Source organism: Negativicutes bacterium (assembly GCA_018052945.1).
Lineage (GTDB): Bacteria > Bacillota > Negativicutes > JAGPMH01 > JAGPMH01 > JAGPMH01.
In genome coordinates this window covers 1-57,671 of the sequence record JAGPMH010000001.1, presented here as the reverse complement: position 1 = coordinate 57,671, position 57,671 = coordinate 1, and the positions used below count along the sequence as shown (strand labels likewise).

Annotated in this window: 54 protein-coding genes, 7 tRNA genes and 2 other annotated features (1 of these 63 running past the window's edge); of the genes, 3 read left to right on the top strand and 58 right to left on the bottom strand. The window is 36.3% G+C overall.

The genetic code is table 11. The features are described 5' to 3' along the window. From rplB to KBI38_00075, 47 genes are all read right to left on the bottom strand, one after another. A protein-coding gene (gene rplB, locus KBI38_00305) for a 50S ribosomal protein L2 (protein ID MBP8628509.1) crosses the window boundary here: on the bottom strand, positions 1 to 153 show its beginning. Its footprint begins 675 nt before the window's first position; only the first 153 of its 828 coding nucleotides appear in the window; its start codon is at positions 151 to 153; its stop codon lies beyond the left edge, outside the window. 31 nt (positions 154 to 184) lie between these two features. Then, entirely contained in the window at positions 185 to 472 is a 288-nt protein-coding gene (gene rplW, locus KBI38_00300; protein ID MBP8628508.1) for a 50S ribosomal protein L23, read from the bottom strand. Then, positions 472 to 1,098, bottom strand: a complete 627-nt coding sequence (gene rplD / locus KBI38_00295) for a 50S ribosomal protein L4 (protein ID MBP8628507.1) — start codon at positions 1,096 to 1,098, stop codon at positions 472 to 474. Before rplD ends, rplW begins: the two co-directional genes overlap by 1 nt. Positions 1,099 to 1,130: 32 nt before the next feature. Next, positions 1,131 to 1,772, bottom strand: a complete 642-nt coding sequence (gene rplC / locus KBI38_00290) for a 50S ribosomal protein L3 (GenBank protein MBP8628506.1) — start codon at positions 1,770 to 1,772, stop codon at positions 1,131 to 1,133. A gap of 15 nt (positions 1,773 to 1,787) precedes the next feature. After that, complete coding sequence (gene rpsJ, locus KBI38_00285) at positions 1,788 to 2,099, bottom strand: 30S ribosomal protein S10 (protein ID MBP8628505.1); 312 nt, start codon at positions 2,097 to 2,099, stop codon at positions 1,788 to 1,790. 148 nt (positions 2,100 to 2,247) lie between these two features. Continuing rightward, positions 2,248 to 3,435, bottom strand: coding sequence for an elongation factor Tu (tuf, locus tag KBI38_00280; GenBank protein ID MBP8628504.1), 1,188 nt, complete (start codon positions 3,433 to 3,435; stop codon positions 2,248 to 2,250). Between the two features lie 26 nt (positions 3,436 to 3,461). After that, on the bottom strand, positions 3,462 to 5,540 hold the full coding sequence (gene fusA / locus KBI38_00275; protein MBP8628503.1) for an elongation factor G: 2,079 nt from the start codon (positions 5,538 to 5,540) through the stop codon (positions 3,462 to 3,464). A 31-nt stretch (positions 5,541 to 5,571) separates the two neighbouring features. Further along, on the bottom strand, positions 5,572 to 6,042 hold the full coding sequence (rpsG, locus tag KBI38_00270) for a 30S ribosomal protein S7 (protein MBP8628502.1): 471 nt from the start codon (positions 6,040 to 6,042) through the stop codon (positions 5,572 to 5,574). Between the two features lie 41 nt (positions 6,043 to 6,083). Then, entirely contained in the window at positions 6,084 to 6,461 is a 378-nt protein-coding gene (gene rpsL, locus KBI38_00265; GenBank protein ID MBP8628501.1) for a 30S ribosomal protein S12, read from the bottom strand. Between the two features lie 80 nt (positions 6,462 to 6,541). Beyond that, on the bottom strand, positions 6,542 to 6,787 hold the full coding sequence (locus KBI38_00260) for a ribosomal L7Ae/L30e/S12e/Gadd45 family protein (protein MBP8628500.1): 246 nt from the start codon (positions 6,785 to 6,787) through the stop codon (positions 6,542 to 6,544). Positions 6,788 to 7,132: 345 nt separating this feature from the next. Further along, a complete protein-coding gene (gene rpoC, locus KBI38_00255) occupies positions 7,133 to 11,092 on the bottom strand; it encodes a DNA-directed RNA polymerase subunit beta' (GenBank protein MBP8628499.1) in 3,960 nt (1,319 codons plus the stop codon). A 72-nt stretch (positions 11,093 to 11,164) separates the two neighbouring features. Further along, positions 11,165 to 14,851: a DNA-directed RNA polymerase subunit beta gene (gene rpoB / locus KBI38_00250; GenBank protein ID MBP8628498.1), complete on the bottom strand. Its 3,687-nt coding sequence runs from the start codon at positions 14,849 to 14,851 to the stop codon at positions 11,165 to 11,167. A 363-nt stretch (positions 14,852 to 15,214) separates the two neighbouring features. Continuing rightward, positions 15,215 to 15,583 (bottom strand): 50S ribosomal protein L7/L12, encoded by a 369-nt coding sequence (gene rplL / locus KBI38_00245; GenBank protein ID MBP8628497.1) that lies wholly within the window; start codon positions 15,581 to 15,583, stop codon positions 15,215 to 15,217. Positions 15,584 to 15,635: 52 nt separating this feature from the next. Beyond that, a complete protein-coding gene (locus KBI38_00240; protein MBP8628496.1) occupies positions 15,636 to 16,166 on the bottom strand; it encodes a 50S ribosomal protein L10 in 531 nt (176 codons plus the stop codon). Positions 16,167 to 16,190: 24 nt separating this feature from the next. Next, positions 16,191 to 16,327, bottom strand: a sequence feature (ribosomal protein L10 leader region). A gap of 9 nt (positions 16,328 to 16,336) precedes the next feature. Beyond that, the gene (gene rplA, locus KBI38_00235; protein MBP8628495.1) at positions 16,337 to 17,032 is read right to left on the bottom strand and encodes a 50S ribosomal protein L1; all 696 of its coding nucleotides are present in this window, start codon (positions 17,030 to 17,032) and stop codon (positions 16,337 to 16,339) included. 59 nt (positions 17,033 to 17,091) lie between these two features. Continuing rightward, positions 17,092 to 17,517, bottom strand: coding sequence for a 50S ribosomal protein L11 (rplK, locus tag KBI38_00230; protein ID MBP8628494.1), 426 nt, complete (start codon positions 17,515 to 17,517; stop codon positions 17,092 to 17,094). A gap of 26 nt (positions 17,518 to 17,543) precedes the next feature. Next, positions 17,544 to 18,074, bottom strand: coding sequence for a transcription termination/antitermination protein NusG (nusG, locus tag KBI38_00225; GenBank protein MBP8628493.1), 531 nt, complete (start codon positions 18,072 to 18,074; stop codon positions 17,544 to 17,546). Between the two features lie 44 nt (positions 18,075 to 18,118). Continuing rightward, positions 18,119 to 18,334 (bottom strand): preprotein translocase subunit SecE, encoded by a 216-nt coding sequence (secE, locus tag KBI38_00220; protein MBP8628492.1) that lies wholly within the window; start codon positions 18,332 to 18,334, stop codon positions 18,119 to 18,121. Between the two features lie 42 nt (positions 18,335 to 18,376). Further along, positions 18,377 to 18,452: transfer RNA gene (locus KBI38_00215), tRNA-Trp, on the bottom strand. Between the two features lie 19 nt (positions 18,453 to 18,471). Then, complete coding sequence (gene rpmG, locus KBI38_00210; GenBank protein MBP8628491.1) at positions 18,472 to 18,621, bottom strand: 50S ribosomal protein L33; 150 nt, start codon at positions 18,619 to 18,621, stop codon at positions 18,472 to 18,474. Between the two features lie 184 nt (positions 18,622 to 18,805). Continuing rightward, positions 18,806 to 18,882 (bottom strand) — tRNA-Met (locus KBI38_00205). Between the two features lie 6 nt (positions 18,883 to 18,888). Next, a tRNA-Thr gene (locus KBI38_00200) sits at positions 18,889 to 18,964 on the bottom strand. A gap of 10 nt (positions 18,965 to 18,974) precedes the next feature. After that, positions 18,975 to 19,050: transfer RNA gene (locus tag KBI38_00195), tRNA-Met, on the bottom strand. A 7-nt stretch (positions 19,051 to 19,057) separates the two neighbouring features. Beyond that, a tRNA-Tyr gene (locus KBI38_00190) sits at positions 19,058 to 19,142 on the bottom strand. Positions 19,143 to 19,145: 3 nt separating this feature from the next. Further along, positions 19,146 to 19,221: transfer RNA gene (locus tag KBI38_00185), tRNA-Thr, on the bottom strand. Positions 19,222 to 19,238: 17 nt separating this feature from the next. Next, positions 19,239 to 19,314, bottom strand: a tRNA-Met gene (locus KBI38_00180). Positions 19,315 to 19,393: 79 nt separating this feature from the next. After that, complete coding sequence (uppP, locus tag KBI38_00175; protein ID MBP8628490.1) at positions 19,394 to 20,203, bottom strand: undecaprenyl-diphosphatase UppP; 810 nt, start codon at positions 20,201 to 20,203, stop codon at positions 19,394 to 19,396. A gap of 77 nt (positions 20,204 to 20,280) precedes the next feature. Further along, positions 20,281 to 21,537, bottom strand: coding sequence for a 6-phosphofructokinase (locus KBI38_00170; GenBank protein ID MBP8628489.1), 1,257 nt, complete (start codon positions 21,535 to 21,537; stop codon positions 20,281 to 20,283). 138 nt (positions 21,538 to 21,675) lie between these two features. Next, on the bottom strand, positions 21,676 to 22,404 hold the full coding sequence (sigH, locus tag KBI38_00165) for an RNA polymerase sporulation sigma factor SigH (GenBank protein MBP8628488.1): 729 nt from the start codon (positions 22,402 to 22,404) through the stop codon (positions 21,676 to 21,678). Between the two features lie 176 nt (positions 22,405 to 22,580). Beyond that, complete coding sequence (locus KBI38_00160) at positions 22,581 to 23,108, bottom strand: NYN domain-containing protein (GenBank protein MBP8628487.1); 528 nt, start codon at positions 23,106 to 23,108, stop codon at positions 22,581 to 22,583. 30 nt (positions 23,109 to 23,138) lie between these two features. Continuing rightward, positions 23,139 to 23,846: a 23S rRNA (guanosine(2251)-2'-O)-methyltransferase RlmB gene (rlmB, locus tag KBI38_00155; GenBank protein ID MBP8628486.1), complete on the bottom strand. Its 708-nt coding sequence runs from the start codon at positions 23,844 to 23,846 to the stop codon at positions 23,139 to 23,141. Between the two features lie 209 nt (positions 23,847 to 24,055). Continuing rightward, positions 24,056 to 24,739: an FAD-dependent thymidylate synthase gene (locus KBI38_00150; GenBank protein MBP8628485.1), complete on the bottom strand. Its 684-nt coding sequence runs from the start codon at positions 24,737 to 24,739 to the stop codon at positions 24,056 to 24,058. Between the two features lie 13 nt (positions 24,740 to 24,752). Continuing rightward, positions 24,753 to 25,223, bottom strand: a complete 471-nt coding sequence (locus tag KBI38_00145) for a ribonuclease III (GenBank protein ID MBP8628484.1) — start codon at positions 25,221 to 25,223, stop codon at positions 24,753 to 24,755. Continuing rightward, the gene (gene cysS / locus KBI38_00140) at positions 25,223 to 26,662 is read right to left on the bottom strand and encodes a cysteine--tRNA ligase (GenBank protein MBP8628483.1); all 1,440 of its coding nucleotides are present in this window, start codon (positions 26,660 to 26,662) and stop codon (positions 25,223 to 25,225) included. Before cysS ends, KBI38_00145 begins: the two co-directional genes overlap by 1 nt. After that, positions 26,643 to 27,314, bottom strand: coding sequence for a serine O-acetyltransferase (gene cysE, locus KBI38_00135; GenBank protein MBP8628482.1), 672 nt, complete (start codon positions 27,312 to 27,314; stop codon positions 26,643 to 26,645). The genes cysS and cysE overlap by 20 nt, the downstream gene beginning before the upstream one ends. Before the next feature lie 41 nt (positions 27,315 to 27,355). Beyond that, positions 27,356 to 27,564, bottom strand: a binding site (T-box leader). 78 nt (positions 27,565 to 27,642) lie between these two features. Next, the gene (locus KBI38_00130) at positions 27,643 to 29,106 is read right to left on the bottom strand and encodes a glutamate--tRNA ligase (GenBank protein ID MBP8628481.1); all 1,464 of its coding nucleotides are present in this window, start codon (positions 29,104 to 29,106) and stop codon (positions 27,643 to 27,645) included. A gap of 64 nt (positions 29,107 to 29,170) precedes the next feature. After that, positions 29,171 to 29,650, bottom strand: a complete 480-nt coding sequence (locus tag KBI38_00125) for a 2-C-methyl-D-erythritol 2,4-cyclodiphosphate synthase (protein ID MBP8628480.1) — start codon at positions 29,648 to 29,650, stop codon at positions 29,171 to 29,173. Further along, positions 29,643 to 30,335, bottom strand: a complete 693-nt coding sequence (gene ispD / locus KBI38_00120; protein ID MBP8628479.1) for a 2-C-methyl-D-erythritol 4-phosphate cytidylyltransferase — start codon at positions 30,333 to 30,335, stop codon at positions 29,643 to 29,645. Before ispD ends, KBI38_00125 begins: the two co-directional genes overlap by 8 nt. Positions 30,336 to 30,416: 81 nt before the next feature. Beyond that, entirely contained in the window at positions 30,417 to 31,517 is a 1,101-nt protein-coding gene (locus tag KBI38_00115; protein ID MBP8628478.1) for a PIN/TRAM domain-containing protein, read from the bottom strand. A gap of 122 nt (positions 31,518 to 31,639) precedes the next feature. After that, complete coding sequence (locus tag KBI38_00110) at positions 31,640 to 32,134, bottom strand: CarD family transcriptional regulator (protein ID MBP8628477.1); 495 nt, start codon at positions 32,132 to 32,134, stop codon at positions 31,640 to 31,642. Positions 32,135 to 32,225: 91 nt separating this feature from the next. Next, entirely contained in the window at positions 32,226 to 33,593 is a 1,368-nt protein-coding gene (radA, locus tag KBI38_00105) for a DNA repair protein RadA (protein ID MBP8628476.1), read from the bottom strand. 60 nt (positions 33,594 to 33,653) lie between these two features. Continuing rightward, a complete protein-coding gene (locus KBI38_00100; GenBank protein MBP8628475.1) occupies positions 33,654 to 36,101 on the bottom strand; it encodes an ATP-dependent Clp protease ATP-binding subunit in 2,448 nt (815 codons plus the stop codon). Positions 36,102 to 36,118: 17 nt separating this feature from the next. Then, positions 36,119 to 37,171 (bottom strand): protein arginine kinase, encoded by a 1,053-nt coding sequence (locus KBI38_00095; GenBank protein MBP8628474.1) that lies wholly within the window; start codon positions 37,169 to 37,171, stop codon positions 36,119 to 36,121. 9 nt (positions 37,172 to 37,180) lie between these two features. Then, positions 37,181 to 37,690 (bottom strand): UvrB/UvrC motif-containing protein, encoded by a 510-nt coding sequence (locus KBI38_00090; protein ID MBP8628473.1) that lies wholly within the window; start codon positions 37,688 to 37,690, stop codon positions 37,181 to 37,183. Positions 37,691 to 37,707: 17 nt separating this feature from the next. Further along, positions 37,708 to 38,160 carry a CtsR family transcriptional regulator gene (locus tag KBI38_00085; protein MBP8628472.1) on the bottom strand — a complete coding sequence of 151 codons (453 nt, stop codon included), beginning with the start codon at positions 38,158 to 38,160 and terminating at the stop codon, positions 37,708 to 37,710. 136 nt (positions 38,161 to 38,296) lie between these two features. Then, positions 38,297 to 39,478 carry an MBL fold metallo-hydrolase gene (locus KBI38_00080; GenBank protein ID MBP8628471.1) on the bottom strand — a complete coding sequence of 394 codons (1,182 nt, stop codon included), beginning with the start codon at positions 39,476 to 39,478 and terminating at the stop codon, positions 38,297 to 38,299. 15 nt (positions 39,479 to 39,493) lie between these two features. Next, positions 39,494 to 40,435: a nitronate monooxygenase gene (locus tag KBI38_00075; protein ID MBP8628470.1), complete on the bottom strand. Its 942-nt coding sequence runs from the start codon at positions 40,433 to 40,435 to the stop codon at positions 39,494 to 39,496. Positions 40,436 to 40,636: 201 nt separating this feature from the next. On the opposite strand from KBI38_00075, the gene KBI38_00070 reads away from it, so the two are divergent. Beyond that, positions 40,637 to 41,092, top strand: coding sequence for an S-adenosylmethionine decarboxylase (locus KBI38_00070; protein MBP8628469.1), 456 nt, complete (start codon positions 40,637 to 40,639; stop codon positions 41,090 to 41,092). Positions 41,093 to 41,608: 516 nt separating this feature from the next. Here KBI38_00070 and KBI38_00065 read toward each other — a convergent pair. Further along, positions 41,609 to 42,172, bottom strand: a complete 564-nt coding sequence (locus KBI38_00065; GenBank protein MBP8628468.1) for a carbonic anhydrase — start codon at positions 42,170 to 42,172, stop codon at positions 41,609 to 41,611. 264 nt (positions 42,173 to 42,436) lie between these two features. On the opposite strand from KBI38_00065, the gene KBI38_00060 reads away from it, so the two are divergent. Continuing rightward, positions 42,437 to 44,245, top strand: coding sequence for a GGDEF domain-containing protein (locus KBI38_00060; GenBank protein ID MBP8628467.1), 1,809 nt, complete (start codon positions 42,437 to 42,439; stop codon positions 44,243 to 44,245). A 26-nt stretch (positions 44,246 to 44,271) separates the two neighbouring features. On the opposite strand, the gene hybB is transcribed toward KBI38_00060, so the two are convergent. The 7 genes from hybB to KBI38_00025 all read right to left on the bottom strand — a co-directional run bounded on the left by hybB (position 44,272) and on the right by KBI38_00025 (position 53,336). Beyond that, positions 44,272 to 45,393, bottom strand: coding sequence for a Ni/Fe-hydrogenase cytochrome b subunit (gene hybB, locus KBI38_00055; protein MBP8628466.1), 1,122 nt, complete (start codon positions 45,391 to 45,393; stop codon positions 44,272 to 44,274). A gap of 100 nt (positions 45,394 to 45,493) precedes the next feature. Continuing rightward, the gene (locus KBI38_00050) at positions 45,494 to 46,279 is read right to left on the bottom strand and encodes a 4Fe-4S dicluster domain-containing protein (protein MBP8628465.1); all 786 of its coding nucleotides are present in this window, start codon (positions 46,277 to 46,279) and stop codon (positions 45,494 to 45,496) included. Positions 46,280 to 46,325: 46 nt separating this feature from the next. Then, entirely contained in the window at positions 46,326 to 47,855 is a 1,530-nt protein-coding gene (locus KBI38_00045) for a [FeFe] hydrogenase, group A (GenBank protein MBP8628464.1), read from the bottom strand. Positions 47,856 to 48,203: 348 nt separating this feature from the next. Further along, on the bottom strand, positions 48,204 to 49,526 hold the full coding sequence (locus KBI38_00040; protein MBP8628463.1) for an HlyC/CorC family transporter: 1,323 nt from the start codon (positions 49,524 to 49,526) through the stop codon (positions 48,204 to 48,206). A gap of 60 nt (positions 49,527 to 49,586) precedes the next feature. Next, complete coding sequence (locus KBI38_00035) at positions 49,587 to 50,807, bottom strand: DEAD/DEAH box helicase (protein MBP8628462.1); 1,221 nt, start codon at positions 50,805 to 50,807, stop codon at positions 49,587 to 49,589. Positions 50,808 to 50,819: 12 nt separating this feature from the next. Continuing rightward, the gene (locus KBI38_00030) at positions 50,820 to 52,940 is read right to left on the bottom strand and encodes a DNA topoisomerase 3 (GenBank protein MBP8628461.1); all 2,121 of its coding nucleotides are present in this window, start codon (positions 52,938 to 52,940) and stop codon (positions 50,820 to 50,822) included. A gap of 12 nt (positions 52,941 to 52,952) precedes the next feature. Then, complete coding sequence (locus KBI38_00025) at positions 52,953 to 53,336, bottom strand: DUF1232 domain-containing protein (GenBank protein ID MBP8628460.1); 384 nt, start codon at positions 53,334 to 53,336, stop codon at positions 52,953 to 52,955. Between the two features lie 448 nt (positions 53,337 to 53,784). On the opposite strand from KBI38_00025, the gene lysA reads away from it, so the two are divergent. Further along, positions 53,785 to 55,029, top strand: coding sequence for a diaminopimelate decarboxylase (lysA, locus tag KBI38_00020; GenBank protein MBP8628459.1), 1,245 nt, complete (start codon positions 53,785 to 53,787; stop codon positions 55,027 to 55,029). A 109-nt stretch (positions 55,030 to 55,138) separates the two neighbouring features. Here lysA and KBI38_00015 read toward each other — a convergent pair whose 3' ends face one another. From KBI38_00015 to pfkA, 3 genes are all read right to left on the bottom strand, one after another. After that, on the bottom strand, positions 55,139 to 55,672 hold the full coding sequence (locus KBI38_00015; protein ID MBP8628458.1) for an ECF transporter S component: 534 nt from the start codon (positions 55,670 to 55,672) through the stop codon (positions 55,139 to 55,141). 10 nt (positions 55,673 to 55,682) lie between these two features. Next, entirely contained in the window at positions 55,683 to 56,528 is an 846-nt protein-coding gene (locus KBI38_00010; protein ID MBP8628457.1) for a pyridoxamine kinase, read from the bottom strand. A 149-nt stretch (positions 56,529 to 56,677) separates the two neighbouring features. Next, positions 56,678 to 57,640 carry a 6-phosphofructokinase gene (gene pfkA / locus KBI38_00005; protein ID MBP8628456.1) on the bottom strand — a complete coding sequence of 321 codons (963 nt, stop codon included), beginning with the start codon at positions 57,638 to 57,640 and terminating at the stop codon, positions 56,678 to 56,680. Positions 57,641 to 57,671 lie beyond the last annotated feature (31 nt).

Genomic DNA, 57,671 nt, shown 5'->3' with positions numbered 1-57,671 from the left:
AACAGTTAAGCGACCTTGGTTATTACGACCAGCGTGTTTTTGCAAGCGCTCAACTAATGATTTCTCCGGTTTGTCAGTAGTAATTTCATCGAAACTAGCTACTGTCATAAATCTTCTACTCGGAGCATATGGTTTAAAACTTTTTACTGCCATTGGTTTACCTCCTTTTCAAAAAACTTAGCGATTATACGCCTTCAAAAAACTCGATACGTTCGCCTGGAGCAAGCTTTACAATAGCTTTTTTGTAGTCCGGACGTTTGCCTTCGTGGCGACCCATACGCTTAGTTTTACCCATTACATTTAAAGTATTAACAGCTAATACTTTAACGTTAAATACTGTTTCAACAGCCTTAGCTATTTCAATTTTGTTTGCAGTTTTAGCTACAACGAATGCATATTTACCTTCTTGCATTAACATTGTAGTTTTCTCAGTAATAAGAGGGCGAACTAAAATATCGCGTGCATTTGCCATTACGCAAGCACCTCCTCAATGCGGGTAACTGCATCTTTAGTAATGAAAACTTTATCATGATATAAAATGTCATAAACATTTAAGCCTTGTGAGCCAATTGCTTTAACACCTGGGATATTACGAGAAGATTTTTCAACACTATCGATAATGTCCGCTGTAATAATAAGAGCTTTACTGCTTGCAGCACTAAAGTCATTTAACATTTGTACAACATTTTTTGTTTTAGGTTGTTCAAAATTAACACTATCAACAACAACTATTTCGCCTTCTGTAAGTTTAGCAGATAATGCTGACTTAAGAGCTAAACGACGTTGTTTTCTAGGCATTTTAAACGCATAAGAACGTGGTTGTGGGCCAAATGTAACACCACCACCTACCCAAATAGGTGAACGAGTGCTACCCGCACGTGCACGACCTGTACCTTTTTGTTTCCAAGGTTTACGGCCACCACCGCGAACTAAACCTCTTGTTTTTGTTGAGTGTGTTCCAAGACGTTGACTTGCAAGTTGCATTACAACAGCTTGGTGAAGCAATGCTTCATTAACCTCAACACCAAATACGCTTTCATTTAATTCGATTTCACCGGCTTGTTTACCAGCGATATCATAAACTGCTACTTTTGGCATATAGCACATCCTCCTTTCGAACTCCAAAGAGCTTATTTCTTAGGTTTAATAGTATTTTTAATAACTACGAAGCTACCCTTAGCACCAGGAATAGCACCTTTAATTAACACTAGATTACGTTCTGCATCTACTCTTACAATGCTCAAACGTTGCACGGTAACTTTTTCATGCCCCATACGTCCAGGTAATTTTTTACCTTTTAGTACTTTACCGCCGCCACCACTCATCATCGCACCAGTTGAACCTGGTTCACGATGTGATTTGGAACCATGTCCCATTGGACCACGAGCAAAGTTATGACGTTTAATACCGCCGGCAAAACCTTTACCTTTAGATGTACCAGTAACATCAACTAGTTCACCTGCTTCAAATATGTCAACGCTAATTACATCACCAGCATTATATTCAGAAGGACTAGATAAGCGCATTTCACGAATAAATTTTACTGGTGCAGCACCAGCTTTCGCAAAATGACCTTTCATTGGACTTGTAACCTTTTTATCTTTAATTGCGCCGAAACCTAATTGAACCGCATTATAACCATCATTTTCAATTGTTCTGTTTTGAAGTACAACAGTTTTACCAGATTCAACAACCGTAACTGGAACAACTTTACCTTCTTCAGTAAATATTTGAGTCATACCAAGTTTTTTTCCTAAAATTGCTTTAGCCATTAATGCCACCTCCTCCTACAGTTTGATTTCGATATCCACACCAGCCGGTAAATCCAAACGCATTAAAGCATCTACCGTTTTGGATGTTGGCTCAAGTATATCAATTAGACGTTTATGAGTACGCATTTCAAATTGCTCACGTGAGTCTTTATTAACGTGTGGAGAACGTAATATTGTGAAAATATTTTTTTCCGTAGGAAGTGGGATTGGACCTGATACCATTGCACCAGTTCTTTTAGCAGTATCAACAATTTTAACAGCACTTTGATCAAGAGCTTTATGATCGTATGCTTTTAAACGAATTCTAATTTTTTGTTGTTTAGACATTTTATTTCCTCCTTATCGCCCAGTTTCTAGAACGGACATTTCTCCGTGAAAGTTCCCTTACCCCGTAAGCAATCTTTCACGTCATCGCATTAGGGTCTTACATAACTTTATTGTAGGGACGAAAATCGTCCCTACAATAAACATTGAATTACTCTTCAATTGAAGTTACAACACCAGCGCCTACTGTACGGCCACCTTCGCGGATAGCGAAACGAAGACCAACTTCTACAGCGATTGGAGTGATAAGTTCGATTGACATTTGGATGTTGTCGCCAGGCATAACCATTTCAACACCTTCAGGTAAGTTAACTACGCCAGTAACGTCAGTTGTACGGAAGTAGAACTGTGGACGGTAGTTAGTGAAGAATGGAGTATGACGTCCACCTTCTTCTTTGGATAATACGTAAACTTCACCTTTGAATTTAGTATGAGGTTTAATTGAACCTGGTTTCGCAAGAACTTGACCACGTTCGATATCTTTACGTTCAACACCACGAAGTAATGCACCGATATTGTCACCTGCTACTGCAGAATCAAGTAATTTACGGAACATTTCTACACCAGTGATAGTAGTTTGTTTGGACTCTTCAGCCATACCAACGATTTCTATCACATCACCAACTTTGATTTCGCCACGTTCAACACGGCCAGTAGCAACAGTACCACGACCTGTGATTGTGAAAACGTCCTCAACTGGCATTAAGAAAGTTTTGTCAGTATCACGAGTTGGAGTTGGGATATATTCATCAACTGCATCCATAAGTTCAACGATTTTCGCTTCATATTCAGCATCGCCTTCTAAAGCTTTTAACGCAGAACCGGAAACTACAGGAATGTCATCGCCAGGGAATTCATAGCTGGAAAGAAGTTCACGAACTTCCATTTCAACTAATTCCATAAGTTCAGCATCATCAACCATGTCAGCTTTGTTTAAGAAAACTACCATTGCAGGTACGCCAACTTGACGAGAAAGAAGAATGTGCTCACGAGTTTGTGGCATCGGACCATCAGCTGCACTTACAACTAAAATCGCGCCATCCATTTGAGCAGCACCAGTGATCATGTTTTTAACATAGTCAGCATGTCCTGGGCAGTCAACATGTGCGTAATGACGTTTTGAAGTTTCATATTCAACGTGGGAAGTATTGATTGTAATACCACGTTCTCTTTCTTCTGGAGCTTTATCGATCATGTCGTAGCCTAAGAATTCAGCGCCACCAGTTTTTGATAATACTCTTGTGATAGCTGCTGTTAAAGTAGTTTTACCATGGTCAACGTGACCAATTGTACCAATGTTTACATGTGGTTTTGTTCTTTCAAACTTTTGTTTTGCCATTGTTTAAATCCTCCTTAATTATCTGCTTATTCGCCTTTATTTTTAGCGACAATAGCTTCTGAAATATTTTTAGGTACTTCATCATAATGTGAAATTTCCATGGAGTAGTTACCACGACCTTGTGTTTTAGAACGTAGGTCAGTTGCATATCCGAACATTTCGGAAAGTGGTACGAAAGATTTGATAACTTGCGCACCGGCACGTGCTTCCATACCGTCAATGCGTCCACGTCTGGAGTTTAAATCACCAATAACGTCACCCATATATTCTTCTGGAACAACTACTTCAACTTTCATATATGGCTCTAACAATACCGGTGTAGCTTTTTGAGCACCTGCTCTGAAGCCCATTGAACCGGCAATTTTAAATGCCATTTCTGAGGAGTCAACATCATGATAAGAACCATCGATTACAACAACCTTGATATCAACCATCGGATAACCGGCTACAACACCATTTTCCATTGCTTCTTTGATACCAGCTTCGATTGGGCTAATATATTCTTTTGGAATTGCCCCACCGACAACTTTGTTTTCAAAAGTAAAGCCTTGACCAGGTTCTTGAGGATAAAGTTCAAGTACACAGTGACCATATTGACCACGACCGCCGGATTGGCGAACGAATTTACCTTCTGTTTTAACTTGTTTACGAATTGTTTCGCGATAAGCTACTTGAGGCTTACCTACTGTACAATCCACTTTAAACTCTCTTAACATACGGTCAACGATGATTTCAAGATGTAATTCACCCATTCCGGCGATGATACATTGACCAGTTTCTTGGTCTGTACTCATGCGGAAAGTAGGATCTTCTTCTGCCAATCTAGTAAGCGCAATGCTCATTTTTTCTTGGTCAGCTTTTGTTTTAGGTTCAACAGCAACGGAGATAACCGGCTCTGGGAACACCATTGATTCTAAGATGATTGGCGCTTTATCATCGCAAAGTGTATCACCAGTTACTGTGTCTTTTAAACCAACTGCAGCTGCAATATCACCAGTGTAAACCATTTCGATTTCTTCACGACGATTTGCATGCATTTGTAGAATTCGACCGATACGTTCTTTTTTACCCTTAGTGGAGTTAAACACATAAGAGCCCGAAGCCAATGTACCGGAGTAAACTCTAAAGAATGCCAATTTACCAACATAAGGGTCAGCCATAATTTTAAAAGCTAACGCTGAGAAAGGTAAATCATCACTAGCTTCACGTTTATCCTCAGCACCAGTGTCAGGATCAACACCTTTAATAGCTGGAATGTCAATCGGTGAAGGCATGTAATCAACTACTGCATCAAGCATTGGTTGAACACCTTTGTTTTTATAAGAAGAACCACATAAAACAGGAGTCATTTTGCAAGCAATTGTAGCTTTACGAATTGCTGCTTTAATTTCTTCTGCCGTAATTTCTTCACCTTCAAGATATTTCATCATTAATTCGTCATCACTCTCAGCGACAGCATCAAGTAAGTTTTGACGATAAAGTTCAGCATCATCCTTCATTTCTTCAGGAATCTCAGCAGCTTCACTTGTTTTGCCAAGGTCATCAGTATAAATAACAGCTTTCATTTCGACAAGATCAACCATACCTTTGAAAACATCTTCAGAACCGATTGGCAATTGTAATGGAACAGGATTTGCTCCCAGGCGAGTTTTCATCATTTCAACAACATTATAAAAATCAGCACCTAATATATCCATCTTGTTTACGTACGCCATACGAGGTACGCCATATTTATCAGCTTGACGCCATACTGTTTCAGATTGAGGTTCAACCCCACCCTTAGCACAGAATACCGCAACCGAACCATCAAGTACCCTCAACGAACGTTCTACCTCAACAGTAAAGTCCACGTGTCCAGGTGTATCAATGATGTTTATACGATGATCATTCCATTGACAAGTTGTTGCAGCAGAAGTAATTGTAATACCTCTTTCTTGCTCTTGCACCATCCAGTCCATAGTAGCACCGCCATCATGAACCTCACCTATTTTATGTACTCTACCTGTATAGAACAGAATACGCTCAGTAGTAGTGGTTTTACCGGCATCGATATGCGCCATAATTCCTATGTTTCTCGTTTTTTCTAGAGAAAACTGTCTAGCCACTAACATCGCTCCTTACTATAAGGTAAATATTTTACCAACGATAATGTGCAAATGCTTTATTAGCTTCTGCCATTTTATGTGTATCTTCTTTTTTCTTAATAGATGCACCAGTATTATTAGCTGCATCTAAAAGTTCAGCAGAAAGTCTTTCACACATTGTTTTTTCACCACGTAATCTTGAATAGTTAACAATCCAACGAATACAAAGTGTCATACGACGGTCAGGACGAACTTCTACAGGAACTTGATAGTTAGCACCACCAACACGGCGAGCACGTACTTCTAAAACAGGCATTACATTTTTTAGTGCAGTTTCAAAAACTTCTAATGGATCTTTACCAGTTTTAGCTCTAATATTTTCAAACGCGTCATATACAACTTTTTCAGCAACACCTTTTTTACCAGACAACATAACTTTGTTGATAAACTTAGTAAGTACTTTAGAGTTGTACACCGGATCCGGTAACACGTCACGTTTAGTAACAGGGCCTTTTCTTGGCATATTAACCCTCCTTCTTCCAAAAATGAATATTATCTAATTAATTATTTCTTTTTAGCGCGTTTAGCACCATATTTTGATCTACCTTGGTTACGATTTTGAACACCAGCTGTATCTAACGCACCGCGAACGATGTGATAACGAACCCCTGGTAAATCTTTAACCCTGCCACCTCTAATAAGAACAACACTATGTTCTTGTAGGTTATGTCCAATACCTGGAATATAAGCAGTTACTTCTATTCCGTTAGTCAACCTAATTCTCGCAACTTTTCTTAACGCTGAGTTAGGTTTTTTAGGAGTAGTTGTATATACTCTTGTACAAACACCACGCTTTTGTGGACATTCCTTCAAAGCTGGAGCAGTAGATTTTTTTACTAAACTTTCTCTACTTTTACGTACTAATTGGTTAATTGTAGGCATACCTGCACCTCCTTCCTCAAAAAAAAGATTTATTATTTAATAACTGCATCTTTTACAACACAGTATTTAACAATCTGAAGCTACTTTGTTATCACTACTGCAGCTGCCCCAACCTCAATGGCACAAGCTTTTCCAAGCTCAGCCATCGTAATACTACAATCAATGGCAATGTTTTTTTCAGTACAAAGCTCTTTTAATTGTTTTACCACTCTTGGTTCCGCATCGCTTGCAATAAAAACTCTTTCAGCAATGTCTTTACTGATAGCTTTTGTAGCTTGTTTGACGCCAATAACTTTCTTGGAGCCCTTAAATGTGTCAAGTATCATCCACTTCACTCCCCTATTTTTATAGAGTAATGCTATACCTCTCATAGACACTTTTATATATTAACACTCGCAAAAGACATTGTCAACAAATTTTCTTATAAAAAAATCACCTTTATTCCTTGCTATATCAGTTGTTTTTATACCCACGGAGCGGCGTGTTTCATTTCTATGTTTTGTCCATATAAATACTACGTTTATCAATATCTAGCGCAAAGATTTTTCAAAATTAATTTTATCTTCTAAATTATATTAATTAGTACTATTCATTAAATATTTTAATATAGAAAAAATAGCATAAACAATAAAGTGTTTTGCAACAATCTTTATCGTCTATGCTATCAATTATTATTCAGCTACAGTAGTTTCTTCTTCTTCTGTACCATCTTTAATTATTTTAATATTACGATATCTACTCATTCCAGTACCGGCCGGAACTAACTTACCAATGATAACGTTTTCTTTCAAGCCTAATAATGGGTCAACTTTACCTTTTATCGCTGCATCTGTTAAAACTCTAGTAGTTTCTTGGAATGATGCTGCTGATAAGAAGGAATCTGTTGCTAGTGACGCTTTTGTGATACCTAGTAAAATAGGTCTCGCTACTGACGGCTCACCATCAATCTCAATTGCTTTCGCATTTTCTGCTTCAAAGTTATTAACATCAATATATTCACCCGGTAAGAAATCAGTATCACCGGACTCTTCAACTTTTACTTTATGAAGCATTTGTCTTACCATAACCTCAATGTGTTTATCATTAATTTCAACACCTTGTGATTTGTAAACCTTTTGAACTTCATATACTAAGTAACGTTGTGCGGCTCTTAGTCCACAGACTCTTAACATATCATGTGGATTTATAGATCCTTCAGTGATTCGATCACCGGCTTCAATCACTTCGCCTTCTTTAACAATAATACGCGCCCCATAAGGGATTTGGTAAACTCGCTCTTCAGAATCATCAGGTTGAACCGTAACTTTACGTTGTCCTTTTAATTCTTTTATTTCAACTTTACCAGAAACTTCAGTAATAATTGATTGGCGTTTCGGTTTACGAGCCTCAAATAACTCTTCGACCCTCGGTAAACCTTGTGTGATATCTTCCCCGGCAACACCACCAGTATGGAATGTACGCATTGTAAGTTGTGTTCCTGGCTCACCGATTGATTGAGCTGCAATAATACCAACAGCCTCACCAATATCAACTTGATTGCCAGTCGCCAAGTTACGACCGTAACATTTTATACATACACCAAATTGTGATTTACAAGTTAATACTGAACGAATTGTTACAGTTTTACGCACAGCGGTAATTTTATCTGCCATTTCTTCATCAATTTCTTGATTTAATGAAGCAATCACTTCATTAGTTTCAGGATCAATGATATCTTCAGCTAAAACCCTACCAACAATTCGATCTTTTAATCTTTCAATCACAGCGGCGCCGTCCATAATAGCTTTTACTTCAATACCGCGAATGTTGTTATTTCTTACTTTAACTTCTCTAGCATCACTAGCTAAAATAGCCTCAATATGCTCTTCTGTTAAAGGAACATTGGCCGGAACAATTTTCACCCCGGATTTATCAACTACCGCTTTAGTAGTATTTTTTCCTAACATTTCGCGAATCATTGATTTTTTGATAGTATCGCGAACATGTTCTTCCGGCGCTCCTAAAGTTATTGTTTCTGTAGTAACGGCATTACTAACATCACTTTCATACTCAGTAGCAGTACCTCTGACAACAATTTCCGGCACCGCATTTTCACCAATAATATTGAGCATAGCTTCATCAATAACTGTTTCTGCTTCAAATAAAACTGCACCAGTTTGTGGGCTTACTATTTCATTTGCCAGTAACCGTCCCATTAATGAATCTTTCAATACAGCAATTGCCCCAGTACTAGTTTTTGCCAACTTCGCTCTTTCACGAACTAAGTTTATACCAACTACATCACAGTCATCTTCTCTAACGATAACATCTTGTGCTACGTCTACCAGACGACGAGTCAAGTAACCGGAATCGGCTGTTCTTAGTGCTGTATCGGCCAGACCTTTACGGGCACCATGTGTTGAAATAAAGTACTCTAATACTGTTAAACCTTCACGGAAATTAGCTTTGATTGGTAAGTCGATAATGCGACCCGATGGATCAGCCATTAATCCACGCATACCTGCTAACTGACGAATCTGTTGGATATTACCGCGGGCTCCAGAGTTAGCCATCATATAAATTGGATTAAAGCGATCAAGATTGTTCATCATTGCTGCTGTTACATCATCAGTAGCTTTAGTCCATAGCTCAATTGTTTTTTTGTATCTTTCATCATCGGTAATCAGACCACGACGATATTGTTTCTCAATATTCTTAACTTGCTCTTCCGTTGATTTTAAAATACCAACTTTTTCTTCAGGAATGATAATATCTGCAATTGCTACAGTCATACCAGCACGACAAGCAAATGAATAACCCAGTTTTTTAACTTTATCTAACATTACTGCTGTTATAGCGTTACCATATTTACGATAACAATTACCAACTAATATTCCTAATTGTTTTTTATCCATCAAGATACCAAGATGCCAACCATCTTCTTCTTGATAATAATATTTAACACCTTCCGGTAAACTTTCATTAAAGATCATCCGGCCAAGCGTTGTAGTCACTAAACCATATTTATCATCACGAACTTTTATTTTAGCTTGTAATGATAATTCTTTTTCATGGTAAGCTAACAATGCTTCATTAATACCAGTAAATACTTTATTTTCACCAATAGCGCCTGGTTTCTCAATTGTTAAGTAATATGCCCCTAAGACCATATCCTGCGTCGGAACAGCAACCGGACGACCATCTTTAGTCGATAAAATATTATGTGCTGACAACATTAACAACCTAGCTTCAGCTTGTGCTTCTGCAGACAATGGTAAATGGATTGCCATTTGGTCACCATCAAAGTCAGCATTATATGCCGTACAAACCAATGGATGAAGTTTAAGTGCTCTACCTTCAGTTAGAATCGGTTCAAAAGCTTGAATACCTAATCTATGCAAGGTTGGTGCACGGTTTAATAATACCGGATGTTCTTTGATTACTTCTTCTAAAACATCCCAAACTTCTGGTCTAATTCGTTCAACCATGCGTTTTGCACTTTTGATATTATGAGCATGACCAGCATTTACTAATTTTTTCATTACAAATGGCTTAAATAACTCTAAGGCCATTTCTTTTGGTAAACCACATTGATGCAATTTAAGTTCCGGTCCTACTACGATAACGGAACGACCAGAGTAGTCAACACGTTTACCTAATAAGTTTTGACGGAAACGACCTTGCTTTCCTTTTAGCATATCACTAAGAGATTTAAGCGGGCGATTTCCCGGACCAGTAACCGGTCGACCACGACGACCATTGTCAATCAAAGCATCTACCGCTTCTTGAAGCATCCGCTTTTCATTACGCACAATAATATCAGGTGCACCTAAATCCAATAATCTTTTTAAACGATTATTACGATTAATTACTCGACGATATAAATCATTTAAATCAGAAGTAGCAAATCTGCCACCATCTAATTGCACCATTGGACGCAGTTCCGGTGGAATTACCGGAACTACATCTAAAATCATCCAATCAGGGCGATTGCCAGATTTACGGAACGCCTCTACAACTTCTAAACGGCGAATTGCTTTAATTTTACGTTGACCGCTAACCTCTTTTAGTTCTTGACGCAATTCTTTGCTCATTTCTTCAAGATCTAATTCTTCCAGAAGTTTTTTAACCGCTTCAGCGCCCATGCCTACTTTAAAAGTTGCACCATATTTATCGCGGTTTTCACGGTATTCATTTTCATTTAATAATTCATATTTGCGAAGTGGCGTATCACCTGGATCAAGTACTATATATGATGCAAAGTATAATACTTTTTCTAGCGATCTTGGTGAAATATTTAAAATTAAGCCCATACGGCTTGGTATTCCCTTGAAATACCAAATATGCGATACAGGAGCTGCTAACTCAATATGACCCATTCGGTCACGTCTAACTTTTGATCTGGTAACTTCAACGCCACAACGATCACAAACTATACCTTTATAACGAATGCGTTTATATTTTCCACAATGACATTCCCAATCACGAGTTGGTCCAAATATTTTTTCACAAAATAAACCCTCACGCTCTGGTTTTAAGGTACGGTAATTGATTGTTTCCGGTTTTTTAACTTCCCCATGCGACCAAGTTCTTATTTTTTCCGGCGACGCAAGTCCAATCCGCATAGAATCAAAATTGTTTACATCCAACAAGGGGGTGTCACTCCCTTCTATATATTCGAAGTCATCTTCGAATTATCTTTAAAATCTAATTTTATTAACTTTTTACTCTTCTTTTAAATCATCGCTGTCTAATTCAATCATTTCAGCAATAATATCAAGATCATCTTCAATTGGCTCAGCTTCATCATTTTTATCATAATTATCAACTTGCTCTACAGGTTTTTTAGTTTCTGTAACTTTACCTAATGCTTCAATGCCTTCTACCGGTAATTCTAATGCTTTAGCCATTTCAACAATATCGTCATCAGTGTCACGAATTAAAATTTCTTGAGCATCTTCAGAAAGTATTTTAATATCTAGACCAATACTTTGCAATTCTTTGATAAGAACTTTAAATGATTCCGGCACCCCTGGTTCAGGAACATTTTCACCTTTTACAATGGCTTCATAAGTCTTAACACGCCCAACAACATCATCTGATTTAACAGTTAATAATTCTTGTAGTGTATAAGCTGCACCATAAGCTTCTAATGCCCAAACCTCCATCTCTCCAAAGCGTTGTCCACCAAATTGAGCTTTACCACCCAACGGTTGTTGTGTTACTAAGGAGTATGGGCCTGTTGATCTGGCATGAATTTTATCATCAACCAAATGGGCTAATTTAAGCATATATACATAACCAACAGTGACATTATTATCAAAGGCTTCACCGGTTCTACCATCATAAAGCACCGTTTTACCATTATCAGCTAATCCCGCTGCTTTTAATGTTGCAAAGACTTCACTTTCTTTAGCACCATCAAATACCGGTGTTGAAATATGAATCCCTGCTAAATCTGGTTTTGGTAGACCATGAGTATCAACATCGTAACCTAATTTGCGTAATTTATCAGCAACACCAAGGTCGCCAGCTTTAATTTGCATCCCTAAAGTTGCCGCAGCCATACCAAGATGTGTTTCTAAAACCTGTCCGATGTTCATCCGTGACGGTACGCCTAATGGATTTAACACAATTTGTACTGGCGTCCCATCTGGTAAGAACGGCATATCTTCTTCACGCATAATCCGCGAAACAACACCTTTGTTACCGTGACGACCAGCCATTTTATCGCCTTCAGAAATTTTACGTTTTTGAGCAATATAAACTCTTACTAAATGATTTACCCCTGGTGACAATTCATCACCATTTTCACGGCTAAATACTTTTACGTCAACAATTTTCCCAGCTTCACCATGCGGAACTCTTAAGGACGTATCACGAACCTCACGAGCTTTTTCACCGAAAATCGCTCTTAATAATCTTTCTTCAGCAGTAAGTTCTGTTTCACCTTTTGGCGTTACTTTACCTACTAAAATATCACCCGGACGAACTTCCGCACCAATTCTAATAATTCCTCTATCATCAAGATCACGTAGTGCTTCTTCCGCTACATTTGGGATATCTCTTGTTATTTCTTCCGGTCCAAGTTTAGTATCACGAGCATCACATTCATATTCTTCAATATGAATTGATGTAAAGACATCTTCTTTTACTAGCTTTTCGCTAAGTAAAATCGCATCCTCGTAGTTATACCCTTCCCATGGCATAAAGGCAACCAACACATTAAAGCCTAGTGCCAATTCACCATTATCGGTAGCAGGACCATCTGCTAACACTTGCCCTTTTTCAACTCTTTCACCTTTATAAATAATCGGTCTTTGGTTGATGCAAGTGCCTTGATTCGAACGAAGATACTTTAATAATTTATAAGTATCTAATTTACCATTATCAGTTCTAACGTGAATTTCTACCGCTGTAACTTTTTCTACAACTCCGGCATTTTTCGCTAAAATAACTACGCCGGAATCACGTGCCGCTTTGTATTCCATACCAGTTCCAACCAATGGAGCTTGAGTACGAAGTAATGGCACCGCTTGACGTTGCATGTTCGCACCCATTAAGGCACGATTCGCATCATCATTTTCTAAGAATGGTATCATCGCTGTTGCAATTGACACAACTTGGCGTGGTGATACGTCCATATAATCAACATTTTCACCCGGAATCAACAAAGTATCATGCTTGTGACGTGCAGTTACCCGTTCATCCGCAAACCAGCTATCTTTAGTCAATGGCACATTAGCCTGTGCTACTGTCATTTCATCTTCTTCATCTGCTGTCAGATATCGAACATCATCAGTAACTCTTTTATTTGCTTTATCGACTTTGCGATAAGGCGTTTCAATAAAACCAAATTCATTAATTCGACCATAAGTAGATAATGAACCAATCAAGCCGATATTAGGTCCCTCTGGTGTTTCAATTGGACACATCCGACCATAATGAGAATGATGTACGTCACGTACTTCGAACCCGGCACGTTCACGGCTAAGACCACCAGGGCCTAGCGCACTTAAACGACGTTTGTGAGTTAATTCAGCTAGTGGATTAGTTTGATCCATAAACTGCGATAACTGGCTAGAACCAAAGAATTCTTTGATTGCCGCCACAACCGGACGAATATTTATTAAAGCTTGTGGTGTTATAATATCCACATCTTGAATAGTCATTCGCTCTTTTACAACTCTTTCCATACGGGACAAACCAATTCTAAATTGATTTTGTAATAATTCACCGACGGAACGTAATCTTCTATTACCTAAATGGTCAATATCATCAGTATTACCATAGCCATCCATTAAATTTAATAAATAGCTAATTGAAGCAATTACATCTTCTCTAGTAATGGTTCTATGAGCATAAGGCAAAGTAGGAGTACAAAGCATTTTTACAGCTTCGCCATCTTTATTTTTGACTTTTACTTCAATTACTTCATTTTCGCCAAATACTGCTTTTTCATCAAGATTTTCTAAAACTTCTTCATCTAAAACAATATCAGCCTGAAGAATAATTTCTCCAGTTTCTTTATCGACAATAGGTTGATAAAGAGTTTTACCCAACAATCTTCTTTTCCAACCTAATTTTTTCGTTAACTTATAACGACCAACAGTAGCTAGATCATAACGTTTTGGGTCAAAAAACAACGACTCTAATAATTGCGTTGCATTGTCAACTGTTGGCGGTTCACCTGGGCGCAATCTTTTGTAAATTTCAACTAAAGCTTCTTCTCTCGATGCAGTATTATCACGTTCTAATGTAGCGCGAATTCTAACATCATCTCCAAATAATTCAGAGATAGTAGCATCAGACGCATAGCCCAGTGCACGGATTAATACAGTTACCGGAAGCTTACGAGTTCTGTCAACTCGTACCGAAATAACGTCATTTGCATCAGTTTCCAATTCCAGCCAAGCGCCTCTATTAGGAATTACTGTTGCATTAAATAATTTTTTACCACTAGTATCAATTGTTTCACCATAATAAGCTCCTGGTGAACGCACAAGTTGGCTGACAATAACACGTTCTGCACCATTGATAATGAATGTACCATTATCGGTCATCAACGGAAAATCACCCATAAATACTTCTTGCTCTTTAATTTCACCAGTTTCACGATTGATTAAACGAACACCAACACGAAGTGGAGCCGCATAGGTAACATCACGTTCCTTGCACTCTTCAACATCGTATTTTGCCTCACCTAAATTGAAGTTTTCAAAAGATAATACCAAATTACCAGTAAAATCTTGGATTGGAGATACATCATAAAAAATCTCTTGTAATCCTTCTTTTAAAAACCAGTCATACGAATTCTTTTGAATTTCAATAAGGTTGGGCATATCTAATACTTCTTTGATTTTAGCATAGCTATACCTGATTCTCTTGCCCACCGGAACAGGATTGAACATTAAATCCTTCACCCCTTAGCCCAATTTGACTAAACTTAAACATACCAAAATAGCAGTCATTATAATCCGTTTTGTAGAATACGAAAAAAGGCAAGGCTACTATTTGAGTTATTACCTTGCTACTTTATTGATAGACAAACCGTCATTCTCCAGCGTATTATATTCCTACCATGATATGTCATACCTAAGTTAATTTGTCTTTATCATAAATATTATCATATTTATGTCTTGCTTAGTGATAATACACGTCGCATTAAATAATGCTATCATAATATTATTTTTTTGTCAATCTATAGATTAGTTTATTTAAAAAAAATTAAAGAGTACCGGACGGTACTCTTTAATTTTCTATTTTAGTTGAAATTATTTAACTTCAACAGTTGCGCCAGCTTCTTCAAGTTTAGCTTTCATTGCATCAGCATCAGCTTTAGCAACTTTTTCTTTAATAGCTTTAGGAGCGCCATCTACGATTTCTTTAGCTTCTTTAAGACCTAAGCCAGTGATTTCGCGAACAACTTTAATTACGTTGATTTTGCTAGCACCAGCATTAGTTAAGATAACATCGAATTCAGTTTTTTCTTCAGCAGCAGCACCAGCAGCAGCAGGAGCAGCAGCTACAGCTACAGGAGCAGCAGCGGATACACCGAATTTTTCTTCAAGAGCTTTTACTAGCTCGGATAATTCAAGAACAGTCATGTTCTCAATGGCTTGCATAATTTCTTCTTTAGTCATTTTAATATACCTCCAAAATTTAAATAATTTTAATTTAATTTAGAACCATGCTTTATGCAGATTCTTTTTGTTGACGCACTGCGTCAAGCGCATAAACAACATTGCGGATAGAACCTTGTAATACGTTGACAAGACCAACGATTGGGGATTGCATTCCAGCAAGTACTTGTGCAATAAGAACTTCGCGTGGTGGCAATTCCGCTAAGGCTTTAACACCGGCAGCGTCTATTACTTTGCCTTCAACTAAACCTGCTTTAACACCTAAAACTTTAAGCTTATGTTCTTTAACAAACTCAGCAATAATTTTAGCTGGAGCAACAGGATCAGTCTCAGATATAGCAATAGCTGTCGGTCCTTCAAGATAGCTATCTAAACCATCTATGCCAATTTCGTTAGCGGCAATACGAGTCATTGTATTTTTTACAACACGATACTCTACACCAGCTTCACGCAATTTAGAACGAAGTTTAGTATCCTGAGCAACTGTTAAACCGCGATAGTCAGTTAAAACAACACCTTTACTGGCGCTCAACTTTTCTTTCAACTCGGCAACTGCTGCTATTTTCGCTGAAGTTACAGCCATGGACTACACCTCCTTTCATATTTTAAGAACATTAAAAAACGACCTCACGGCAGTATACCGGAGGTCGTAAATGGCAACGCCATCTCTAAAAACTCCGACCTCGGCAGGCGGAACAATCCATTATCAATACCTGCTTTCTACAGCCTTAAATTCTTTATTAAATTTACGCCTTATTTGCCGGCAGCTTTTAGAGGGTTAATCTTGATGCCAGGGCCCATAGTTGTACTAACTGTTACAGAACGTACATATTGCCCTTTTGCAGCAGAAGGTTTAACCTTAATTAATGTATCCATCAGGGTGTAGAAATTCTCTACGAGTTTCTCACTATCGAATGAAACCTTACCGATTGGAGCATGGATATTACCAGCTTTATCTGTACGGTACTCAATTTTACCTGCTTTAATTTCATTTATTGCGCGAGCAACATCTAAAGTTACAGTACCAACTTTAGGGTTAGGCATTAAGCCTTTAGGACCAAGGATTTTACCTAGACGGCCAACTAAGCCCATCATGTCAGGAGTAGCTACAGCAACATCAAAGTCTGCCCAGCCTCCTTGAATTTTAGTTACTAATTCTTCAGCACCAGCATAATCAGCACCGGCAGCTTCAGCTTCTTTCAATTTATCGCCTTTTGCGAATACAAGTACGCGATTTGTTTTACCAGTACCATGTGGTAATACAACTGCACCACGAACTTGTTGATCAGCATGCTTAGGATCAACACCTAATTTAACAGCAAATTCAACTGTTTCGTCAAATTTAGCTGTAGCTGTTTTTTTAGCAAGATCAATCGCTTCTTCAACTTCATATAGTTTATCTTCGATTTGTTTTGCTACTTCTTGATATTTTTTACCGAATTTAGCCATTTTTAAATTTCCCCTTTCGTGGTAATAACGGTTTTTCCTCCCACAGAATTGAAGGTAGATTAGTCTACGATTTCAATCCCCATACTACGAGCAGTACCCTCGATCATACGAGTAGCAGCTTCTACATCAGCAGCATTTAAGTCTTCCATTTTGCTTTCAGCAATTTCACGAGCTTTAGCACGTGGCAACTTAGCAACTTTTTTCTTGTTAGGTTCGCCAGATGCTGTTTCGATACCAGCTGCTTTTTTAAGTAATACCGCTGCTGGAGGAGTTTTTGTAATGAACGTAAATGATCTATCTTCAAATACGCTAATTTCAATTGGAATGATTAAACCAGCTTGAGCAGCCGTTCTTTCATTGAACTCCTTAACGAAAGCCATGATGTTTACACCAGCTTGACCAAGTGCAGGACCAACCGGAGGCGCTGGAGTAGCTTTACCAGCAGGTACTTGCAACTTTACAAGTTTAACAACTTTTTTAGCCATTTATATTACACCTCCTTACAAAACATTTAAATCTTTTCAACTTGCGTGAAATCAACTTCTACCGGAGTTTCACGTCCAAACATATTTACTACAACTTTTATCTTACTACGTTCAGGATAAATCTCCGTTACCGTAGCAGTCCAATTCTCAAATGCTCCGGAATTAATGCGAACCGCTTGCGAAACTTCAATGTCAAACTTCGATTTAAGCTCATCAATTCCCATAGATTTAAGAATACGTTTTACTTCAGCATCAGTTAACGGTATTGGTTTAGTGCCGGACCCGACAAAACCTGTTACGCCCGGCGTGTTGCGAACAACATACCAAGACTTGTCAGTTACAATCATTTCCACCAAGGCATACCCTGGGAAAACTTTCTTTTTAGCTATTTTCTTTTTGCCATCTTTAATTTCAACTTCATCTTCCATTGGCACTAGAATACGAAATATTTCATCTTCCATGCCCATTGAATGAACTTTGCGTTCAAGATTAGCTTTTACTTTATTTTCATAGCCTGAATATGTATGGATTACATACCACTTTTTTTCGGATTCCATCACTATAAGGGACGACTTCTTACGTCCCCCACCCCCTTAACCGGTTATCGTATAATATACTCTAATACTTTAGTAAAAATAGCATCATATAACCATATAAGCGCCACAACAAAAAGGACCGTTACAAATACTATAATAGTATATGAAATCAGTTCTTGTTTGTTCGGCCATGATACTTTTTTCATTTCAGCTTTCACTTCACGAAAAAACTTTTTAAAGCGTGAAGCACTAGTTTGAACTGCTGTTTCTTGACTAGCCAAGCTCTCACATCCCCATAACATACTACAACTACAATAAACATCTGGCAGGGGCAGTAGGACTTGAACCCACAACCAACGGTTTTGGAGACCGCTACTCTACCAATTGAGCTATACCCCTACATTACTTTATGAAGAAACTATTTTGTTTCTTTATGTAAAGTATGTTTTTTGCAGAACTTGCAGTATTTGTTGAACTCTAATCTATCCGGATCGTTCTTTTTGTTTTTATTGGTCTGATAATTGCGTTGCTTACATTCAACACAGGCCAATGTAACTGCATTGCGCATATTTCGCACCCCTCTTACCTGTAAATATGACACTTCTTGTTAACGTCACTAATATAATCTAGCATACTTAAGTCTTGCTGTCAATAGTCCACGTTACCGGGTATTTTATTTTTAGTTATATTTTTTATAACTATTAAAATAACTATTTTACAAACAGAAAAACCCCTCACGGGGTTATGTTTTTTGGTGGCGGCACAGGGATTTGAACCCCGGACACTGCGGGTATGAACCGCATGCTCTAGCCAACTGAGCTACACCGCCAATCTATGGAGCTAATGACCGGGATTGAACCGGTGACCTTATCCTTACCAAGGATACGCTCTACCGACTGAGCTACATCAGCAATTTTCATTTGGTTGCGGGGACAGGACTCGAACCTGCGACCTTCGGGTTATGAGCCCGACGAGCTACCAACTGCTCCACCCCGCGGTGTAAATGGTGGATGGGGTTGGATTCGAACCAACGAAGGCAGAGCCGGCAGATTTACAGTCTGCTCCCTTTAGCCACTCGGGAACCCATCCATATGGAGCTGGCGAGAGGACTTGAACCCCCAACCTGCTGATTACAAGTCAGCTGCTCTACCAATTGAGCTACACCAGCATTAATTTAAAAATATTTGGTTGCGGGGACAGGACTCGAACCTGCGACCTTCGGGTTATGAGCCCGACGAGCTACCAACTGCTCCACCCCGCGATAAAACTTACTACCTCGTGACAAGATATAATGTTATCACATGTTTTTAGGTTTGTAAAGTATTTTTTTATTTTATTTTTCAACGATAGTAATATACTATCACAATAACAATCGACAAGGCAATGCGGTAAAGGGCAAAGATCGCAAAATTATTTTTTTGTAGATATTTTAGTAAAAACCCAATACAAAATAATCCTACGACCGCCGAAACCAAAGTCCCTACCCAAAACAAAGGATTAAATAAGTGCGTTATAATATCCGCAAAGTGTTTTACCGCTGCTCCAGCAATAATAGGTGTTGCCAAGAAAAAAGAAAACTTCGCCGCCGCTTCTCTCGTAAAACCAAGTGCTCGAGCTGTTGTCATGGTAATACCTGATCGCGAAACTCCAGGAATCAAGGCTAATGTTTGGCAACAACCAATAATAACAGCCTGTGCTAATGTTATTTTTTGCAACGTTAGTTTTTGCAAGCAAATTTTATCAACCAAATATAATACAACCCCCATAATAGCAAGCCCAGCTGCAATAACCAACATATCTCCACGAAAAATTTCTTCAATTTTATGCTCTAACAATAAGCCTACTACCCCCGCCGGAATAGTGGCCAATATCAAATACCAAAACATTTTGCCATCTTTAGTTTTTAAGCCATTTTTAAATCCGGCTTTAATCATTTCAATCCAATCTTGATAAAAATAGAGTAATACTGCAATCAATGTGCCTAGATGCAACGCCACATCGAGTGCTATTTCAATATTTCCGCCACCTTTTAAAATCTCATCCCAACCAAAAAGCCACCTACTTATTATTAAATGTGCAGAACTTGAAATCGGTAAAAATTCACCAATCCCTTGTATTACCCCTAAAACTATCGCAATAATCCACAACATAGTTTATGCTCCTTATTAATAATGTAATTTTCATAAAAAAGCACAAATTAGACGATTAACATCTAATTTGTGTTCTTTTAAACCTCCAATAAATATGAATATTTATTTTTAAATTCTTCTGCCGTCATCTTTAAGGCTTGTGCTATTTTATGACATTTATCATCTTCTGTAAAATCAGCTTCAACAAACTTAACCATATATTCTTGGGCTATTTTGTAATGCATTGAAGTTGTATCAACTCTTCGAACCACCGTTTTTCCGGTAATAGCATCACAAATTTCCGCAAATTTTAAAGGTTTAATTTCACCACACTGCATTGTCACAATTGCATCAGTCTGCCCATCAGCCAAGTAATTAAAAGCAGCATAACCAAGACTTCTTGTATATTCTATATCATAGGCAATCGGTGGTACGCATCTTAATTCATACCCAATTTCTTTATCTACCAACGTAATTTTTAAGCCAATTTTTTTCAATTCTTTTACTAATTGTTTTTTTATCAATCCACCAAAATCAATTTCTGCATATCTAATATGACCATGTTCATCTAGACAACACTCTTCTAACGAACATAAATCATCTTTTTCAATTTTTTCAATAACGCCTTCCGCAATAATTGCCACACCATAATTTCTATCGGTTAAATATCTTTTTACAATACTTCCTAGCAACATATCAATTACTGCTTGTAGTCTAATTTTTTCACTATTAAAATCTTCAGGAATAATAGTAATAATCGCACCCGCACTTTGTCCGATTCCCAGCGCCAAATGACCCGCAGTACGCCCCATTGCAATTCCTAAATACCAACGATTATTAGTAGTACGTGCATCTTCCATTAGATTGTTAACAACAGCCGCGCCAAATTGCCGCGCCGTTTCAAAACCAAACGTCGGCACCCCCTCCGGCAACGGCAAATCATTATCAATCGTTTTCGGGACATGAACTACATTTATCGGCTGTCCTAAGTTACGAGCATATTCTGAAACCTTTGCTGCCGAATAGGCAGTATCATCGCCACCAATAGTTACTAAATTATTAACACCCATACCTCTTAGTGTTTTTACTACATTTTCTAAGTCAGCTTCATTCTTCGTTGGATTAAAACGTGCCATATGTAAAATACAACCACCACGAAGATGAATTGTACTAACATTATCATAGGTCAACTTTACAGTTTTAGGTTCACCTTGTGCTAAATATGAAAATCCATCATAAACTCCAACAACATTCCAACCATTTTTATCAGCTTCAATAGTTACAGCACTAATTACACTATTAATTCCCGGAGCCGGACCTCCACCACAAACAATCGCTACCGTATTTTGTTCCAAATTAAAGCCTCCTACTCTTCTTTACAAATAATGCATATATGAATATTATACCATATTTCACTTACTAATCAGGGGTTGAAATATCTAAAAAATTCGACAATAATCGCAAAAAAAAGAAATAAGACCATACAATCTGTCTTATTTCTTCTGCATTCCTTCACAAAAACCATGTAACTGCTTATTAATATTATTTAAACCGTTATAGACACTGCTTAAATCATCATCTTCACGTTTTTCCAAGTAACGTTCTAATTTTCTTTTCACTCGTTGCAACGCATTATCAATTGATTTCACATGACGTTCTAAATCAACAGCGATTTCTTGATAAGATTTCCCATCTAAATAGGACATCAAAACTTTCCATTCTAATTCACTGAGAATCTGTCCCATTTTTGCTTCAATGTCAATAAACTCTTCACGACTGATAACTAACTCTTCCGGATCAGAAATTTTAGTACCTGATAGCACATCCAACAATGTTCGATCAGAGTCCTCATCATAAATCGGCTTATTTAAAGATACATAAGAATTTAACGGAATATGTTTTTGTCTAGTAGCTGTTTTTATCGCAGTTATTATTTGCCTAGTTACGCATAACTCCGCAAACGCACGAAAAGAGGATAACTTATCATTGCGAAAGTCACGAATCGCTTTGTATAAACCAATCATTCCTTCTTGGATTATATCTTCACGATCTGCACCAATCAAAAAATATGAACGCGCTTTCGCACGAACAAAATTACGATACTTATTAATAAGATAATCAAGTGCGATGTTGTTAGCATTTTCTTTTGCCTCTAAGACAATCTCCTCATCAGTCATGTTCTCGAACGAATTTACAGATTCGTTGTGTTGAGTGTTAATCATTCTCGCACCACCTTCTAAAATTTATTTAATAGTCTTGCTATTATTATAAATCTCATCAATATTCTTTTCCCAAAACCACTCTAAAAACCTATGTTTGTTCTCAAAAATTATACCTCAGTAAACATTTAGCAGTCAAGCACATTCTTGTGTTCGATTGTAATTTTTAACATTTTCTATCATTTTTTACCACGCCTAATAACTTCGAGTTTATCAGCTACAGCACTACTAATGATTCCACCTAATTCATTTCTATTCAATTTACTATTAATACTATATTCTTCTTCCATTACCTTTTTCGCTTTTCTCACATCTTTGCGTAGTTCACGTGAAGAAATTCGGTATGCTCCAGCTCCTAAAATAACCATCTGTTCAACCCAATCAGAAGTAACAACAAAGACCTTTTTACCCAATTTCACCGAGTCATACGCCAACTTTTCAATATAACTGTCTGCCGTTTCATCTTCTTGTGTAAAAATAACTGTTAAAAAAGAGCTCAACTGTTGGATATTTTCTTTTTCCGCAGTATAAGGTGCATCAAATACTACAAAAACCTGATACCCCTTATAGGCACCATATTCCAACATTAGACCAATCAATTTATCACGGGCATGTTCTAAATTATCACGGATTTCAATTAGCTCCGGCCAATTATTAATAACATTATATGCATCAATTATTAAATACTCTTTTTGTTTTTTTCGCATGATAACTCCTATTATCAGACAACAGTATTTTTACTTTGCACTATTTCTTTGTCTAACCGCTTCAAACAGCATTAATGAACAAGCCACCGATGCATTTAATGAGTTAATCTTACCACCCATCGGAATTTTAACCAAATAGTCACACTGTTCCTTTGTCAAGCGACCTAACCCCTTGCCTTCGCTACCAATAACCAATACTAACGGTCCCGTCAAATCAGCATTATAATAATATTTTTCGCCATCCATATCAGCGCCCACAACCCACATTCCTTGTTTTTTTAAATCCTTAATAGTTTGAGCAACATTGCCAATTCTAGCAACAGGAACATACTCAATCGCTCCTGCCGAAGTTTTAGCAACCGTCGCTGACAATGGGCAACTGCGTCTCTTCGGAATAAGAACACCATGTGCGCCAGCGGCATCAACACTACGTAAAATCGCTCCTAAGTTATGTGGATCTTCTAGTTCATCTAACAATACAATAAACGGATGTTCCCCTAGTTCTTGCGCTCTGCCGATAATATCTTCCAGCTCAACATAATCCACTGGCGCTGCATATGCTAAAACCCCTTGATGTCTAATCCCTTTTGCCAATTCCTCTAATTTTTTCATTTCTACTTCTTGAATAATAATTTTATGTTCTTTAGCTACTGCTAAAACTTCCTTAATTGAGCCCTGACGTTCACCCTTCGCCACCAAAATTTTATTGAGTGACCGACCGCTTTTCAAAGCTTCCATCACTGCATTACGACCACAAACTATTTCACTAACATTAGAACTCAATCCAACCACACCTTTTTTGTATATTTATCACAACTAATAATATTTTTCACCCTACAGGTTTGCCAGCACAATCATCATAAAAAATACTGATAAAACCACCGTGCTAAATAAATCATTTACTATCCTAGACCGCTTAAAAAGTATTTTAAATTTAATAAAGCGTGTCATTTCTTAGCTTTTAAAATTTCTGCTAACCGCCCACAAGTCATAGCACCTTCACTACAAACAAAATCAGTAACACAACTTGGACCAGCTTTTTTAAAGAGCAACGGTGCAACACCTCTTACTTCTGCTAACATTTTATCAGCCATTGCACGAATTTCCCATTGCGCACGATAACAGCACCGCAATGAAAAAAAGTTGAGTAATGCTCTAGCATTCATTGTTACCACGATCTTTGTTTCGGTAGCATTAGCCAAACAATATCTGGCATCTTCTTTATGAACACCAAGTTCAACCAATTCATCATAAGTCTGTTTAATCTGCGCCATTAAGTTATTAAATTTAGTTTCAGCTTCCACATTACCTTCAACTGAAGGAGGCGTAATAAATTCAAAATCATGCTCACTAACATAACGTTGAGATTGTTGAGAATAAGAAGCAATTCTGTGCCTTACCAATTGGTGTGACAAAACTCTTGATATCCCCTCTATCGCAAAAGTAAAACTTACATGCTCCATCGTCGAAGCATGTCCCAGCCCAATAATTTTTGCAACTAATTTTTCAACTTGTTCATCACTCATATTCTCTGCCAAATCCTTAGCGCCAACCGGCGAATAACAAAGTCTTGCCGCCATTGCAACGACGCGTTCTGGATTCGGCGTATGCCACATCAAATTAACTTTCATATTACAGCCTCCATCATTTTTTAGCCAAGTTTTGTGCAGTAATTAAAAATGTTTTATCAACTAATGCCGTTAGTCTTGCGAAATCCTTTTTTAAATATAAAAATCCAAGCAACGCTTCAAACCCCGTACTACAACGATATTCCTGAACGGTTGCACTTTTTGGTACATTACACTTCGCATTGCGACCTCTTTTAAAAACAGCCTGTTCAAGCTCAGTTAATTCAGCTTCAATTTCTTTATAAGCAACAGCTTGATACTTAGCCGACACCATTTTAGCGCCAAAGCTATGTAATATTTGCACTTTATTTTGTTCAAAAGCTAGCAATCTGCCTCGCATATATAAATTAAAATAAGCATCACCAATATACGCTAACACCAACGGATTTAATGTTTCCGGTTTTACATCTTGATATCGGGTTACTAAGCCTGCATCATCATAAGAAAATAAGTTATCAACTAAAGTTTGAAAATGTTTAAAATCCATTATAGCTTCCACCTAACACCAGTTGAAGAATCCTCTAAAGTAATACCAATTGCATTTAATTCATCGCGAATTTTATCAGCCGTAGTCCAATCCTTATTCTGACGTGCAGTTTGTCGTAGCGTTATTATTAAATTCATTAAGTCTGTTACCAACTTTTCGCTACTATCAACTTTACCTTCTACTGCATTAACTAAAATCCCCAAAACTTCAGCCATCCCACAATAAACTGTTTTCGCTACTTCATAAGCTTCAATATCATGAGTAATCTTCCCACTATTAACAGCAGTATAATACACATTAATTTCCTTTGCTAGCGCAAACATACTAGCTAACGCCAAGGCCGTATTAAAGTCATCATCCATCGCCTTATCAAAATCAGCTTCCGCTTTAACAGCAAAATCTTTTAATTTAAGTGAAAGATCTGATTCTACGCCTTGCGACTGTTTACTGAGTTCTTGACAATTAAAGAGCGCTGTTTTAAGTCTTTCCAAACTACGACCAGCCTCATTTAATCTTTCATCACTAAAATCCAACGGACTACGATAATGAGTCTCAATAATAAAATAGCGTAAAACTTCGGCATTATATTTTTCTAAAATATCTTTCACTAGAAAAAAATTATCCAGTGACTTACTCATTTTTTCTTCATTAACCGTTATAAAACCATTATGTAGCCAATACCGCACAAAAGAATCACAGCCAGTACAAGCTTCCGATTGTGCAATTTCATTTTCATGATGCGGAAAAATCAAATCACTGCCACCACCATGAAAGTCAAAGGATTCTCCCAAGTATTTTAATGACATTGCCGAACATTCAATATGCCAACCCGGACGCCCTTCACCCCAAGGACTTTTCCAAGATGGTTCGCCCGGTTTTGCACTTTTCCATAACGCAAAATCCATTGGATGTTCTTTGCGTTCATCAACATCAACTCTAGCGCCAGCTTTCATATCCTCTAAATTACGACCGCTTAGTTTACCATAATGTTCAAATTTGTTAACGCTATAATACACGTCACCTTCAACAACATAAGCAAACCCTTTAGCAATTAACGTCTCAATAATTTTAATAATATCGTCCATATGCTCCGAAACGGTCGGATAATTATCAGCTCTTTTTACATTAAGCTTATCCATAACTTCAAAATAAGACGCAATATAGCGTTGTGAAATATCACTCCATTTTACACCTTCCGCATTAGCAGTTCTGATAATTTTATCATCAACATCCGTAAAGTTTTGAATATATTTAACTTTATAACCTTTTTTTTGAAAATAGCGCCTAATAACATCCCAAGTTACAAATGGTCGAGCATTACCAATATGCGGATGATTGTATGGGGTAACACCACATACATAAATGCCAACTTCTCCTTCTACCAAAGGAATAAAAACTTCTTTTTGACGCGTTAAGGTATTATATACTTTCAGACTCATATTTTTTAAGCTCCTTCTCTAGCTTCTTAACTTTTTCTTCTAGTTTCAATAAACTACGATGCATACATTGAATCATTTCTTCATCAGGATCAGGTAATTGATCATGTGCTAAGTCAATATTTTCCGTTACTTTTTCACCATATAACAACACAACTTTTCCCGGAATTCCAACAACTGTAGCATAAGGTGGAACTTCTTTTAAAACAACCGACCCGGCACCTATTTTAGCGTTATGACCAACAGTAAATGAGCCTAAAACTTTTGCACCTGAAGCCACTACTACATTATCACCAATAGTCGGATGACGTTTACCTTTTTCTTTACCTGTCCCACCTAGTGTTACGCCTTGATATAAAGTAACGTTTTTACCAATTTCAACAGTTTCACCAATAACAGTTCCTGCACCGTGGTCAATAAACAAGCCTTCACTAATTTTCGCACCAGGATGTATTTCAATACCGGTTATAAATCTAGCAAAATTAGAGATAAGCCTTGGCAAAAAAATCCAGCCTTTTTTAAAAAGATAATGAGCGATTCGGTGTAACCAAATAGCATGTAAGCCTTGGTAACAAAAAATAACCTCAAAAACACTTTTCGCGGCAGGATCACGCTCAAAAATAACGGTAATATCTTTTTTAAGCGTTTTAAACATCAGATAATCCTCCTTTTAGAAACAGAAAGACCACCATCTCATTCAGAGACGGTGGTCCGCGGTTCCACTCTGTTTAGGCAAAAGCCTCACTTAGCACTAATAACGGTAGTTAGCCGTATTTATCTACTATTATTTCGATAAATATGTTCATGGGTGCATTTCAGTAAGATTTCTTTGACGCCATTCTCAACCTCGCTGGCCTCTCTCTGTAAAGAAATAATGTACCTACTCTCCCAATCAATACATTTAATATATTTTATTATATAACTAAATTATAAGCACAATAACAAAAAACGTCAATTAATAATAAATATTAGTTAGCTATACCTTAGACAATTTTATTCATAGTTTTATCAACTCTTGCAATAACTTTATCAGTGCCTAACAGACAAATAAGTTTTACCAAGTCCGGTCCATGCATTTTACCACTAAGTGCAATACGAATCGGCATAAATACTTTTTTACCACCAACTTTAAGTTCCTTGGTTATGCTTTTTAATAAAGCTTTAACACCAGCTTCATCTAAAGTTTCCATTGCTCTTAATTTATCTTTGAACGTAGCTATTACTAAAGGAATTTCTTCATCCAACATCAAAACCTTAGCATCATCATTTTCAAAGTCAAACTCTTCATTAAAATAAACATCAACATGCTCTACAACTTGCGCCGCAAAACTTAAATGCTCTTTTATAATGTCGACAAATTTAATCAAATCATTTTTCGTCGCGGTATCAACATCAGCTGTAATATAACCTGCTTCCACAAGATGCGGTAATGCTAATTCCAATATTAACGCCGCTTCAGCATTTTTAATATAATTACTATTCAGCCAATTTAACTTATCAATATCAAACACTGCTGGATTTTTAGCAACTCTATCCATTGAAAATAAATTAATAAGTTCTTCCGTCGAAAATATTTCCTGTTCACTATCAGGTGCCCAGCCTAATAAGGCTAAAAAGTTTACAATAGCTTCTGGCAAGTATCCTAATTTACGATATTGTTCAACCGAAGTCGCACCATGTCTTTTACTCATTTTAGTTCTATCTTTGCCTAAAATAAGAGAAATATGTCCAAAGGTCGGTAATTTAAACCCTAACGCTTCATATAGAACAATTTGCCGTGGTGTATTCGATAAATGCTCTTCGGCTCTAATAACATGAGTTATCTTCATCAATGCATCATCTAACACTACCGCATAGTTATACACTGGAATTCCATCCGACTTTACAATAACAAAATCACCCACGCCATTGGAATCAAAACTAACAGTTCCTCTAACCATATCATCAAAGATTATTTGCTGATTTTCCGGCGTTTTAAATCTAACAGTCGGCTTACGTCCAGCCGCCAACAATTCAGTTTTTTGTTCTTGGGTTAAATTGCGACATTTACCTTGGTATATTGGCATTTTTTCTTGAGCCATCAAGGTTTGACGTTCACTTTCCAATTCCTCATCTGTGCAAAAACAATGATATGCTTTGCCTTCTGCTAATAACTTATCAGTATATTCCTTATAAATATCAAGGCGTTCCGTTTGTTTATATGGTCCAAAATCACCACCAACATCAATACCTTCATCCCAAGTTATACCGAGCCATTTTAAAGCATCTTTAATATTTTCTTCAGATTCTATTGTTGAACGATCTAGATCAGTATTTTCAATACGAAGAATAAATTTACCATTATTCTTTTTCGCTAATAGCCAATTAAATAACGCCGAACGAGCTCCTCCAATATGAAATGGCCCAGTCGGACTAGGGGCAAACCTTACTCTCATTTGCTCTGTCATTGATAAACCTCCAAAAATAATCGTGTATTGTTTATTTTATCAGATATTAAACCGATATGCAAAATTAATCAATCTTAATCAGACTAACAATTGCATATGCCGCTATCCCTTCTTTATTACCCACAAATCCCAAGCCTTCGGTAGTAGTAGCCTTAACATTTACTTGCGAAGCCTCAATTTTTAAAGTTTGAGCAATATTTTCATTCATATCTTTAATATATGGTGCTATTTTAGGCTGTTGTGCCGCAATTGTAGCATCAATATTATTAACCTTATATCCTTCTTTTAAAATAAGATCCTTAACTTTGCTTAATAACACCATACTGGAAATCCCTTTATAGGCTTCATCAGTATCAGGAAAGTGTCGCCCAATATCACCAAGGGCAGCTGCCCCTAAAATAGCATCTTTTATCGCATGTAACAATACATCTGCATCAGAATGACCCAATAGCCCTAAATCATGCTGTATTTCCACTCCACCCAAAATCAATTTTCGGCCTGTCACTAATTTGTGAACATCATAACCCATCCCAACTCTATACATTATGCACCTCATCATTCAATAAACTTTCTATTATTTTTAAATCTTCCGGCGTCGTAACCTTCAGATTAGTATATTCACCTTCAACAACTTTTACCGCAATATTAAGCCTCTCTACTAAACTAGCATCATCGGTACCCAAAAAACCTTCCTGTTGCGCCCTTTGGTAAGCTGTTTTTATAATATCCAATTTAAAACCTTGTGGAGTTTGAATCGACCATAAATAGTCACGATTAGGGGTCTTTGATACCACCTTATTTTCATCTGCAATTTTAATTGTATCTTTAACCCTTACACCAACGATAGCGCAAGAACTTTTTTCAACTTCTTTTATTAGTTTATTAATCGTTTCAACTTTAATCATTGGGCGAGCCGCATCATGAATTAAGACTATTTCACTTTTAACATCAACAGCTTGTAATGCATTATTAATGGAGTATTGGCGTTCACTACCGCCCACAACAACTTTATAGGGCTTGTTATGGATTATTTTTTTTGCCAATTCTTCAACAACCGTTAGATCATGTTTTGCTACCACTAAAATTATTTCATCAATTTTTTCACAACTTGTGAATTTCTCACAGGTATATTGTAAAATACTTTTTCCTTGAACTTCTAATAAAATTTTATTCTTTTCAACTTTCATCCGCTTACCGCTACCGGCACAAGCAATTATCACAGAAATCACAATAAACCACCTTTTGCATTATTAGCAGCTATTTTTTTATATTATACAGAAAAGCCTTTCATTCTCAGAAAGGCTTTTCTCTTAGTTTTTACATTTAGCAAAAATCATTCTTCCAGCAGCAGTTTGCAACACAGAGGTTACCACCACATCAATTGTTTCACCAACGGCCGACCGGCCATCTTCAACTACAATCATCGTGCCATCATCTAAGTACGCCACACCTTGTCCAGGTTCTTTACCATCTTTAACCACAAACACTGTCATTTCCTCACCAGGGATAACCACCGGTTTAACAGCATTTGATAATTCATTGATGTTTAGCACTGAAACTCCTTGAATTTCCGAAACTTTATTTAAATTATAGTCATTAGTGATTATTTTGCCATTAATCAATTTCCCCAACCGTACTAATTTTGAGTCAACCTCATTAATGTCATCAAAATCTCTATTATCTATCTTAACATGCATCCCTAATTCTTTCTGGATATTATTTAATACATCCAAGCCCCGACGTCCTCTATTGCGTTTTAAAGTATCAGAAGAGTCTGCAATATGTTGCAATTCTTCCAGCACGAAAATCGGTATTAATATCGTCCCCTCAATAAATCCAGTTTTACAAATATCAGCAATGCGGCCATCAATAATAACACTGGTATCTAAAATTTTATATTGTTCGTTATTCTTCTTATCTTTTTGCTTTTCTTTATTTTTATTGAATGAATCAAATAATGCTGATATTTCATTGCGTTTTTTGATGGTAATATTAATTCCTAAATATCCAAAAATAATACTAAAGATAACCGGAACATAATTGCCGATAATAGGAATTTGCGAAAATGCTGAACCTAACAAATTAGCTATTACTAAGCCAATAGCCAGCCCGCCCGCTCCGGCTATAACTTCATGAAAAGGCATTTTGTTTAATTGGTTTTCAACCCATAAAGAAAATAATAATAAGTGCTTAATCAAAAAAGGCGCAGTCAATAAACCAATAATTCCACCAATTACCCCACCTAACAACACTGATAACACTGTTGTCATGGCTACACCGAAAATACCCATACTCAAAAATTCAGCACTGATAATTGTTTTTAAATAAGGGCTTAGTAAATTCATTAACACCAACCCGATAATCGCCATCAACGCAGTTATCACAAATTTCAAAACCTTATCTAACACCATTTCACCTCCTTTCCTGTTTCCTTCTAATAATATATAAAAATTACAGATTATTCAATGTAAAATATTATTGATTTTTTTTGCTTTTATGTAAAATTTTATATATTTTGAATAAAAAAAATACGTCAGTTGCCTGGCGTATTTTCTTCAAGCAAGTTGTACATCCATGCTTCAACTGTCTCAGCATCTTTATTACAAGCTAACACAAGTTCACTAATCAATATTTGCTTTGCTGTATCTAACAATCTACGTTCACCTGTAGATATTTTCTTAACCTTATCTTGTAAGACCAAATTTTTTACAACTTCCGCAACATCAAAAACATTCCCTGTTTTTATCTTGAACAAATTAGCGTTAAACCTTCTATTCCAACTACCTATAACCTCTGATAGAGGTTCTCTTAATACATTTGCTACTTTTTCAACTTCAGTTTCGGCAATGACTTCTCGCAGACCAATGCTATCAACATTGTTCATCGGGATCATAACTTTCATACCGCCAAAAGGCATTCTTAGCACATAGTACTGTTTGATTTCACCCATTACTTCACATTCTTCAATGCCTTCTATTACACCGGCGCCATGCATTGGATAGACTACTTTATCTCCCACAGTTAGCACATCAGCACCTCCTATATATTAGAAGTATAGCACATGCGCTTAACCCTGTCAAAGTTTATTATTTTAGCACATGTTAATATCAATGTCAAATTTAATTCAGTGCTATTCTTAAAGTTTCTTCCAATGTTTCTACTCCATATAAATTCATTCCAGTTATAGATTCCATATTATCCAGATTTTTCTTTGGTAAAATTATATTTTTAAAACCCAATTTACCGGCTTCTCTGATTCTCATCTCCGCCTGTGAAACAGCTCTAACTTCTCCAGCTAATCCAACTTCACCAAAAATTACAGTCTTAGCCATTATATCTTCATTCCTAAAGCTTGATGCTAATGCTACAGCTAATGCTAAATCAATTGCCGGTTCATCAATTTTGATACTACCGGCAACTTTAACAAACACATCTGCACTCCCAATCATCATTCCAACTCTTTTTTCCAAAACGGCTAATAATAATTGAATTCTTTTGACATCAATACAATCAGAAGTTCTTCGCGGTGGCATATAAGGAGTTTGCGCTACCAACGCTTGCACTTCCACTAATAGCGGTCTGCTACCTTCTACCGTTGGCACAACCACACTGCCTGAATATTCATCATTTCTTTCTGATAAAAACAATTTAGAAGCATCAGGAACATCGACCAAACCTTCTGCTCTCATATCAAATAAACCAATCTCATTCGTACTGCCAAAACGATTTTTCACTGCTCGTAATATTCTAAATTGTGCATTTCTCTCACCTTCAAAATATAGCACCGTATCAACAATATGTTCCAATACTCTTGGCCCGGCTAGCACCCCATCTTTCGTAACATGACCGACAACAAAAATAGCAATTGCATTATTTTTCGCTAATCGCAACAATTCTACTGCACTTTCTCGAACTTGACTGACACTACCCGGCGCACTTTGAATTTCAGGTTTAAACACTGTTTGAATAGAGTCAATTACCAATAATTCCGGTTTTAACTTCAACGCTTGTTCTGTTATCGTTTCCATATTGGTTTCACTTAGTACTAATAAGTTATCACTCAACGCCTTTAATCGATCAGCCCTTAACCGCACCTGCCTAACACTTTCTTCTCCCGTCACATACAATACTCTACCATGACTGTTCGCAATATCCGCACAAACCTTCAATGTTAAACTTGATTTCCCAACCCCTGGATCACCTACAATCAACACCAATGATCCCGGAATAACGCCCCCGCCGAGTACGCGATCTAGCTCTCCTGAGCCTGATAAAAAGCGTGGCAAATCTTGAATTTCAACACTACTAATTGGTACCGGAAAGCTCCCTGAAGTTAAGCCTAAATTTAAACCTTTATTATGTATTTCAGTTTTGATAATTTCTTCGACCATGGTGTTCCACTGACCACAACCGGGACATTTGCCGAGCCATTTTGGTGAATCATATCCACATTCTTGGCATAAATATACAGTTTTTTTCTTAGCCATAAAAGTTCCCCTTAATGTTATGAGGATATTGAAAATATCAATATCCTCATATTGTTATAATCAGTTTTCTACTGCAAAATTTAATTTATCATTTTGAATATCAACTTTTATTGTAACATCATTTTTAATCTCATTCCGCAAAATCATATCAGCAATTTCATCTTCAATCATTTTTTGCAAGGCTCTTTTTAATGGTCTTGCTCCATAAACTATATCTGTACCTTCTTGCACTATAAAATCTTTAGCTGCCGGTGATAAGCTAATAATAATTTTCATATCCGCTAATCTTTTATTGATACCTTCCAGCAATAAATCCACAATAGTTCTCAGTTCACTTTTTTCTAAATTCTTAAAGACCAACAGTTCATCGACACGATTAATAAACTCTGGTCGAAACATTTTCTTCACTTCTTCTATTACTTTCTTAACATTATCAGATTTAGGTTTTTCTTCAGTGCCGGTTGAAAAACCCAGCGCTTTGCCTTCTTCAGCTTTTAAATATTTAGCACCAACATTAGATGTCATAATTATTACGGTATTTTTAAAGTCAACGGTACGACCTTGTCCATCTGTTAAAATTCCGTCTTCCAGCACCTGTAATAAGATATTAAACAAATCAGGATGCGCTTTTTCAATTTCATCTAATAAAATAACCGTGTACGGTTTTCTTCTTACTAACTCAGTCATTTGTCCGCCTTCATCATAGCCGACATATCCCGGTGGCGCGCCAATTAGTCTTGACACCGCATGTTTTTCCATATATTCACTCATATCAAACCTAACCATAGCACTTTCATCATCAAACAAAGTCTCTGCTAGAGCTTTCGCTAATTCAGTTTTACCAACACCGGTAGGCCCTAAAAACAAGAATGAACCGATTGGCCGTTTAGGATCTTTCAATCCCGTTCTGGCTCTTCTAATTGCTTTTGCTACCGCCGTAACAGCCTCATCTTGCCCGACAATTCTTTTGTGTAAAATCTCTTCCAGCTTTAATAATTTCTCGCTTTCTTCTGCAATTAATTTTTTTACCGGAATTTTTGTCCAATCGGCTACTACTTGAGCAATATCTTCAGCTGTAACAACTATTTTCTTTTGTTTATCGTTGCTATGTTTTTGCGCCTGCTCTAACTCTTCTTTTAATTTGTTTTCTTCATCTCTTATTTTAGCCGCGGTTTCATATTCTTGAGCCGTAATCGCTGCTTCTTTTTCTGCATTTAATTTTTGTAGTTTTATTTCAAGCGCCTTCACGTCATCAGGAATTGCCAATGAGTTTAATCTGACTTTCGAAGCCGCTTCATCCATTAAGTCAATCGCTTTATCCGGCAAAAATCGATCTGCAATATAGCGTTGCGATAACTTTACCGCCGCTACAATAGCTTCGTCTAAAATATTAGCTTTATGAAAAGCCTCGTAGCGATCTCTTAAACCCTTTAAAATTTCAATAGCATCTTCAGTATTCGGCTCTCCCACAATAATAGGTTGAAATCTTCGTTCTAAGGCTGAATCCTTTTCAATATATTTTTTATATTCATTTAAGGTCGTAGCTCCAATAACTTGAATTTCACCTCGCGCTAACACCGGCTTTAAGATATTAGCAGCATCAATCGCTCCTTCAGCACCGCCGGCACCAATTAAAGTATGCATCTCATCAATAAATAAAATCACATTACCAGCCAAAACGATTTCTTCCATTATTTTCTTGAATCTCTCTTCAAATTCTCCCCGATATTTAGAACCAGCAATTACTGAAGATAGATTTAAAGATATAACCCTTTTATCAGCAATAACTTCCGGTACTTTTCCCTCAACAATTCTTTGTGCTAACCCTTCTGCAATCGCTGTTTTTCCAACTCCCGGTTCACCTATTAAGACCGGATTATTTTTCGTCCGTCGGCTCAAAATTTGAATGACACGTTCAATTTCGCTAGAACGACCAATAACCGGATCTATTTTATTATGTTCCGCCATCGCATTCAAGTCTTTGCCAAACTCATGTAAATTCGGCGTTGGCATACTTTCCGGCTTAACATTATGCCCAACATTATTACCCTCATTATTATTGCTCATATTGGTATTAATATTATTTAGCAACTTTACAATTGCCTTGCGCACATTTTCTAAATCAACACCTAATGCATTTAACACTTTTCCTGCCATCGACTCTGCATCTCTAGTTAAACCTAGTAATATATGCTCTGTTCCAATATAATTATGTCCTAAAGCTTGCGCTTCTTTCGCCGCTAATTCCATTACCCATTTAGTCCGCGGAGTATAACCGATGCTTTCACCGCCATAATCACCAAGCCCAACTATCGCTGCAACATTCTCACGAACATTCTCCAGCTTTATATCTAACGATTTCAACGCTTTTGCTGCTACTCCTGCCCCTTCGGCAATCAATCCCAACAGCAAATGTTCTGTTCCAATATAATTATGCTTTAAATTCTTCGCTTCTACTTTTGCTAGTTCCAAAACCTTTATCGCTCTACCGGTAAATTTGTTATTCATAACAACACCACCTTACTTTAACATTTTTTTAGCTTTTCCCTAATAACTTGAGCACGATATAAATTAATATCATTTATTTTAAAACACTCTTCACCAATAATTTTATATAAATAATTAGGTCTACTGATGACCATTAATTCATTGAAAAAATTTTTCGGAGCAATATCTATTATTCCTAAGTCAATTCCTACTTGCACTTTGCTCGCTAAAGCTAATGCTTCATCCGCTGTCAACACCTGTGCATATCGTAAAATTCCAAAGGCTCGCCAAATTTCATCATTTAAATTTTCTTTAGAACTTTTGTGGAGACGCGCTCTTGCAACTTGTTCATGATTAATAATTTCCTTAGTAGCACTTGTTAAATTGTCAATAATTTCTTCTTCTTTAAATCCTAAAGTTAATTGATTTGATATTTGAAAAATATTACCTTTGGCTTCTGTTCCTTCGCCGTATAACCCTCTGACTGCTAACCCTAATTGCGGAGCAGCATTAATAATTTGATTAATCTGTTTCGTTGAAACTAACCCCGGCAAGTGTACCATTACAGAGGCTCTTAACCCTGTTCCTAAATTAGTCGGACAAGCTGTTAAATATCCAATATGTTCGTTAAAAGAAATATCTAACGATTTTTCCAACAAATCATCAACTTCACTAGCCACTACATAAGCTGTTTTAAGGTCTAATCCTTGAGCCATTGCTTGTATTCTAAGATGATCTTCTTCATTTACCATAATACTGACAGCATCATCATTTCTCACTAGAACAGCTCTGTTTTCTGGATTTTTAATATGATTGGTACTAATTAAGTGTTTTTCCACCAACACATTTCGCTCTAATGCTTTTAAATCATCTAACTCCACTATTTCATAAGTAGCATAATTCAAGTTTTTGCCAGCCTCAATAACTTTCTTTTTCACCTCAAACAATTGCTCTTTTTGGGCAATGTTTGGAAATGGGATTTTTTCAAGGTTTCGCGCTAACCTAACGCGACTCGATAAAACAATATTGTCATCTTTGCCGTTATCACTTAACCAAGATGGTAACGGATTAGTAAATAAATCTCTCATCATTACACCACCTTAATTATTTCTAGCTATTTGCGCTTCAATAGTTCGAATTTCATCTCTCAATTTTGCTGCCATTTCATATTCTTCAGCAAGAATATGCGCTTCTAACTCTTTTCTTATATCTTTAATTTTCTTTCTTAACTCGATTTTACCACCAGATCTTTTAGGTACTTTACCACTATGCTCTGCACTACCATGAATTCGTCTTAACAGTGGTACTAATTTTTTATCAAAACATTTATAACATTCACTACAACCTAGCTTTCCACCGGCTGTAAAGTCATTATAGCTCATCCCACAGTTTTCACAAACTCGACTTTGCTGTTGCTGGCTGGCAGGACTATTATTACTGAATAAACTATGTAAAAAGTCATTTACTGAAAAATTATTACTATTGGTAAAAACCAATTCACCATATTTTTGTGCACAATGTTCACATAATTGCTTATCAACTTTTTCCCCATTCATAATTTGCGTTAAGTGCACACACGCACTATTTTTTTTACAATCATCACACAACATTTTATTTCCTCCTATCATCATTCATCAGCAAAATCAGCTAAAGCCATAAACAAAGATTTCAGCAAGATAACTCGATCAGGCGCTATCGCCTTATTAAAGGCAAAAGTTATTGCCTGCATTAAAATTGCAACTTCGCGATTTTTAATAAACCCATTTTTCAGCAAATACCTAATGATATTTTTCATTTCCGTAAAAGATGTTTTTTCATTTATTTCTTGTAGTATTTCTTGGTATAGGGCTTGACGATTATTTTTGCGTTCAATCCTGATATAGCCCCCCAGACCTCTTCTAGATTCAACTGTAAACCCTCGCGCTATTGTAAATCTAGTATTTAAAACATAACTTATTTGCGAAGGTGCACAAGCAATCTCTTCCGCTATTGAATTTCGATTTAAAACTATTTGACAATCCTCTTCTACTGATAATTTTCGCAAAATATATTCTTCTATCAAATCAGCAACATTACTCATGAGAACACCCTCTTCACCATATAAAACTTTGACCTTTTGACTTTTTGTTCTTTTGTCTTATTATATTTGACTTTTTGACTTTTGGCAATACTTCTATAAAAAAACTCTCCCTAAAAATTTTAGAGAGAGTTTAAAACTATTTATTTAATATTTTTTCACCAAAAGCAACCCCAAATTCAAAACACTGATTTATTTCAACTTTATCCGGAGTCCATTTTACAAATAATCCGGGCTCAACTTCCATATCAGTTTTAGCTAAAACCTCCGCTAAGGTTTTATCAGCACCACCAGCCCACCCATAAGCACCAAAAGAGGTACACAGCTTACCTGTAGGCTTAAGACCTTGTAAATAAGTTAAAAATCCACCGATAGTTTTAAGAACTGAATTATTATGAGTTGATGAACCAATAATAATCCCTTTCGATTCTAATAATTGCGCCATGACTTCACTTAGTTCGGTTTTATTAACACGATACAAGCTAGCTGTAACACCAGTGCTAGCAACCCCATCAAGTATCATCCGAGCCATCTTTTCAGTAGCGCCCCACATACTATCATAAACAATAATAACTTTATCCTCGTTGTTATTATGAGACCACTTTTCATATTTTTTAAAAATTTCCTCAATCCCACCACGCCAACAAACACCATGACTAGGTGCAATAATCTTAATATCTAAGGCTTTAATCTTCGGCAAAGCTTTCGCTACTAATTTATTGAACGGCATTAAAATATTAGCATAATATTTACCAGCTTCTTCAAGTGCTAAATACATATCGACTTCATCATCAAACCTTTTACTGGTACACAAATGTTGTCCAAAAGCATCATTAGAAAATAAAATATTATCACCATCTAAATAACAAGCCATCGAATCAGGCCAATGAATCATTGGCAAGGGAATAAAGCTAAGATTTCTTTGCCCTAAAGAAATACTATCGCCTTCTTTAACTACCATAAAGTCATATTCTTGTTGGTAATATTTTAGCACTTCCGTTTTACCATGAGCCGTTAAAACAACTTTTGCATTTGGTGCAAGTGCCATCAATTGAGGCAAAGCACTAGAATGATCAGGTTCTACGTGATTTATTACAATATAATCAATTTTACTAGGATCAATAATACTCTTTATTCTATCAATAAATTCTTCAGCAAAGGGCGCTTTAACCGCATCTACTAAACAAACTTTTTCATCAACAATTAAATATGAATTATAGGTAACCCCTCGTCCAGTAGCATAGCCGTGGAAATCTCTTTGATCCCAATCAACTGCCCCTACATAGTAGACACCTTTTGTTAAACTAATATTATTCATAATGACCTCCTCTTACTATTATAGAACCAATCCCGCTGTTTCTTTGAAACATTTGTTAGCTTCAGCTACAATGTCTTCAATTATTTTAGCCACCGGTTCAATTTTCCGCAATGGTAACAAGCTTTGTCCAGCTTGAACCATCCCATTTTCCACATCACCATCAACCGCGGCCAAGCGATTAGTTCCCGTTGCTAATTTTACCAATTCTTCTTCACTTATTTTTTGTTTTTCTAAAGAAATAAAACTTAGCGAAAATTTATTTTTAACACCACGAACGCAATGATCAATACTTTGTCCGGTTACAACAGAATCAGTATCTGCAGCTTCTAATAATTTAGCTTTAACATTATCATGGACGGCACACTCTTCAGCAATTAAAAATCTTGTACCCATTTGTACGCCGGCCGCTCCCATAGTAAGCGCCGCCGCTAAGCCACGTCCATCCGCAAACCCGCCGGCAACAACTACCGGAATATCAACTTCAGGAATAACTTGAGTCATTAACGCCATTGTCGTTAACGAACCAATATGACCACCAGCTTCCATTCCTTCCACAATAATCGCATCAGCACCGGCACTTTCCACTCTTTTCGCTAACTTTACATTTGGCACTACCGGAATAACTTTAACCCCTGAATTTTTAAGTTTTTCAAAAAACGGCACTGGATTACCGGCTCCTAATGTAACAAAAGAAACTTTTTCCTCACAAACTACCGCCAAAATTTCTTCTTTATTCGGAGCCATTAATTGAATATTTACTCCAAAAGGCTTATCCGTTAAAGTTCTAGCTAACTTAATTTGTTCTCTAATATATTCAGGTGTTCTACCACCAGCCGCAATAATGCCAGCACCACCAGCATTAGAAACAGCCGCTGCTAATTTCGCTTCTGAAACCCACGCCATGCCACCTTGTAAAATCGGGTATTTAATATTTAAAACAGCTGTTATTGTTTTAGTCATAATATCAACTCTCCTTATATTACAGATTATTAATTCTTCCAACATTTTACCATGAATATAGTTCTCATTCAACCAAGCATTTACCTTCTTATGCACTATATCCCTTACTTAGATCAATAGCCTACTCTTTACTTTACTTAGATAACAATTTATAATTATAATTTGAAGAGAATTTATTTTACGAAAGGGATTATTATTTAAATGACGATAATTAACAAAAATCTTAGTGTTGATATGTATGATTGCAAATCTGCAAAAATTACTGATATTGCCGCTTTAAAAAGTCTGCTTCATGAAATTGCCATTTTGATAAATCTGCCATTATCAGCCATTGCTGATCACCATGATTCTGGTAACTTTTCTTTAATCGCTTTATTTCCTGAAAGCCATATCGCTATTCATGCTTATCCAGAAGCAAAATATGTTTCTATTGACTTATATTCAAACAAAGATTCATTTTTACCAAGTCAAATCTTAAATATCCTCAAAACATTTTTCAAAGCTGACAAGCTAAAAGTTACGCACATTAAGCGTGCCGATTTTGGTGCCGTCAAAGATATGAAACCTACAGTTAAGGTTAAAGTGGCGCCGATGCGTCGCATTAAAAACACCGGTGCTAAATTTATAAAAATCCTAACACAAAAAAGCAATAAATAGCCCGTCTATAAAATTATTCCTAAAATTCAGATGAAAATTTCATTAATTAGCTGAAAAGGCTTGTTGCTTGTATCGCAGGTAACAAGCCTTTTTCCTTTAGCTTGATAAGGCAATTTTTATACTAATCAAGATATTAATCCTCAGTTTATTAAAATCCTTATAAATAAAAGAAGCTCAATCTTCAATATCCCATATAAGTTTTTTTATTACTGCATTATCCAGTACGCCTCAACTATAGATAATGTCTTTTTTTAAAAATCAATTGTGTTTACCTCGAAAACCTTAATCTTATTAAAGGATTAGAATTGTATTTTTCGAAATTTTAATAAACACACAAAAATTATTATCTGCTATGTAAATTAAAATACAGTATAGCTGTTGTCTACTACCTACCTATTACTTAGAATCAGCAATATATTTTAAATTTTTATAACAAAATTACCATAAAAAACGCCCTAAAAGTTATTTCAGTTATAATACTGTCTAACTTTTAGGGTCAAGTTAATAAGGTCTCTATTATTTATAGCCATCAATTATAATATCAATTTTTCCTGAGTGCGGGTCAAACATTAACCCATGAACCGGAACATCATTGGGAATCAACGGATTAGTACGAATTTTTTCAACAACTTGTTTCACATTTTCTACCGGGTATTTAAAATTATCTAACCAACGCACTAGCTCTTCTTGTATCATCCTTATCGCATCTTTTGAAATACCCCGATTTAACATTTTTTCAATTAAGTTTTGTGACGTTGTATTGGCTATTCCACAATCATGATGTCCAATAACCATAATTTCTTTTACCCCAAGTTCAAACACACCGACCATCAAACTACGGATAGTCGCCTCAAACGGACCGGTCACCGTATTTCCAGCATTTTTAATAATTTTCGCTTCACCACGTCTTATGCCTAACGCCGGCTCTAAAAAATCCACCAATCTTGTATCCATACAAGTAACTATTGCCAAATGTCTATTCGGCAATTTTGCTTCGTGTTGTTTTATCGCACAATATACTTCAGGCAAATGTTTTACAAAATGGTCATTAGATTCTAGTACTTCCTCTAATATCGTCATAATATCCCTCCCAGCAAAAATGTATCTTGAGACAAGGCATTAATTTACCTTATCAATCTATTACATTACAATTTATTATAACTCTTTAAAACTTTTATGTATAGTATGTTTCTTTGAATAATAATTATCCATTAATAAAAAGTTTATTATATTATGTTTTAACTTAGTAATTAACAATCTTTACAAAATCTTAACATATTTTTTACAAAAACCTTCTTTCTTCTTGTTACATTATAAATAAGGACTCAATCTTAGGAGGTTAATATGCATAATCATAATTTTTTATCCATAGCGACAGCACCTGTACTAACAGAAAAAACAGCTCAGGCTTTGGAGTTAAATAAAATATTAAAAGAAAAATCTATTACCACATTTTTTCAGCCTATTGTAAACTTACAAGATGGCTCGGTCTTAGGCTATGAAGCCTTAAGTCGTGGTCCGCTTAACAGCATTTTAGCCAGCCCCGATCAACTATTTTCTGTAGCTAACGATCTCGAAAAGACTTGGGAATTAGATTATTTATGCCGAATTACTGCTATTGAAACAGCGTTTCCCTCAATTAATGATAAAATTTTATTTATTAATGTTGACCCTAAGGTTTTATATGATAAATTTTTTCACCATGGTTCAACTAAAGTTATCTTAGCTGAGCACACTATTAATATTAGTCAAATTGTCTTTGAAATTACTGAGAAAACAGCTATTACTGATTTAGCTAATTTTAAAGATATCTTGGAAAATTACCGTTCACAAGGCTATCGCTTAGCACTAGATGATGTCGGGTCAGGTTATTCCGGCTTAACATTACTAGCACAAACTTCACCGCAATTTATCAAAATTGATTTAGAATTAATCAGAAACTGCGATAAGGACAAACATAAACAAGCTATTATTAAGGCACTTGTTGATTTTAGTACTGCTACCGGAATAAAAACAATTGGTGAAGGTATTGAAAGTTGTGCTGAATTAAAAATTCTTATTAAGCTAGGGGTAAATTTCGGTCAGGGCTTCTTTTTAGGGAAACCGCAGCCGACCTTAACAACACCGTCTTTAAACATTATTGATACAATTCAACAAGAATTTTTTAGTAAAACACAATATAGTATGAACACTAAGCTCTATGCACCAATTGGCACTATTGCCACTAAAGAACAGACATTTACCAAGGAAACATTAGGTCAAGAAATCTTACATTATTTCAAAGAAAATAGTGGTAGTAGCAGTGCTGTAATTTTAGAGGATAATATTCCCCTCGGTATGATTAACAAAGATCTTTTTCTAAATAATCTGGCAACCCCTTTTGGTCTATCAATTTATAGTAAGCGTCCTATTGAAATTCTTATTAATACTAAAGCATTAAATATCGACTACAATACCCCCATTGAAATAGCAACAAAAACCGCCCTTAACCGTACAACCGACGAAATATATAATAATATTATTATCACCAAAGATAATAATTATTATGGAGTTGTATCCATCAAAAGGTTATTAGAAGAAACCACCCAAATTGAATTAAATCGTGCTCGTCATGCCAATCCACTAACCGGATTGCCGGGAAATTTAATTATCGATTGGGAAACTAGCCGTCATATTAACCAGCTAATACCTTTTAGCGCTATTTACATCGATATTGATAATTTTAAAGCTTATAATGACGTCTATGGGTTCGAAGCCGGTGACACTGCCTTATCGACAACTGCTGAACTTATCAATACCAGCCTAAAAACTCATTGTAGTGATTATTTTCTTGGACATATCGGTGGTGATGACTTTATAGTTTTTCTGCCCTCAATAAAAATTGAAGATTTATGCAACACCATCATTGAAACTTTTGATGAACAAGCTAAGTTTTTTTATTCGATTGAACATCAGGAACAAAAATACGTTGTTGCTAATAATCGCAACAACGTTTCAGAGAAATTTCCACTTATGACTATATCATTAGCAGCATTAAGGGTTTTTAACAAACGTAACATTAACAATAAAAGTCTTGCTTCAAAAACCGCTGAAATAAAAAAACTTTGTAAAAATATCAAAAAAAGTAATTTTATTATTAAAGACCATATATAAAAAGCGTGAGCCTTAGCTCACGCTTTTTAATGTACTGAATGTTCACCGGTTGCATCTTGAACTTTGGCCGGCACCGCATATGATTCGCCAATTACTACGAAGTTTTCAACGATGAAACAATATAATAAACAGCCTACTGAAATCAATCCGGCACTTACGATAAATTCCCAGATCGAAGGGAAATAGCTCCCACTAGTATACATCGAAGTAAAGACCATATTCATTCGATTTAAAACAACGCCCCCTGCCACCAGTAAGGAGTATGTCAATAAACCATTACGAGTTTTGGCATACGGACTAAAGATAATTCCTAGCGGAATGATAATTCCTAAAAATAATTCTAATAAAAACATATTACTTTGCATATTACCAGCAAATAATAGTCCAACTTGACCTTGCGCAATAATATCAAAAAGTTTTAATGCTAGGTACGCCGCCATAATACGAGCCCCTACTCTTGTCAGGTTTTTTAAAACATTGGTAGGAATCTCATGACGATAAGCTCTTCTAGCAAGTTCCGTCTCGATACAAACCATTGCTGAACCAACAAAGAATGATGACATTAAGAAGTAAAGCGGTAAAAATTCACTCCACCATAACGGATACATTTTACTCTTTGCAATCAAAAATAAGCCACCTAATGATGATTGATGCATCATTGGGAAAATTAAACCTATAATAATTAATACCGGTAATGCTTTTAAAATAAATCTATGGACATTTTTGCCAATTCGTTCTGTAACAACTTCGGCAAATTCTAAACTTAAGATGGTAGTATAAATTGAAATACACCAAAAAACTTCAAATAAAACTGAGCTATAGCCCCAAGAAACAAACGGCCGCCAAAAATTAAACCATTGACCAATATCAAGGAATAAACCAACCATAACGAGGATATAACCAAACAGTGATGTTAATAGTGCACCTCTAGCTACCGCCTTGTATTTTTTATATTCAAAGCTATGTACCAACAAAGCGGTTGAATAACCACCACCGGCTAAGGCTACTCCGGTCATAACATCAAAAGCAATCCATAACCCCCATGGTGATTCATCCGTCAAATTAGTTACCAGACTATAACCTGTTATAAACCGCACCAACATTACCGCAAAACTCAATAACGCAATCGCCGTTAAAACAAAACGCATTGGTGTTATGGTAAACTTCCAGCCTAATATATCAACATGCTTATATTGTTTTTTAATCCTTTTCAAAACAAATCCTCCTCATAACATTCTTCCGTAATTATTAATCTTTTTTCTGCTTGTCTTTTCCTAACTTTTTACGACGGTTAGTATAAACTGCTAAAGCAGTTAAAAAAGCACCCCAGCCAATCGCTAAGGCTGGAACTTTCGAAAGATATTTATGAGTATAAGTAGATGGTGCAACACTTTCTAAATTCATTTTGAAACCTAATTTTTCAAACGGAACATCCGATAAATATAACCAGCTCGTACCTCCAACCTCATTCGCACCATAAATATGCTTTACATATTTAGCATCAGTAGCTATTTTGGTTTCAGCTTGTTTTAATAATTCATCACGAGTACCAAATTTCATAACGCCGGTTGGACAAACATCGACACAAGCCGGTGCTTGACTATCTTTCATCCGCGTTGAACACATTTGGCACTTTGTCACTAAAGGAAAAGCTTTTTCCCACTCATACTTTGGTACATCAAATGGGCACGCAATCATACAATAACGACAACCTACACATAAATCAGGATAATATACTACCGCGCCATTTTCATCGCGTTGTAACGCCTTAGAGAAACAAGCTGATGCACAGGCTGGTTCAACACAATGCATACATTGCTCTTTGACAAAACGCCACGCTGTAGAATTTTGCTTATCTTGAACTTCATTTTTCGTTACTACTGTCCAGTTTTTATCAACTAATTTGACATCATTACCAGTAGTAGGTTTTTTCTTATCAAACTCTAATTTATTCCACAGTTTACAAGCAACTGTACAACTCCCACAACCAATACACTTGGTTAGATCAACTAATACACCGTTACCCTGCCCCATTTTTTCACCTCTATAAAGAATAATATTACCCTAAGCAACAACTTAATTACACATCTTTCTTGGCATTAAGTAAATTACTTTTATTCTCAAAACGTGTATGCAATAGCTCTTCAGCCTTATGACTTAAAGGCTGTGTCAAATATTTGCTATAAGCATCTTGAATTTCTTTATTTTGATAACTAAGTCTTTTCACAGCTTTGTTATCAAGGCTATATAGATTAGCAATTCTAGCCTTTCTAATCTCATCTGTTGGTGGCAAGGAAGTACGCGGTTGACCACCACCACCAATGCACCCACCAGGGCAAGCCATAAACTCAATAAATTGCCACGAAGCTTCCTTATTTTTCACTTTTTTAAGTACGGTTCTGGCATTTTTTAAACCATGACAAACAGCGATGCTAACCTCACCAACACCTGGAACACTAACAGTAGCTTCTTTTACACCATTTAATCCACGGACACTTTGCCAATTTAACAATTCTTCCGGTGGATTATCTTTAGTAACATTATAGTATAAAGTTCTGATTGCCGCTTCCATTACTCCACCGGTGGTACCAAAAATAACACCAGCGCCAGTACTTTCACCAAGAATTGAATCATATTTAACATCAGCTAAATTATTCAGGTTTATTTTTTTACTTTTAATTAACTGTGCTAATTCTCTAGTAGTAATAACACAATCCACATCCATTATGTCAGCATTACCATGCTCATGGCCGGCTGAATTCATTTCAGGCCTCTTACATTCAGCTTTTTTCGCCGTACAAGGCATTATTGCTACCGAGAAAATATTTTCAGGGTTTAACCCTTTTTCTTTTGCATAATAAGTCTTTACTACTGCTCCCATCATTTGTTGTGGTGATTTGCAACTTGATAAATTGCCAATCAATTCTGGATAATAGTATTCACAGAATTTAACCCACCCTGGGCAGCAAGAGGTAAACATCGGTACCGGTTTGTCAGTTGAAGTCAATCTATGCAAAGCTTCTGCAGCTTCTTCCATTATTGTTAAATCAGCAGAAAAACAAGTGTCAACAACCGCATCAAAGCCGATTTCTTTTAAGGCGGCAACTTGCTTCCCTTCAACAATACTACCTGGTGCTAACCCAAATTCTTCACCTAAGGCAACTTTTGTTGCCGGAGCGGTTTGCACAATGACATGTTTACTTTTATCATTTAAAGCAGCCATTAATTCTTTAATATTATTTTTTTCTGTTATAGCACCGGATGGACACCATAAGCTACATTGTCCACAATTTACACAAGGAGTGTCATTTTTTATTGGCAATTCATATGTTCCATACACACTCATAACATTTTTACAAACTTCGATACATTGTCCACATAAGATGCATTTAGCATCATCTCGTTCAATGGATAGATTGTTATCGTCAATAGCAATACGTCCTTTAACTTTTACCGGCCAACTTCCGGCAGAGTTATATTGACTAGGCATCCAACCTTTTCCACCCGCAGGGTCACCACTACAACCAGTAGCTATCACACTTGTCCCTAAAAGGCCGGCACTACCAACTAATTTAAAAAAATTACGCCTTGAAACCTTTTTGTCCTTCATCCTCGAAACAATCCTCCACTCATAAAAAATACCGTTAAAATATGATTTGAGTAAATTTTGTGAATTTTCATATTATTTAATGCAAACCAGTGCCAAGCTTAAATTTTTAACCTAGGCTTTGATAAATAATTTAATAATTTTAGCCACTCTAAGCTTCCGGAACCCCAAAGTTTTGAATGATTTATTTATTAGACAAAATTCAACAAACTTCTTTGAATTTAAATAAACTATACTTATATTATCATAAGTATATTAGCATAACAATAGTTGATTTATTGGTTTTTTTTTACAGTAAAAATAAAGAGAAACCCACCTTAAATTAATTTAAAGTGAGCTTCTCTTTATTGATCACTCAGCTATTTCGCTATTTTTTTCATCATTAATACTTATTAATACTCTGGTTATTCTGACATTGTCAACCTCTTCAACAATGTATTCATCACCATTGAATTGAATCTTCTCATCAACCTTTGGTGGTATTTCAATTTTTGAATATAACCAACCACCAATAGTATCAAAACTATCTGAAACCAATTCTAATCCTAAGATATCATTAATTTCTTCTAAAAGCAACTTTGCATCGACTGAATATAAGTTTAAATCTCGTTCTTCAATTGCCGGTCTTTCTTCATCAAACTCATCTTGAATTTCACCAACAATTTCTTCCAAGATATCCTCAACTGTTACCATCCCCGAAGTACCACCATATTCATCCACGACCAAGGCTATTTGAGAACGATGCTTTTGCAACAACTTCAGCAAGTTACTAAGTGGCATCGACTCAGGAACAGCAATTATTTTACGAGCAATGCTCTGAACCTCTGGCTTTTCACCGGAAGCTACTGCTGCAAATAAATCCTTGATATGCACAAAACCGATAATATTATCTTTATCCGGAGCACAGATAGGAAATCTGGTCAATTGCTCCGTCAATGCTACTTCTAAGTTTTTTTCGAAAGAATCTTCAGTATAAAGACAGACCATGTCAGTCCGCGGAATCATTACCTCTCTAGCATTTCTTTCTGCAAAATCAAAAATATTATCTACTAAAGTCAATTCGGTTTGATTGATATAACCTTGTTTATGGCTTTCCTCCATCAAACTACGAATTTCATCTTCGGAATGAGCCGCTTCTACATCATTAGCTAATTTAATGCCAAATAATTTCAAAATTCCGGCCGCAATATGATTTAGCACCCATACAAAGGGATACATTAACTTATAACAGGCAATCATCGGAATGGCTACCCACAAAGTAACAGCTTCAGCTTTTTGGATTGCCAAAGACTTTGGTGCTAACTCTCCTAAAACAATATGTAGCGCTGTGATAAAGGAAAAAGCAATGGCAAATGAAATCGTATGCACCATTTCATTACTAAGCTCAAAGCTACTTAACACCGGATATATAAATTTTGCTACTGCCGGTTCTCCAATCCACCCCAGCCCAAGTGATGCTAAGGTAATTCCTAATTGTGATACCGACAAATATGAATCTAAGTTATGCACTAAATTAGCGCCAAACTTAGCTCTTGCAGTTCCTTCTTGTACTAAGGCGTCAATTCGCGAACTTCTAACCTTGACAATTGCAAACTCAGCTGCCACGAAAAAACCATTTAATAATACTAAAAATATTACTAGAAACAAATTAAGTATTATACTAGAATACTCCAATAATTTCCTATTTACTCATTTTCATGAGCAATAGGTTCACCTCCTAAAATAACAATATCGTTATTTTTTATTTTCTTCTTTTTTTATTTTATCAAAACTTTTACTATTTTTCGATACTATTTGCTTATTATTTTTCTTTTTTATTGCTTCCTCTAATTTACCATGATTAAACTCCTGTGCCAGTAATTTAATTTTTATGCTTTTGCCATACTCTGTTAATCTAATAACCTCTTTCGGCGCAACTAATGAAATTGCCGAACCATTTTTGCCGGCTCGCCCGGTTCTACCGGTGCGATGAACATAAACCATAGTGTCCTCAGGCATATCAATATTGATAACATAATCAACATCGGCGATATCTAACCCTCGTGCTGCAACATCAGTCGCCACTAATAACTGTATTTTACCTTTGGCAAAATCCTCTAATGCTTTCTTGCGCTCCATTTTATCAGCACCACTATATAATCCGGCTACCTTAACTTTATGAAATTGCAATTTTGACACTGTTATTTTAACATCATCGGTTTTATTAACAAATACCAATCCTCTAACAATACCAATGTTTTGTGCCAATTTCCTGACCATATCAACTTTATCACGAAAATCAACCTTGATATAACTATGAGTAATATCAGGTTTTACTTGTGCACTGCCGGTTAACTTTACCGTAATTGGTTCATTTAAAAACAAATCTGCTCTACTGACGGTTTTATTGGAAATAGTTGCCGAAAAAATCATTGTTTGAACATTTGTTCCTAATAATTTGTAAACATTTTTAACTCCAGCTAAATTTTGGTCATCCATCATTCTGTCAACTTCATCCAGTACGAACATGGTGGTTGCCTTCAAATTGAGCTTACCTTTTTTATTAAGCTCAATTATTCGGCCACTTGAACCAATAATAATTTGCGGTTTAGTTTTTAGCTTATCCATTTGTCTGGCAATATTAGCGCCACCAATTAAAGCTGCTACACCAATCTTAAGCTCCGCATTTTTAATCAGCAATTCCGCTTGACGAAAAATTTGCATTGCCAATTCTTGTGTTGGTGCTAAAACAACAGCCTGAACTTCGCGTTTCTCAGCATTTATGTTTTGTAATAGTGGTAATAAGTACGCTAATGTTTTACCAGTACCGGTAGCTGATTGTGCCACCACATCTTTTCCTGATAAAATCTCACCAATAACCTTACTTTGAATATCGGTAGGCTTTACTATACTCATCTTTTCTAGTGCAGTATTTAACGCTACACTAATTCCTAGCTTTTCAAAATTTTCTTTCATATTATTCTTCCTTTACCTCTTTATATCCGGTTTTCCATTAACATCATTATAGGTTGAACGGCATTGAGGAAAATTACTACAACCCCAAAATGCTCCATTTATCCCTTTTTTAAGTCTTATAATACCGGTATTACATTTCGGGCATAGTTCCACCGACTTTGGTTTACCATTATCATCATCAAAAGTAGCCCGACAACTTGGATAACCTGAACAACCCCAAAACGCCCCATTTTTCCCTTGGCGTAATCTTAGTACCGCTTTTTTGCAACTCGGGCAAATATGTTCACCATTAAGAGGAATATTGGCACTTTTCGCTTCTTGACACAATTTATTAATAAAGTCAATTTGCTCTCGTAAAAACCCTTGCAAATCTCCTCCGCCTTCAGCCATAACTTGCAGTGCGTTCTCCCATGTTGCAGTATAATCAGGATATGTTATATCTTCCGGTAATATATCTACTAATAAAAAAGCCGCCGTAGTAGGAATTAAATACTTTTTCTTCTTTTCCTCCTGCAAAAAGCCTCTAGTAGTAAGTTCTTTAATAATAGTTGCCCTTGTAGCTTCAGTCCCAATCCCGGCAACATCTTTTAAACTCTTTTTTAGTTCCGGATTTTTTACATATTTATGAATTTCTTTCATTGCTGCCAATAAAGTAGCAGCAGTAAATCGAGTAGGTGGCCTAGTAGCTTTTTTCTCTAAGTCAATGTTTTCACAATGAACTTGGTCACCTTTAAGCATTGCCGGCAATACTGCCGCCTCATCTTCTTTTTTATCATCTTCCAACTCACTGCCATATACCGCTTTCCAACCATTTTGTTTGATCACTCGACCACTGGTGGCAAACAGTTCATCTTGATAAGTTACCTCTATTTTAGTTTGATCATATATATGTAATGGGTAAAATTGTGCAATATAAGCTTGTGCTATTAAAAAGTAAATATCTTGCTCTACCGGTGATAATTTTGCAAAATTACATTGTTCCTGTGTTGGCACAATGGCGTGATGGGCGGTAATTTTTTTATCATTCCAAGCCCGACTTTTTATCTTAGCATCAGCTTGTTGCGCAAAATAGCTTATTTTCTCTTCTGCTAAACCCCTGAGATTGTTAAGAATCTCAGTTGCCTCCTCAAATTGATTTTCCGGCAAATAGTCACAATCAGAACGAGGATAAGAAGTTAATTTTTTTTCATATAATTTTTGAGCAGTATCAAGCACCAATTGGGGATCATAATTGTATTTTTTACCGGCTAGAACTTGTAAGGCCGATAACGAAAACGGTAACCGCTGTGGCTCTTTCTTTTCTGTAGTCTGATACAAAGACACAACGCCTGTTTCAGCTTCTTGTTTGAAAAGATCCGCCATGTTTTGAGCAATGGCAAAATCTATTAACCGTCCCTCACTATCTAAGCCGTCTTGAATGTCTTTAGGTTTCCAAGTTGCACTAAAAACGTCTTCATTATGCCTAAACTGCGCTTTTAAAATATAAAAATCAATTGGTTTGAAATTTTCCAGTTCACGTTCTCTTCTAACGACCAATGCTAAAGTTGGTGTTTTAACTCTTCCAATTGGCAAAGTTACTTTATGACCGGCACTATTAGCGACAATGGTATAAGCTCTAGAGGCATTCATCCCAATTAACCAATCTGCCCGCGCCCGTGCTAACGCCGATTTTTTTAGATTAATAAACTCGGCATTACTTCTTAAACTATTAATAGCTTTTTTAATACTTTTTTCATCTAGGGCATTCAGTAATACTCGTTGTACCGGTTTTTCGCTTTTTAGATAGTCCAAAACCTCATCAATTAACAATTGTCCTTCTCGGTCAGGGTCACCAGCATGAACTATTTCCGTACATTGTTCTACTAAACTTTTTATAACCGCAAATTGTTTACTGCAAGAATCCGCTACCAACAACAACCACTCTGTCGGAACAATCGGTAAATCTTCCATCAACCAACGCCGGTATTTATGATCATATTCAAACGGTTCTGCTTGACGCAAAATATGTCCATAAACCCAAGTTACAATACCTTCGCCCGTTATTATATAACCATCTTTTCTGGTATTTGGCCCTTTTAGGCATTTAGCTAACTCAGCACCCATGCTAGGTTTTTCTGCAATATATAATCTCAACTCAAAACACCTCTACCTTAATAAGGACCAAATCATCATCATTAAACTTATTATCATTAGTACTATCCAAAACAAAACTATATAAAATATTTTTTTTAAAAGTCGACTCTGTTTCTGTGCTAGTGGCCAGCACTCCTGTTTAACCTTAGCTGGCACATTATTAAAGACATACGTAGTAATTAACTGCCACACCAAAATATCATCAATAATTCCCACGCCGAAAAAAGAATCGGGAATTATATCAAACGGTAGCACGATATAAAATAATAGTGCCCCTACTGCTAGTCTAAGATTCATTGGCGTATCTTGATGTTTCGCTACCAAGTATAAGAATATCGCTCTTTCTCTTAGGAGAATTATTAATTTATTAAATTTATTACCGATAATACTTTTCATTTTAAACCTCACTTTAGTATTGGCTTATATTGTAACATAAAATTAATTATTTTGTTATAGGCCATCACAAAAGAAAAAGTCTCTTGTGATGATACAATTACTTCTTCACTAAAGTATACAGTATAATATAATTATTTAATTACAGAAAAATTGACACTATTATTGTTAATTTGATATAATACTGAGCAAATATAATATGAATTTTAAGATAGAGGCGCGATTATAAAAAGTAGGTTTTCGAAGTTGCTAACGATGATGATTTCTCAAAGGTATAATCGCCGAAATAAATAATTAGGCATAATTATTTATTGGGCTTAAGTTAAATAAGCTTAAGACTGTCATACTTATATGGTATGGAGTGCTATCTTGCATTGTTAATTTTAGCGATTGCGAGGTTTTACTTCACAATCCCTTTTTTATCTTAAAATTGTAACTAGGAGGTTATATCATGGCAGAAAAATCTTTGCCTTTCAACAAAGCCCAAATACAACAAATAATCAATAAATTCCCTACCCCGTTTCACATCTATGATGAAACTGCGATTAGAGCAAACGCTCGTCGCTTAACTAAAGCCTTCGCTTGGGCTCCTGCTTTTAAAGAGTATTTTGCCGTAAAAGCGACACCCAATCCAACTTTACTAAAAATTTTAGCGGAAGAAGGCTTCGGTGCTGATTGCAGTTCATTACCAGAATTATTATTAGCCGATATGTCGGGGATAAAAGGTGAAGATATAATTTTGACTTCTAACGACACTCCTGCTGATGAATTCCAAAAAGCAATCGATTTAGGTGCTGTTATTAATTTAGATGATATCACTCATATTGAGTACTTGGAGAAAAATGTTAGACTGCCTGAATTTATTTCTTTCCGTTATAACCCAGGTCCATTATTAGAGTCTAGCAACACTATAATTGGTAAGCCAGAAGAAGCTAAATACGGTCTGACTAGAGAGCAATTATTTGAAGCTTATAAAATCGTTAAAGAAAAAGGCGTTAAAAGATTCGGTCTTCATACCATGGTTATCTCTAATGAATTAAATGCTGATTGTTTTATTGCCACTGCACAAATGATGTTTGAGTTAGCAGTAGAGCTTAAACAGCAACTAGATATCGATTTAGAATTTGTTAATCTCGGTGGTGGTGTAGGAATTCCTTATACTCCTGAGCAAGAAGAAGTAGATTTAGAATATGTTGGAGCAGGAATTCAGAAAGTATATCAAAACACTATTGAGAAAAATAATCTCAAACCATTAAAAATTGCCATGGAACTAGGTCGCTCCATTACCGGACCTTATGGTTACTTGGTATCAACAGCTTTACATCGCAAAAACACTTACAAAAACTATATTGGTCTTGATTCTTGTATGGCTAATTTAATGCGCCCGGCTCTTTATGGTTCATATCATCATATAACAGTTATGGGTAAAGAAAATGAGCCTTGCGACCACATCTATGACATTACCGGTTCACTTTGTGAAAACAATGATAAATTTGCCATCGACAGAGCATTACCGAAAATCGATATTGGTGATATTGTTGTAATCCACGATGCTGGTGCACATGGTCATGCGATGGGCTTTAACTATAATGGCAAACTACGTTCTGCTGAGTTATTGTTAAAAACAGACGGTAGTGTAGCTTTGATTAGAAGAGCTGAAACAATAGAAGATTATTTTGCAACCTTAAAATTTTAAAAAGACGAGACTTTGGTCTCGTTTTTTATTTCATTTAAAACCTTTAATAAAACAATAAAAATCCCTTAAGATTAGCATTTAAAACACTAACTAATCTTAAGGGATTTTCTTATATCAAACGATTATTTTTTAAAACTTGTCTTAATTTTGGTGCAATAATTGATGCTACCACAAAACCAACCGTTGAAGAAATAAGCGAACTTGGAATATTCCCGATAGCCACCACAATGCTACCTGAAACTTGCCACCAAGCAATAATATAACCTGCTAAAGTACAAGTTGCCGCTAAAAGCATACCGACAATGCTCCTTAATAAAGCTTGTTTTGGCACAATATTCTCAGGCCATAACCCCTTTGAAACATAGCCCACGACAAACCCCGCCGTTCCTTTGATAAAAAATGACCAAATAGTATAAGGAGAAAACCCCATCATTAAATCAAAAAATGCTGTCCCAATAGCGGCTGCTAGTCCAGCATAAACACCACCAAAGACAATACCAATAGTAAAAATAGCAGCTGTTCCTAAATGAACCATTGCTCCATGTCCATAAGGAATTTTAATAGTAGTAGCAATAACACAAATTGCTGCCAACATCCCAATAATAACAATGTCTCTTAACTCAATTTTTCTTTGTTGCATCATATCATCTCCTCTATTTTATTACACATAATTCGCCGAGCAAACTTTCTAACAATACCCCTTCACGCTTAGGTGTATGAGCAAAATATGTAAGCTCAACGGCCTTAGCCACAAAATTAGCAGCTTTGTCAACGGCAAATGGTAGTGATTTGCCTTTTAGTAAACAACCTAATAACACACTGGCAAAAATATCGCCAGTTCCAGGATAGCGTGCCGGAATATAGTTATTCTCAATCCGCCAAAATTCATCAGTGCTCTTTTGATAAGCAATATTTAAAAAGGAACTTCCTTTAAACGGAATACCGGTCATCACAACCTTATCCGGTCCGAAGTCAGCTAGTTCCATCAACCAAGACTCTAGTTCCTGTAAATTATCAACACTATCTTGATACTGCTTTCCTAATAAAAAACAAGCTTCGGTATAATTAGGCGTTATTACATCAGCCTTGGCAATCAAGCCTTTCATCGCTTCTTGCATCTTTTCATTATAAACAGAATAAAGTTTTCCTTCATCCCCCATCACCGGATCAATTAACACCAATGGATGAGAGTAGGCAAAATCTTCAATAAATTTTTCCACAACACCAATTTGATCTTCTGACGCTAAAAAGCCACTATAAATGCAATTGAATTTTATATTTTCACTTTGCCAATGCTTTGAAAATTTATCAATATGCTCAGTACAATCAACAAAAGCAACATCTTTAAAGCCACCTAAATGTGTACTAAGAATAGCTGTTGGCAACGGACAAACCTGAATCCCCATACAAGACAATACCGGGATTATCGTGGTTAAGGAACACCGCCCGACGCAAGAGATATCGTGAACAGCAGCTACCCTAGGAATTAATCTTTCCATTTTAAGCTCCGATCTAATAATATTTATAAAGAATAGAATATATAAAAGTTTCAGTAAAACACCAACGTTTTTCATTGTACTGCATTAAAACTATATTTTCAATAAAAAACACACAATTAATATCCATAATATTAACTGTGTGCTTTAGTTTAACGCGATAATATTTCTGCTAGTTTATATAAAACAGGATCAATAACTTTTTTATTACGAACTGCATCAATCAAGTCAACACTAACAATTTGCCCTTTTTCATAGCCAAACATCACATTGGTAATTCCCGACAATATTGAGGTAGCTGCTTTTTGCCCTAATAGACTGGCATTAATTCTATCCACCGCAGTCGGTGAACCGCCTCTTTGAATATGACCCAACACCGATACTCTAGTATCTAATCCAGTCTGTTCACCAATGACCTTTCCAATTTCCACGGCACTGCCAGCGCCCTCTGCCAAAACAATAATACTATACCATTTTCCCGCTGCGTGAGAAAACTTAATTTGATTGCTTAATTCATTGACATCAAATTTAACTTCAGGAATTAATATTTTCTCAGCACCACCGGCAATACCGGTCATTACCGCTAATAACCCTGATTTACGTCCCATAACCTCTAGTACAATAACCCTACTATGAGCCGACGCCGTATCTTTGAGTTTATTTATTGCATCAAGAATGGTATTACAAGCTGTATCAAAACCAATAGTATAGTCTGTGCCCCAAATATCGTTATCAATCGTTCCCGGCAAGCCCACAACAGCGACTCCTAGGTCTGCCAATTGTCTAGCTCCTCTTAGACTTCCATCACCACCGATAACAACTAACCCTTCAATTTTATACTTATTTAAAACCTCAACTGCCTTCGCTCGGCCCTCTGGCGTCTTAAATTCATTACATCTGGCAGTTCCTAAAAATGTTCCACCACGTTGAATAATATCACCGACTGAACGAAAATTAAGCTTTGATAAATCTTCTTCCAGTAAACCTTTATAGCCATTACGGATTCCCCATACTTCTGCACCTTCCGAAATTGCAACTCTTACTACAGCTCTTGTTGCTGCATTCATTCCCGGGCTATCGCCACCACTTGTCAATACTCCAATACGTTTTAGCATAATAACCACCTTTTCTTCCGCATTTGCTTTT

What these genes read in the sequence shown, in the direction of transcription:
- rplW (MBP8628508.1), bottom strand. Translation starts at nt 472, where the DNA reads ATGGCAAATGCACGCGATATTTTAGTTCGCCCTCTTATTACTGAGAAA.
- rplD (MBP8628507.1), bottom strand. Translation starts at nt 1,098, where the DNA reads ATGCCAAAAGTAGCAGTTTATGATATCGCTGGTAAACAAGCCGGTGAA.
- rplC (MBP8628506.1), bottom strand. Translation starts at nt 1,772, where the DNA reads ATGGCTAAAGCAATTTTAGGAAAAAAACTTGGTATGACTCAAATATTT.
- rpsJ (MBP8628505.1), bottom strand. Translation starts at nt 2,099, where the DNA reads ATGTCTAAACAACAAAAAATTAGAATTCGTTTAAAAGCATACGATCAT.
- tuf (MBP8628504.1), bottom strand. Translation starts at nt 3,435, where the DNA reads ATGGCAAAACAAAAGTTTGAAAGAACAAAACCACATGTAAACATTGGT.
- rpsG (MBP8628502.1), bottom strand. Translation starts at nt 6,042, where the DNA reads ATGCCAAGAAAAGGCCCTGTTACTAAACGTGACGTGTTACCGGATCCG.
- rpsL (MBP8628501.1), bottom strand. Translation starts at nt 6,461, where the DNA reads ATGCCTACAATTAACCAATTAGTACGTAAAAGTAGAGAAAGTTTAGTA.
- KBI38_00260 (MBP8628500.1), bottom strand. Translation starts at nt 6,787, where the DNA reads ATGATACTTGACACATTTAAGGGCTCCAAGAAAGTTATTGGCGTCAAA.
- rpoB (MBP8628498.1), bottom strand. Translation starts at nt 14,851, where the DNA reads ATGTTCAATCCTGTTCCGGTGGGCAAGAGAATCAGGTATAGCTATGCT.
- rplL (MBP8628497.1), bottom strand. Translation starts at nt 15,583, where the DNA reads ATGACTAAAGAAGAAATTATGCAAGCCATTGAGAACATGACTGTTCTT.
- KBI38_00240 (MBP8628496.1), bottom strand. Translation starts at nt 16,166, where the DNA reads ATGGCTGTAACTTCAGCGAAAATAGCAGCAGTTGCCGAGTTGAAAGAA.
- rplA (MBP8628495.1), bottom strand. Translation starts at nt 17,032, where the DNA reads ATGGCTAAATTCGGTAAAAAATATCAAGAAGTAGCAAAACAAATCGAA.
- rplK (MBP8628494.1), bottom strand. Translation starts at nt 17,517, where the DNA reads ATGGCTAAAAAAGTTGTTAAACTTGTAAAGTTGCAAGTACCTGCTGGT.
- nusG (MBP8628493.1), bottom strand. Translation starts at nt 18,074, where the DNA reads ATGGAATCCGAAAAAAAGTGGTATGTAATCCATACATATTCAGGCTAT.
- rpmG (MBP8628491.1), bottom strand. Translation starts at nt 18,621, where the DNA reads ATGCGCAATGCAGTTACATTGGCCTGTGTTGAATGTAAGCAACGCAAT.
- uppP (MBP8628490.1), bottom strand. Translation starts at nt 20,203, where the DNA reads ATGTTGTGGATTATTGCGATAGTTTTAGGGGTAATACAAGGGATTGGT.
- sigH (MBP8628488.1), bottom strand. Translation starts at nt 22,404, where the DNA reads ATGATTAACACTCAACACAACGAATCTGTAAATTCGTTCGAGAACATG.
- KBI38_00160 (MBP8628487.1), bottom strand. Translation starts at nt 23,108, where the DNA reads ATGCGAAAAAAACAAAAAGAGTATTTAATAATTGATGCATATAATGTT.
- rlmB (MBP8628486.1), bottom strand. Translation starts at nt 23,846, where the DNA reads ATGGAAGCTTTGAAAAGCGGTCGGTCACTCAATAAAATTTTGGTGGCG.
- KBI38_00150 (MBP8628485.1), bottom strand. Translation starts at nt 24,739, where the DNA reads ATGAAAGTTAATTTGATGTGGCATACGCCGAATCCAGAACGCGTCGTT.
- KBI38_00145 (MBP8628484.1), bottom strand. Translation starts at nt 25,223, where the DNA reads ATGGATTTTAAACATTTTCAAACTTTAGTTGATAACTTATTTTCTTAT.
- cysS (MBP8628483.1), bottom strand. Translation starts at nt 26,662, where the DNA reads ATGAGTCTGAAAGTATATAATACCTTAACGCGTCAAAAAGAAGTTTTT.
- cysE (MBP8628482.1), bottom strand. Translation starts at nt 27,314, where the DNA reads ATGTTTAAAACGCTTAAAAAAGATATTACCGTTATTTTTGAGCGTGAT.
- KBI38_00130 (MBP8628481.1), bottom strand. Translation starts at nt 29,106, where the DNA reads ATGACAGAGCAAATGAGAGTAAGGTTTGCCCCTAGTCCGACTGGGCCA.
- KBI38_00125 (MBP8628480.1), bottom strand. Translation starts at nt 29,650, where the DNA reads ATGTATAGAGTTGGGATGGGTTATGATGTTCACAAATTAGTGACAGGC.
- KBI38_00115 (MBP8628478.1), bottom strand. Translation starts at nt 31,517, where the DNA reads ATGGTGTTAGATAAGGTTTTGAAATTTGTGATAACTGCGTTGATGGCG.
- radA (MBP8628476.1), bottom strand. Translation starts at nt 33,593, where the DNA reads ATGGCTAAGAAAAAAACTGTATATTTATGCCAAGAATGTGGATATGAT.
- KBI38_00100 (MBP8628475.1), bottom strand. Translation starts at nt 36,101, where the DNA reads ATGAATAACAAATTTACCGGTAGAGCGATAAAGGTTTTGGAACTAGCA.
- KBI38_00095 (MBP8628474.1), bottom strand. Translation starts at nt 37,171, where the DNA reads ATGATGAGAGATTTATTTACTAATCCGTTACCATCTTGGTTAAGTGAT.
- KBI38_00090 (MBP8628473.1), bottom strand. Translation starts at nt 37,690, where the DNA reads ATGTTGTGTGATGATTGTAAAAAAAATAGTGCGTGTGTGCACTTAACG.
- KBI38_00085 (MBP8628472.1), bottom strand. Translation starts at nt 38,160, where the DNA reads ATGAGTAATGTTGCTGATTTGATAGAAGAATATATTTTGCGAAAATTA.
- KBI38_00075 (MBP8628470.1), bottom strand. Translation starts at nt 40,435, where the DNA reads ATGACTAAAACAATAACAGCTGTTTTAAATATTAAATACCCGATTTTA.
- KBI38_00070 (MBP8628469.1), top strand. Translation starts at nt 40,637, where the DNA reads ATGACGATAATTAACAAAAATCTTAGTGTTGATATGTATGATTGCAAA.
- KBI38_00065 (MBP8628468.1), bottom strand. Translation starts at nt 42,172, where the DNA reads ATGACGATATTAGAGGAAGTACTAGAATCTAATGACCATTTTGTAAAA.
- KBI38_00060 (MBP8628467.1), top strand. Translation starts at nt 42,437, where the DNA reads ATGCATAATCATAATTTTTTATCCATAGCGACAGCACCTGTACTAACA.
- hybB (MBP8628466.1), bottom strand. Translation starts at nt 45,393, where the DNA reads ATGCGTTTTGTTTTAACGGCGATTGCGTTATTGAGTTTTGCGGTAATG.
- KBI38_00050 (MBP8628465.1), bottom strand. Translation starts at nt 46,279, where the DNA reads ATGGGGCAGGGTAACGGTGTATTAGTTGATCTAACCAAGTGTATTGGT.
- KBI38_00045 (MBP8628464.1), bottom strand. Translation starts at nt 47,855, where the DNA reads ATGAAGGACAAAAAGGTTTCAAGGCGTAATTTTTTTAAATTAGTTGGT.
- KBI38_00035 (MBP8628462.1), bottom strand. Translation starts at nt 50,807, where the DNA reads ATGAAAGAAAATTTTGAAAAGCTAGGAATTAGTGTAGCGTTAAATACT.
- KBI38_00025 (MBP8628460.1), bottom strand. Translation starts at nt 53,336, where the DNA reads ATGAAAAGTATTATCGGTAATAAATTTAATAAATTAATAATTCTCCTA.
- lysA (MBP8628459.1), top strand. Translation starts at nt 53,785, where the DNA reads ATGGCAGAAAAATCTTTGCCTTTCAACAAAGCCCAAATACAACAAATA.
- KBI38_00015 (MBP8628458.1), bottom strand. Translation starts at nt 55,672, where the DNA reads ATGATGCAACAAAGAAAAATTGAGTTAAGAGACATTGTTATTATTGGG.
- KBI38_00010 (MBP8628457.1), bottom strand. Translation starts at nt 56,528, where the DNA reads ATGGAAAGATTAATTCCTAGGGTAGCTGCTGTTCACGATATCTCTTGC.
- pfkA (MBP8628456.1), bottom strand. Translation starts at nt 57,640, where the DNA reads ATGCTAAAACGTATTGGAGTATTGACAAGTGGTGGCGATAGCCCGGGA.